39 protein-coding genes are annotated in these 41830 nt (G+C 50.8%); 21 read left to right on the forward strand and 18 right to left on the reverse strand.

Annotation, left to right across the window (positions count from 1 at the left end):
- Positions 1-158: 158 nt before the first annotated feature.
- Entirely contained in the window at positions 159-1154 is a 996-nt protein-coding gene (wecH, locus tag FQZ95_RS15355) for an O-acetyltransferase WecH (protein WP_160530392.1), read from the forward strand.
- 41 nt (positions 1155-1195) lie between these two features.
- Here wecH and yiaA read toward each other — a convergent pair whose 3' ends face one another.
- The 4 genes from yiaA to xylA all read right to left on the reverse strand — a co-directional run bounded on the left by yiaA (position 1196) and on the right by xylA (position 5036).
- Positions 1196-1633 (reverse strand): inner membrane protein YiaA, encoded by a 438-nt coding sequence (yiaA, locus tag FQZ95_RS15360; protein ID WP_001296808.1) that lies wholly within the window; start codon positions 1631-1633, stop codon positions 1196-1198.
- Between the two features lie 45 nt (positions 1634-1678).
- Positions 1679-2020, reverse strand: a complete 342-nt coding sequence (gene yiaB / locus FQZ95_RS15365) for an inner membrane protein YiaB (RefSeq protein WP_160530393.1) — start codon at positions 2018-2020, stop codon at positions 1679-1681.
- 167 nt (positions 2021-2187) lie between these two features.
- Positions 2188-3642 (reverse strand): xylulokinase, encoded by a 1455-nt coding sequence (xylB, locus tag FQZ95_RS15370; protein WP_000275397.1) that lies wholly within the window; start codon positions 3640-3642, stop codon positions 2188-2190.
- A 71-nt stretch (positions 3643-3713) separates the two neighbouring features.
- Positions 3714-5036 carry a xylose isomerase gene (gene xylA / locus FQZ95_RS15375; protein WP_001149573.1) on the reverse strand — a complete coding sequence of 441 codons (1323 nt, stop codon included), beginning with the start codon at positions 5034-5036 and terminating at the stop codon, positions 3714-3716.
- A gap of 365 nt (positions 5037-5401) precedes the next feature.
- On the opposite strand from xylA, the gene xylF reads away from it, so the two are divergent.
- The 4 genes from xylF to xylR all read left to right on the forward strand — a co-directional run bounded on the left by xylF (position 5402) and on the right by xylR (position 10428).
- Positions 5402-6394 (forward strand): D-xylose ABC transporter substrate-binding protein, encoded by a 993-nt coding sequence (gene xylF / locus FQZ95_RS15380; RefSeq protein WP_001296518.1) that lies wholly within the window; start codon positions 5402-5404, stop codon positions 6392-6394.
- Between the two features lie 77 nt (positions 6395-6471).
- Positions 6472-8013: a D-xylose ABC transporter ATP-binding protein gene (gene xylG, locus FQZ95_RS15385; protein WP_001146488.1), complete on the forward strand. Its 1542-nt coding sequence runs from the start codon at positions 6472-6474 to the stop codon at positions 8011-8013.
- Entirely contained in the window at positions 7991-9172 is a 1182-nt protein-coding gene (xylH, locus tag FQZ95_RS15390) for a xylose ABC transporter permease XylH (RefSeq protein ID WP_000045978.1), read from the forward strand. Before xylG ends, xylH begins: the two co-directional genes overlap by 23 nt.
- A gap of 77 nt (positions 9173-9249) precedes the next feature.
- Positions 9250-10428 (forward strand): D-xylose utilization transcriptional activator XylR, encoded by a 1179-nt coding sequence (gene xylR / locus FQZ95_RS15395; protein WP_000494484.1) that lies wholly within the window; start codon positions 9250-9252, stop codon positions 10426-10428.
- A 108-nt stretch (positions 10429-10536) separates the two neighbouring features.
- Here xylR and FQZ95_RS15400 read toward each other — a convergent pair whose 3' ends face one another.
- A complete protein-coding gene (locus tag FQZ95_RS15400; protein ID WP_105277714.1) occupies positions 10537-11361 on the reverse strand; it encodes a protein bax in 825 nt (274 codons plus the stop codon).
- A gap of 319 nt (positions 11362-11680) precedes the next feature.
- On the opposite strand from FQZ95_RS15400, the gene malS reads away from it, so the two are divergent.
- Together malS and avtA are read left to right on the forward strand one after the other, a co-directional pair.
- A complete protein-coding gene (gene malS / locus FQZ95_RS15405) occupies positions 11681-13711 on the forward strand; it encodes an alpha-amylase (RefSeq protein WP_105288450.1) in 2031 nt (676 codons plus the stop codon).
- A gap of 177 nt (positions 13712-13888) precedes the next feature.
- Positions 13889-15142 (forward strand): valine--pyruvate transaminase, encoded by a 1254-nt coding sequence (gene avtA, locus FQZ95_RS15410; RefSeq protein ID WP_000144350.1) that lies wholly within the window; start codon positions 13889-13891, stop codon positions 15140-15142.
- Positions 15143-15293: 151 nt separating this feature from the next.
- Here the strand turns inward: avtA and FQZ95_RS15415 are convergent, their stop codons facing one another.
- Positions 15294-15767 carry a 4Fe-4S binding protein gene (locus FQZ95_RS15415; protein WP_001353579.1) on the reverse strand — a complete coding sequence of 158 codons (474 nt, stop codon included), beginning with the start codon at positions 15765-15767 and terminating at the stop codon, positions 15294-15296.
- A gap of 101 nt (positions 15768-15868) precedes the next feature.
- Complete coding sequence (gene yiaJ, locus FQZ95_RS15420) at positions 15869-16717, reverse strand: IclR family transcriptional regulator YiaJ (RefSeq protein WP_000514241.1); 849 nt, start codon at positions 16715-16717, stop codon at positions 15869-15871.
- A gap of 200 nt (positions 16718-16917) precedes the next feature.
- Here yiaJ and yiaK point away from each other — a divergent pair, with 200 nt between their 5' ends.
- The 9 genes from yiaK to araD all read left to right on the forward strand — a co-directional run bounded on the left by yiaK (position 16918) and on the right by araD (position 24966).
- Positions 16918-17916, forward strand: a complete 999-nt coding sequence (gene yiaK, locus FQZ95_RS15425; protein WP_105288449.1) for a 3-dehydro-L-gulonate 2-dehydrogenase — start codon at positions 16918-16920, stop codon at positions 17914-17916.
- An 11-nt stretch (positions 17917-17927) separates the two neighbouring features.
- A complete protein-coding gene (locus FQZ95_RS15430) occupies positions 17928-18395 on the forward strand; it encodes a YhcH/YjgK/YiaL family protein (protein ID WP_088542263.1) in 468 nt (155 codons plus the stop codon).
- A 117-nt stretch (positions 18396-18512) separates the two neighbouring features.
- Entirely contained in the window at positions 18513-18986 is a 474-nt protein-coding gene (gene yiaM, locus FQZ95_RS15435) for a 2,3-diketo-L-gulonate TRAP transporter small permease YiaM (RefSeq protein ID WP_000721665.1), read from the forward strand.
- Positions 18987-18988: 2 nt separating this feature from the next.
- Positions 18989-20266: a 2,3-diketo-L-gulonate TRAP transporter large permease YiaN gene (yiaN, locus tag FQZ95_RS15440; RefSeq protein ID WP_160530394.1), complete on the forward strand. Its 1278-nt coding sequence runs from the start codon at positions 18989-18991 to the stop codon at positions 20264-20266.
- A 12-nt stretch (positions 20267-20278) separates the two neighbouring features.
- Entirely contained in the window at positions 20279-21265 is a 987-nt protein-coding gene (yiaO, locus tag FQZ95_RS15445; protein ID WP_088542261.1) for a 2,3-diketo-L-gulonate TRAP transporter substrate-binding protein YiaO, read from the forward strand.
- Positions 21266-21268: 3 nt separating this feature from the next.
- Entirely contained in the window at positions 21269-22765 is a 1497-nt protein-coding gene (gene lyxK, locus FQZ95_RS15450; protein ID WP_088542260.1) for an L-xylulokinase, read from the forward strand.
- Positions 22762-23424 (forward strand): 3-keto-L-gulonate-6-phosphate decarboxylase UlaD, encoded by a 663-nt coding sequence (gene ulaD, locus FQZ95_RS15455; protein ID WP_160530395.1) that lies wholly within the window; start codon positions 22762-22764, stop codon positions 23422-23424. Before lyxK ends, ulaD begins: the two co-directional genes overlap by 4 nt.
- Positions 23417-24277, forward strand: coding sequence for an L-ribulose-5-phosphate 3-epimerase (locus FQZ95_RS15460; protein ID WP_088542258.1), 861 nt, complete (start codon positions 23417-23419; stop codon positions 24275-24277). The genes ulaD and FQZ95_RS15460 overlap by 8 nt, the downstream gene beginning before the upstream one ends.
- Positions 24271-24966, forward strand: a complete 696-nt coding sequence (gene araD, locus FQZ95_RS15465) for an L-ribulose-5-phosphate 4-epimerase (protein WP_088542257.1) — start codon at positions 24271-24273, stop codon at positions 24964-24966. The genes FQZ95_RS15460 and araD overlap by 7 nt, the downstream gene beginning before the upstream one ends.
- A 31-nt stretch (positions 24967-24997) precedes the next feature.
- Here the strand turns inward: araD and FQZ95_RS15470 are convergent, their stop codons facing one another.
- Positions 24998-25813, reverse strand: a complete 816-nt coding sequence (locus FQZ95_RS15470) for an AraC family transcriptional regulator (RefSeq protein ID WP_000891823.1) — start codon at positions 25811-25813, stop codon at positions 24998-25000.
- A gap of 225 nt (positions 25814-26038) precedes the next feature.
- Between FQZ95_RS15470 and FQZ95_RS15475 the strand changes: the two genes are divergently transcribed.
- Entirely contained in the window at positions 26039-27439 is a 1401-nt protein-coding gene (locus FQZ95_RS15475) for an MFS transporter (protein WP_088542256.1), read from the forward strand.
- 10 nt (positions 27440-27449) lie between these two features.
- A complete protein-coding gene (locus tag FQZ95_RS15480) occupies positions 27450-29420 on the forward strand; it encodes a glycoside hydrolase family 127 protein (RefSeq protein WP_088542255.1) in 1971 nt (656 codons plus the stop codon).
- 129 nt (positions 29421-29549) lie between these two features.
- Here FQZ95_RS15480 and FQZ95_RS15485 read toward each other — a convergent pair whose 3' ends face one another.
- Positions 29550-30290, reverse strand: a complete 741-nt coding sequence (locus FQZ95_RS15485; RefSeq protein WP_088542254.1) for a MipA/OmpV family protein — start codon at positions 30288-30290, stop codon at positions 29550-29552.
- A gap of 123 nt (positions 30291-30413) precedes the next feature.
- Between FQZ95_RS15485 and FQZ95_RS15490 the strand changes: the two genes are divergently transcribed.
- Positions 30414-31388, forward strand: coding sequence for a LysR family transcriptional regulator (locus FQZ95_RS15490; protein WP_000164020.1), 975 nt, complete (start codon positions 30414-30416; stop codon positions 31386-31388).
- Here FQZ95_RS15490 and FQZ95_RS15495 read toward each other — a convergent pair.
- Both FQZ95_RS15495 and FQZ95_RS15500 read right to left on the reverse strand, forming a co-directional pair.
- Positions 31385-32521: an HlyD family secretion protein gene (locus FQZ95_RS15495; RefSeq protein ID WP_032185427.1), complete on the reverse strand. Its 1137-nt coding sequence runs from the start codon at positions 32519-32521 to the stop codon at positions 31385-31387. The genes FQZ95_RS15490 and FQZ95_RS15495 overlap by 4 nt on opposite strands.
- A gap of 5 nt (positions 32522-32526) precedes the next feature.
- Positions 32527-32850 carry a DUF3302 domain-containing protein gene (locus FQZ95_RS15500; protein WP_000478193.1) on the reverse strand — a complete coding sequence of 108 codons (324 nt, stop codon included), beginning with the start codon at positions 32848-32850 and terminating at the stop codon, positions 32527-32529.
- A gap of 182 nt (positions 32851-33032) precedes the next feature.
- Between FQZ95_RS15500 and FQZ95_RS15505 the strand changes: the two genes are divergently transcribed.
- Complete coding sequence (locus FQZ95_RS15505) at positions 33033-33347, forward strand: hypothetical protein (protein WP_032185429.1); 315 nt, start codon at positions 33033-33035, stop codon at positions 33345-33347.
- Here FQZ95_RS15505 and FQZ95_RS15510 read toward each other — a convergent pair.
- From FQZ95_RS15510 to FQZ95_RS15540, 7 genes are all read right to left on the reverse strand, one after another.
- Positions 33344-33754: a type II toxin-antitoxin system HicB family antitoxin gene (locus FQZ95_RS15510; protein WP_000499744.1), complete on the reverse strand. Its 411-nt coding sequence runs from the start codon at positions 33752-33754 to the stop codon at positions 33344-33346. The two genes, FQZ95_RS15505 and FQZ95_RS15510, sit on opposite strands and share 4 nt — an antisense overlap.
- 16 nt (positions 33755-33770) lie before the next feature.
- Positions 33771-33956, reverse strand: a complete 186-nt coding sequence (locus FQZ95_RS15515) for a type II toxin-antitoxin system HicA family toxin (RefSeq protein WP_032185431.1) — start codon at positions 33954-33956, stop codon at positions 33771-33773.
- A 277-nt stretch (positions 33957-34233) separates the two neighbouring features.
- A complete protein-coding gene (gene aldB / locus FQZ95_RS15520; protein WP_000183978.1) occupies positions 34234-35772 on the reverse strand; it encodes an aldehyde dehydrogenase AldB in 1539 nt (512 codons plus the stop codon).
- 200 nt (positions 35773-35972) lie between these two features.
- Positions 35973-37124, reverse strand: a complete 1152-nt coding sequence (gene yiaY, locus FQZ95_RS15525; protein ID WP_000741504.1) for an L-threonine dehydrogenase — start codon at positions 37122-37124, stop codon at positions 35973-35975.
- Positions 37125-37313: 189 nt separating this feature from the next.
- Positions 37314-39158, reverse strand: a complete 1845-nt coding sequence (gene selB / locus FQZ95_RS15530; protein ID WP_160530396.1) for a selenocysteine-specific translation elongation factor — start codon at positions 39156-39158, stop codon at positions 37314-37316.
- Positions 39155-40546 (reverse strand): L-seryl-tRNA(Sec) selenium transferase, encoded by a 1392-nt coding sequence (gene selA, locus FQZ95_RS15535; RefSeq protein WP_000206247.1) that lies wholly within the window; start codon positions 40544-40546, stop codon positions 39155-39157. Before selA ends, selB begins: the two co-directional genes overlap by 4 nt.
- A gap of 97 nt (positions 40547-40643) precedes the next feature.
- Positions 40644-41252, reverse strand: a complete 609-nt coding sequence (locus tag FQZ95_RS15540) for a glutathione S-transferase (RefSeq protein ID WP_000779790.1) — start codon at positions 41250-41252, stop codon at positions 40644-40646.
- Positions 41253-41480: 228 nt separating this feature from the next.
- On the opposite strand from FQZ95_RS15540, the gene FQZ95_RS15545 reads away from it, so the two are divergent.
- A partial coding sequence (locus FQZ95_RS15545; protein WP_000015138.1) for a DUF6531 domain-containing protein occupies positions 41481-41830 on the forward strand: 350 nt, incomplete at its 3' end.

The following is a 41830-nucleotide window of genomic DNA, read 5'->3' on the forward strand; positions in this document are numbered from 1 at the left end:
TTGCAGGTGAGTCTTATTATTTATATCGGTATAGTGGCTGATATCTTACGAATTTCCTCAAGCCTCTATAAGCTGTAGTGATAAAACTCAGATTATTCCAGTGTGCCAACCGAATGATTTATCGGTCAGACTTTTTTTAACCAGATACAGAGACACAGATGCAGCCCAAAATTTACTGGATTGATAACCTGCGAGGGATAGCATGTTTAATGGTGGTGATGATTCACACCACTACCTGGTATGTGACCAATGCTCATAGTGTTAGCCTCGTCACCTGGGATATCGCCAATGTTCTGAATTCTGCCTCTCGTGTCAGCGTGCCGCTATTTTTCATGATTTCCGGCTATCTCTTTTTTGGCGAACGCAGCGCCCAGCCGCGCCATTTCTTACGTATCGGCTTATGTCTGCTTTTTTATAGCGCAATCGCACTGCTCTACATTGCGCTGTTTACCTCCATCAATGTGGAGTTAGCGCTGAAAAACCTGCTGCAAAAGCCAGTGTTTTACCACTTATGGTTTTTCTTCGCGATTGCGGTGATTTATCTGGTTTCACCGCTGATTCAGGTGAAGAACGTCGGCGGAAAAATGTTGCTGGTACTAATGGTGGTGATTGGTATTATCGCTAACCCAAACACAGTGCCGCAGAAAATTGACGGTTTTGAATGGCTGCCAATTAACTTATATATCAATGGCGATACTTTTTACTACATCCTGTATGGCATGTTGGGCCGCGCTATAGGGATGATGGACACACAGCATAAAGCACTGTCGTGGGTGTGCGCCGCACTGTTTGCGACGGGGGTTTTTATTATCTCTCGCGGGACATTATATGAATTGCAGTGGCGCGGAAATTTTGCCGATACCTGGTATCTTTACTGTGGGCCGATGGTTTTTATCTGCGCAATCGCACTATTGACTCTGGTTAAAAACACGCTGGATACACACACTGTTCCCGGGCTTGGGCTGATATCACGCCATTCTTTAGGTATATACGGGTTCCATGCATTGATTATCCATGCGCTGCGCACCCGGGGGATTGAGCTTAAAAACTGGCCAATACTGGATATTATTTGGATCTTTTGCGCGACGTTGGCAGCGAGTTTGTTACTTTCTGTGCTGGTACAACGAATCGACAGAAACAGACTAGTGAGTTAAATAAAAGCCCGGTCACATTGGACTGACCGGGCTTACGTGAATTATTCGCTGTATTCTTCCTGGGTAACCTGTGTTTCTTTTGGTGGGTTTATTCCGGCATCACGAATATTCTTCTGCACCGCTACTGCACCAAACAAGCTTAAGAAGAAAGCCAGTCCATAAAAACCTTTCTCGCTGAGTAATAACGTCGCATTCCACAGACCTACCATCAGTAACGCAACAGAGATAATAAAGACAGTCAGGCAGGTCATATAATAAATGGAGGTGGTCGGTATGCCTTCATACTTGTCCCGAACGGTCTTTTGATAAGATGCCGCAGAAAACAGTCCTAGCACCAGCACGGCAAAATAATATCCTTTTTCATTTAACTGCATCTCTGCATTCCATAGCCCTAACAGATAGGTAACGATACCACCAACAAGAGCTATCCATGACACAATACTAAATGCCGGAGAATAGGTTGATATTTTGTTGTCCATCACAGTATTCCTTTCATTCCTGAATGTGTAAGAGCTTTATGTTGCTCATGCCGGGCGAAACAAACGCATTTGACCAAACAAGCAGACAAAAAAGGCGATAGGGTAGATCACCATTTCATAAGCATTGATAGGTGCGTTTAAAACACCGATAAACAAGAGACCGATAGTGATTAACGCAACTAACTGGCAGACATGGATAAAAAAATCATCCAGTTGCCCGAGTTTTTCTGCGCGAAGATATGCATAGTTGCCAAAAGTTGCCGTCATTAACACGCCAAGAAAATAGCCTTTTCCACTTAACAATGGGCATGAGATCCATAGCCCAAGCAGATAAACCAGCGCCCCGACAACAAATAATAGTTTTGCCACAGTCTTTGAGGTTTTCATAACGATCTCCATATCTACCAGCGATACATTACGAGTAACCAACGAAAGACAAAACTGAAAAATGCCATTAACAAATGATTTCAGAATAAATTCATACTAAATATTAATTAATTACTGATATATATAGATGTGAATTATCCCCCACCCGGTCAGGCAGGGGATAACGTTTACGCCATTAATGGCAGAAGTTGCTGATAGAGGCGACGGAACGTTTCACGTCGTGGCTGATAAGTGGCATAACGCTGCGCATCTGGTAAATGCGACTGTTCTAACGGCAGTTGTGGCAACAACTCAATGAGCGATTTCTCTGGATTCGCCGCAATCTGCGCCAGCCTTGCTGCGCCCAGTGCTGGCCCCACATCCCCCCCCGTGCGGTAATCGAGTTGCTGACCGCTGATATCCGCCAGCATCTGACGCCAGTACTCACTACGCGCCCCGCCACCAATCAACGTAACACTTTGCGGTTTAATGCCGCAGGCATGTACGACATCCATGCCATCTGCCAGCGCATAACCCACGCCTTCCAGCACTGCTCGCGCCAGTTCATTAGCACCATGTTGATGGGTCAAACCAAAGAAAACCCCCTTCGCCTGGGGATTATTGTGTGGTGTACGCTCGCCGGAAAGATAAGGCAGAAACCAAACTGGCTCGGCACTTTCATCAGCCTGTTGAGCAGCCGCGATTAAAGCTGGGACATTGTTCAGGCCCGTTAATTTCGCGGCCCAATCCAGACACGACGCTGCACTCAGCATCACAGACATTAAATGCCAACGCTGCGGGAGCGCATGGCAAAAGCTGTGTACGGCGCTTTCTGGCTTGCTTAAGAACCCTTCGCTGACAGCAAAATAGACCCCCGACGTCCCCAGCGATAACATTGCCTGATTAGCATCAACCATTCCTACACCAACCGCACCAGCTGCATTATCACCACCGCCTGCGACAACTGGCACTGCCGCCATACCCCACGCTTTCGCAACTTCAGGTAGCAAAGCACCAGTAATTTCGCTGCCTTCGTATAATGCGGGCATCTGGTCACGAGATAAGTGGCAAGCCTGCAGCATGACGTCACTCCAGTCACGCTTTGCGACATCCAGCCACATGGTGCCAGCTGCGTCAGACATATCGCTGGCAAACTCCCCCGTCATACGCAGACGCAAGTAATCTTTCGGTAATAATACTTTGTCGATTTGACGGAATATCTCCGGCTCATGCCGCTGAACCCATAGCAATTTAGGCGCAGTAAATCCGGGCATCATCAGGTTACCGGTAATCACCCGTGATTGCGGAACTCGCGCTTCCAGCAAAGTGCACTCTTGCGCACAGCGCCCGTCGTTCCACAAAATGGCAGGGCGTAATACCCGTTGCTGGGCATCCAGTAAGGTTGCACCGTGCATCTGGCCGGCAATACCCAATGCTTTAACGTCCTGCAGAGAATGCTGATCGCCCAGAGCTTTCATTGCGCGATCAGTTGCCTGCCACCACTGTTCCGGGTCTTGTTCCGACCAGAGTGGATGCGGGCGCGAAACGGTCAGCTTTTCCGTTTGCGAAGCAACCACCTCACCCTGCTCGTTGAGCAAAATAACTTTTACGCCCGAGGTGCCAAGATCTATCCCGATATACATATCGATCGTTCCTTAAAAAAATGCCCGGTATCGCTACCGATAACCGGGCCAACGGACTGCACAGTTAGCCGTTATTTGTCGAACAGATAATGGTTTACCAGATTTTCCAGTTGCTCCTGGCGACCACTCTGATGCACCGGAGACAAATTATGTTCCTGAGCATATTTGGCTAAATCTGCCAGTGACATTTGGCCTTTCAGGATTTGCTGGCCTAATTCGCTATTCCAGCCGGAATAACGCTGCGCGATGCGTTTATCCAGCTCGCCATCTTCAATCATGCGTGCTGCAATTTTCAGCGCCAACGCCATCGTATCCATCGCGCCGATATGACCGTAAAACAGATCATATTTATCAGTACTTTGACGACGGACTTTGGCATCGAAGTTCAGACCACCGGTGGTGAAACCGCCTGCTTTGAGAATTTCATACATCACCAGCGCATTCTCTTCCACACTGTTCGGGAACTGGTCGGTGTCCCAGCCCAGTTGTGCATCGCCACGGTTGGCGTCGACAGAACCGAACAGGCCAAGCGCAATGGCGGTGGCAATTTCATGATGGAAAGAGTGACCTGCCAGCGTCGCGTGGTTAGCTTCAATGTTCAGTTTAATCTCTTTTTCCAGACCAAACTGTTTCAGGAAGCCATAGACTGTCGCAGCATCGTAATCATATTGATGTTTGGTCGGTTCTTGCGGTTTCGGTTCGATAAGCAACGTACCCTGGAAACCGATTTTATGTTTATGCTCAACCACCATCTGCATAAAGCGGCCCAGTTGTTCACGCTCCTGACGCAAGTCGGTATTTAACAGCGTTTCGTAACCTTCACGACCGCCCCACAGAACATAGTTTTCACCGCCCAATTTATGGGTTGCTTCCATCGCTGTAACAACTTGCGTCGCCGCCCAACTAAAGACTTCTGGATCTGGGTTCGTCGCCGCACCCGCACCGTAGCGAGGGTTTGTAAAGCAGTTAGCGGTTCCCCACAGCAGCTTCACGCCGCTCTCTTCTTGCTTGCCTGCCAGGACATCAACCATTTGCGCAAAATTATTGATGTACTCTTTTAACGACGCGCCCTCAGGGGAAACATCCACATCGTGGAAGCAATAAAATGGCACATGTAACTTGTGGAAAAACTCAAATGCGACATCTGCTTTACGCTTCGCCAACGCCAGTGCCTCACCAGGCTGCTGCCACGGACGATTAAACGCCCCCACACCAAACATGTCCGCCCCGTTCCAGCAGAAGGTGTGCCAGTAGCAGGCGGCAAAACGCAAGTGCTCTTCCATACGCTTGCCCAACACCAGTTCGTCGGGATTATAGTGATGGAATGCTAACGGGTTAGAGGATTTTGAGCCTTCATAACGAACGCGATCGAGCTGGTCAAAATAGGCTTGCATATTGAACTCCATAATCAGGTAATGCCGCGGGTGATGGATGATGTCGTAATATTGGGCACTCCCTTTCAGTTGCTCAATTATGTTATTTCACACTGCTATTGAGATAATTCACAAGTGTGCGCTCGCTCGCAAAATAAAATGGAATGATGAAACTGGGTAATTCCTCGAAGAGAAAAATGCAATAAGTACAATTGCGCAACAAAAGTAAGATCTCGGTCATAAATCAAGAAATAAACCAAAAATCGTAATCGAAAGATAAAAATCTGTAATTGTTTTCCCCTGTTTAGTTGCTAAAAATTGGTTACGTTTATCGCGGTGATTGTTACTTATTAAAGCTGTCCTCTAACTACAGAAGGCCCTACACCATGAAAATAAAGAACATTCTACTCACCCTTTGCACCTCACTTCTGCTTACCAACGTTGCGGCTCACGCCAAAGAAGTCAAAATAGGTATGGCGATTGATGATCTCCGTCTTGAACGCTGGCAAAAAGATCGAGATATCTTTGTGAAAAAGGCAGAATCTCTCGGCGCGAAAGTATTTGTACAGTCTGCAAATGGCAATGAAGAAACACAAATGTCGCAGATTGAAAACATGATTAACCGGGGTGTCGATGTTCTTGTCATTATTCCGTATAACGGTCAGGTATTAAGTAACGTTGTAAAAGAAGCCAAACAAGAAGGTATTAAAGTATTAGCTTACGACCGTATGATTAACGATGCGGATATCGATTTTTATATTTCTTTCGATAACGAAAAAGTCGGTGAACTGCAGGCAAAAGCCCTGGTCGATATTGTTCCGCAAGGTAATTACTTCCTGATGGGCGGTTCGCCGGTAGATAACAACGCTAAGCTGTTCCGCGCCGGACAAATGAAAGTGTTAAAACCTTACGTTGATTCCGGAAAAATTAAAGTCGTTGGTGACCAATGGGTTGATGGCTGGTTACCGGAAAACGCACTGAAAATTATGGAAAACGCGCTGACCGCCAATAATAACAAAATTGATGCCGTGGTTGCCTCAAACGATGCCACCGCAGGCGGGGCAATTCAGGCATTAAGCGCGCAAGGTTTATCAGGGAAAGTAGCAATATCCGGCCAGGATGCGGATCTCGCAGGTATTAAACGTATTGCTGCCGGTACGCAAACTATGACGGTGTATAAACCTATTACATTGTTGGCAAATACTGCCGCAGAAATTGCCGTTGAGTTGGGCAATGGTCAGGAACCAAAAGCAGATACCACACTGAATAATGGTCTGAAAGATGTTCCCTCCCGCCTGCTGACACCGATCGATGTGAATAAAAACAACATCAAAGATACGGTAGTTAAAGACGGATTCCACAAAGAGAGCGAGCTGTAAGCATTACGCCCCGGCACAGAGCGGGGGCGTGATTTCTCTCCATGCCGTGTAAATTAATTGGCTTAGGTGGAGTCGTTATGCCTTATCTACTTGAAATGAAAAACATTACCAAAACCTTCGGCAGTGTGAAGGCAATTGATAACGTTAGCTTGCGGTTGAATGCCGGCGAAATCGTCTCACTCTGTGGGGAAAATGGGTCTGGTAAATCAACGCTGATGAAAGTGCTGTGTGGTATTTATCCCCATGGCTCCTACGAAGGCGACATTATTTTTGCGGGAGAAGAGATTCAGGCGAGTCACATCCGCGATACCGAACGCAAAGGTATCGCTATCATTCACCAGGAATTGGCCCTGGTGAAAGAATTGACCGTACTGGAAAATATTTTCCTGGGTAACGAAATAACCCATAATGGCATTATGGATTATGATCTGATGACGCTACGCTGTCAGAAGCTGCTCGCACAGGTCAGTTTACTTATTTCACCAGATACCCGCGTTGGCGATTTAGGGCTAGGGCAACAACAACTGGTTGAAATTGCTAAGGCACTTAATAAACAGGTGCGCTTGTTAATTCTCGATGAACCGACAGCCTCATTAACTGAGCAGGAAACGTCGGTTTTACTGGATATTATTCGCGATCTACAACAGCACGGTATCGCCTGTATTTATATTTCGCACAAACTCAACGAAGTCAAAGCGATTTCCGATACGATTTGCGTTATTCGCGACGGTCAGCACATTGGTACGCGTGATGCTGCCGGAATGAGTGAAGACGATATTATCACCATGATGGTCGGGCGAGAGTTAACCGCGCTTTACCCTAATGAACCACATACCACCGGAGATGAAATATTACGTATTGAACATCTGACGGCATGGCATCCAGTTAATCGTCATATTAAACGAGTTAATGATGTCTCGTTTTCCCTGAAACGTGGCGAAATACTGGGTATTGCCGGACTCGTTGGTGCCGGACGTACCGAGACCATTCAGTGCCTGTTTGGCGTGTGGCCCGGACAATGGGAAGGAAAAATTTATATTGATGGCAAACAGGTAGATATTCGTAACTGTCAGCAAGCCATCGCCCAGGGGATTGCGATGGTACCCGAAGACAGAAAGCGCGACGGCATCGTTCCGGTAATGGCGGTTGGTAAAAATATTACCCTCGCCGCACTCAATAAATTTACCGGCGGTATTAGCCAGCTTGATGACGCGGCAGAGCAAAAATGTATTCTGGAATCAATCCAGCAACTCAAAGTTAAAACGTCGTCCCCCGACCTTGCTATTGGACGTTTGAGCGGCGGCAATCAGCAAAAAGCGATCCTCGCTCGCTGTCTGTTACTCAACCCGCGCATTCTCATTCTTGATGAACCTACCAGGGGTATCGATATTGGCGCGAAATACGAGATCTACAAATTAATTAACCAACTCGTCCAGCAGGGTATTGCCGTTATTGTCATCTCTTCCGAATTACCTGAAGTGCTCGGCCTTAGCGATCGTGTACTGGTGATGCATGAAGGGAAACTAAAAGCCAACCTGATAAATCATAACCTGACTCAGGAGCAGGTGATGGAAGCCGCATTGAGGAGCGAACATCATGTCGAAAAGCAATCCGTCTGAAGTGAAATTGGCCGTACCGACATCCGGTGGCTTTTCCGGGCTTAAGTCACTGAATTTGCAGGTCTTCGTGATGATTGCAGCTATCATCGCAATCATGCTGTTCTTTACCTGGACCACCGATGGTGCCTACTTAAGCGCCCGTAACGTCTCCAACCTGTTACGCCAGACCGCGATTACCGGCATCCTCGCGGTAGGAATGGTGTTCGTCATAATTTCTGCTGAAATCGACCTTTCCGTCGGCTCAATGATGGGGCTATTAGGTGGCGTCGCGGCGATTTGTGACGTCTGGCTAGGCTGGCCTTTGCCACTTACCATCATTGTGACGTTGGTTCTGGGACTGCTTCTCGGTGCCTGGAACGGATGGTGGGTCGCGTACCGCAAAGTCCCTTCATTTATTGTCACCCTCGCGGGCATGTTGGCATTTCGCGGCATACTCATTGGCATCACCAACGGCACGACTGTATCCCCCACCAGCGCCGCGATGTCACAAATCGGGCAAAGCTATCTACCCGCCAGCACCGGCTTCATCATTGGCGCGCTTGGCTTAATGGCTTTTGTTGGCTGGCAATGGCGCGGAAGAATGCGCCGTCAGGCTTTGGGTTTGCAGTCTCCGGCCTCTACCGCAGTTGTCGGTCGCCAGGCATTAACGGCGATTATCGTCTTAGGCGCAATCTGGCTGTTGAACGATTACCGTGGCGTTCCCACTCCTGTTCTGCTGCTGACGTTGCTGTTACTCGGCGGAATGTTTATGGCAACGCGGACGGCATTTGGAAGACGCATTTATGCCATCGGCGGCAATCTGGAAGCAGCACGGCTCTCCGGGATTAACGTTGAACGCACCAAACTTGCCGTGTTCGCTATTAACGGATTAATGGTAGCCATCGCCGGATTAATCCTCAGTTCTCGACTTGGCGCTGGTTCACCTTCTGCGGGAAATATCGCCGAGCTGGACGCAATTGCAGCATGTGTGATTGGCGGCACCAGTCTGGCAGGCGGCGTCGGGAGCGTGGCTGGAGCGGTAATGGGGGCATTCATCATGGCTTCACTGGATAACGGCATGAGTATGATGGATGTACCGACCTTCTGGCAGTATATCGTTAAAGGTGCGATTCTGTTGCTGGCAGTATGGATGGACTCCGCAACCAAACGCCGTTCTTGATTTTGATAAAAATTTTCTCAAAACCGGTAACTTATTACCGGTTTTGAGTTTTTGCATGATTCAGCAGGAAAAGAACCATGTTTACTAAACGTCACCGCATCACATTGCTGTTCAATGCTAATAAAGCCTATGACCGTCAGGTAGTAGAAGGCGTAGGGGAATATTTACAGGCGTCACAATCGGAATGGGATATTTTCATTGAAGAAGATTTCCGCGCCCGCATTGATAAAATCAAGGACTGGTTAGGAGATGGCGTCATTGCCGACTTCGACGACAAACAAATCGAGCAAGCGCTAGCTGATGTCGACGTCCCCATTGTTGGGGTTGGTGGTTCGTATCACCTTGCCGAAAGTTACCCACCCGTTCATTACATTGCCACCGATAACTATGCACTGGTTGAAAGCGCATTTTTGCATTTAAAAGAGAAAGGCGTTAACCGCTTTGCTTTTTATGGTCTTCCGGAATCCAGCGGCAAACGTTGGGCCACTGAACGCGAATATGCATTTCGTCAGCTTGTCGCCGAAGAAAAGTATCGCGGAGTGGTTTATCAGGGGTTAGAAACAGCGCCAGAGAACTGGCAACACGCGCAAAATCGGCTGGCAGACTGGCTACAAACGCTGCCGCCGCAAACCGGGATCATTGCCGTTACCGACGCCCGGGCGCGGCATATTCTGCAAGTATGTGAACATCTACATATTCCCGTACCGGAAAAATTATGTGTGATTGGCATCGATAACGAAGAACTGACCCGCTATCTGTCGCGTGTCGCCCTTTCTTCGGTCGCTCAGGGCGCACGGCAAATGGGATATCAGGCGGCAAAACTGTTGCATCGATTATTAGATAAAGAAGAAATGCCGCTACAGCGGATTTTGGTCCCACCAGTTCGCGTCATTGAACGGCGCTCAACAGATTACCGTTCGCTGACCGATCCCGCCGTTATTCAGGCCATGCATTACATTCGTAATCACGCCTGTAAAGGGATTAAAGTGGATCAGGTACTCGATGCCGTCGGGATCTCGCGCTCCAATCTTGAGAAGCGTTTTAAAGAGGAGGTGGGTGAAACCATCCATGCCATGATTCATGCCGAGAAGCTGGAGAAAGCGCGCAGTCTGCTGATTTCAACCACCTTATCGATCAATGAGATATCGCAAATGTGCGGTTATCCATCGCTGCAATATTTCTACTCTGTTTTTAAAAAAGCATATGACACGACGCCAAAAGAGTATCGCGATGTAAATAGCGAGGTCATGTTGTAGCGATGATGAGAATTGTCGGCGTCGCATCAGGCAACGCTGCGTGGTTGTCGCATGCGGCGTGAACGCCTTATCCGACCAACAAGTCGGATAAGGCTTCAGGGAATACAATTACATATGCGCCGCGATTAACCGTTGGTTATCCTGGTACATTGCGAACAGGTAGTTGTTATAACTCTTCCCTTTGGTCGAGTAGCCCTTCAGCTTGTGAATCATCGCTGTGGCAGTCACTTCCTGATCCGCTTTACGCAGTTGTGCACGCGATTTACGGAACGAAGAGTAAGCCGGGTGAGTATTCAGGTTAGTGACATAGGCGCTCACCGATTCTTTGACAGAACTGAACTGTGAGTACCCCTTCACTTTACCCGGCGCATTGGTACAACGTCCTTTCATGCACTTCATGCCGAATAGGTTGTTGTTGCTACGCGCCAGCTTCGACGTTCCCCAACCGCTTTCTGCTGCAGCCATCGTCGCCACCATACTGGTAGGAATAATGTCTACGCGTTCCAGCAAGGTATTCCACGGGATTTTTCGCGTATTACCAGACCACTTCACCTTGTAGCGTTTGGCGATGTCTTTCAGACGCGCACGCTCAGCAGGTGACCATTGGCCCTGATACTGTTTTGAAATGAGCCAGTTACGTTCCGCAGTAATGGCCGCATTTTGGCTGGTAATGTAAGGCATTACGGTCCGGAGAAACGCTTTTTTCCTTGGTGTTCCGGAAGGGTATTTTCGCAAATCAGGAAGTGAACTACTCTTTGCACTATTGCGAGAATACTCTTGTTTACTGCTTACCTGTTTATTACTAGCTTTAATTAAGTGGGACTTTTGACTCGCTGTTGTTGTGTGCGTCTTCGCTAACACCTCACTCGAAAACACCAGAGTGAGTAACATAAGAATCATCGCCCCATATCGTCGTATGGGAGTCAAAATCATCAGGTCTCCTGGTCGGATTTAATCATTCCAACACCTTATATTTTTCACAAATTTGAGAGTTGAATCTCAAATCATATCAAAAATAGCTGTCAAGAGCACCCCAAGGAATAGTCCAAATCTGAAACTATGTCACGAGTTAACGATTCAGATTGGCGCTAAATCGCAGAAAATGTGGGGTTTATCGCAAAATTCAGCCGTTTTTTGCGCGCGATCGCTCACCCTTGCTTCTCATCCTGTGGACTTACCGCTCAGGGATGAGTTTTGTCTGGCTTATCGCTGGCAAACTGTCTGAAATCGCAGCAATAAGGACTCATCCGCCATGAAACTCGCCGCCTGTTTTCTGACACTCCTTCCTGGCTTCGCCGTTGCCGCCAGCTGGACTTCTCCGGGGTTCCCTGCCTTTAGCGAACAGGGAACGGGAACATTTGTCAGCCACGCGCAGTTGCCCAAAGGTACGCGTCCACTAACGCTAAATTTTGACCAACAGTGCTGGCAGCCTGCGGATGCGATAAAACTCAATCAGATGCTTTCCCTGCAACCTTGTAGCAACACGCCGCCTCAGTGGCGATTGTTCAGGGACGGCGAATATACGCTGCAACTAGACACCCGCTCCGGTACACCAACATTGATGATTTCCATCCAGAACGCCGTCGAACCGGTAGCAAGCCTGGTCCGTGAATGCCCGAAATGGGATGGATTACCGCTCACGCTGGATGTCAGCGCCACTTTTCCGGAGGGAGCCGCAGTCCGGGATTATTACAGCCAGCAAATTGCGATAGTGAAGAACGGTCAAATAACGTTACAACCCGCTGCCACCAGCAACGGTTTACTCCTGCTGGAACGGGCAGAAACTGACACATCCGCCCCTTTCGACTGGCATAACGCCACGGTTTATTTTGTGCTGACAGATCGTTTCGAAAACGGCGATCCCAGTAATGACCAGAGTTACGGACGTCATAAAGACGGTATGGCAGAAATTGGCACTTTTCACGGCGGCGATTTACGCGGCCTGACCAACAAACTGGATTACCTCCAGCAGCTGGGCGTCAATGCTTTATGGATAAGTGCCCCATTTGAGCAAATTCACGGCTGGGTCGGCGGCGGTACAAAAGGCGATTTCCCGCATTATGCCTACCACGGTTATTACACACAGGACTGGACGAATCTTGATGCCAATATGGGCAGCGAAACCGATCTCCGGACGCTGGTTGATAGCGCGCATCAGCGCGGTATTCGTATTCTCTTTGATGTCGTGATGAACCACACCGGCTATGCCACACTGGCGGATATGCAGGAGTATCAGTTTGGCGCGTTATACCTTTCTGGTGATGAGCTGAAAAAAACGTTAGGTGACCGCTGGAGCGACTGGAAGCCCGCCGCCGGGCAAACCTGGCATAGCTTTAACGATTACATTAATTTCAGCGACAAAACAGGCTGGGATAAATGGTGGGGAAAAAACTGGATCAGAACGGATATCGGCGACTACGACAATCCTGGATTTGACGATCTCACCATGTCGCTGGCCTTTTTACCGGATATCAAAACCGAATCAACGACCGCTTCTGGCCTGCCAGTGTTCTATAACAACAAAACGGATACCCACGCTAAAGCCATTGACGGCTTTACCCCTCGAGATTACTTAACCCATTGGTTAAGCCAGTGGGTCCGTGACTACGGAATTGATGGTTTTCGGGTCGATACCGCCAGGCATGTTGAGTTGCCCGCCTGGCAGCAACTGAAAACCGAAGCCAGCGCCGCACTTCGCGAATGGAAAAAAGCGAATCCCGATAAAGCGTTAGATGACAAACCGTTCTGGATGACCGGTGAAGCCTGGGGCCACGGCGTGATGCAAAGTGACTACTATCGCCACGGCTTCGATGCGATGATCAATTTCGATTATCAGGAGCAGGCGGCGAAAGCGGTCGATTGTCTGGCGCAGATGGATACGACCTGGCAGCAAATGGCAGAGAAATTGCAGGATTTCAACGTGTTGAGCTATCTTTCGTCGCATGATACTCGTTTGTTTCGTGAAGGGGGCGACAAAGCAGCAGAGTTATTGTTATTAGCGCCAGGTGCAGTACAAATCTTTTATGGTGATGAATCCTCTCGTCCGTTCGGTCCTACCGGTTCTGATCCGCTGCAAGGCACGCGTTCGGATATGAACTGGCAGGATGTTAGCGGTAAATCTGCCGCTAGCGTCGCGCACTGGCAGAAAATCAGCCAGTTCCGCGCCCGTCATCCCGCAATTGGCGCGGGCAAACAAACGACACTTTCGCTGAAGCAGGGCTACGGCTTTGTTCGTGAGCATGGCGACGATAAAGTGCTGGTCGTCTGGGCGGGGCAACAGTAACGTTTCCGGCTTCCCGTTCGTCAGTACCTCGGGAAGCCGCCAACCAGGATAAAATGTCAGCCCTAATCAGAGTTGCAGGATAAAGCACCACTCCCACTTCAACAGACCGATTTGCACCCCAGCAAATGTAGCGTTATTGTTACCTTCCTTGCTACAGAGTTCGACAGATATCCCGCTATGACATTCTCCCTTTTTGGTGACAAATTTACCCGCCACTCCGGCATTACGCTGCTGATGGAAGATCTGAACGACGGTTTACGCACGCCTGGCGCGATTATGCTCGGCGGCGGTAATCCAGCGCAGATCCCGGAAATGCAGGACTACTTCCAGACGCTACTGACCGACATGCTGGAAAGTGGCAAAGCGACTGATGCACTGTGCAATTACGACGGTCCACAGGGGAAAACGGAGCTACTCACACTGCTTGCCGGAATGCTACGCGAGAAGTTGGGTTGGGATATCGAACCACAGAATATTGCACTAACAAACGGCAGCCAGAGCGCGTTTTTCTACTTATTTAATCTGTTTGCCGGACGCCGTGCCGATGGTCGGATCAAAAAAGTGCTGTTTCCGCTGGCACCGGAATACATTGGCTACGCTGACGCCGGACTGGAAGAAGATCTGTTTGTCTCTGCGCGTCCGAATATTGAACTGCTGCCGGAAGGCCAGTTTAAATACCACGTCGATTTTGAGCATCTGCATATTGGCGAAGAAACCGGGATGATTTGCGTCTCCCGACCGACGAATCCAACAGGCAATGTGATTACTGACGAAGAATTATTGAAACTGGACGCACTGGCGAATCAGCACGGTATTCCGCTGGTGATTGATAACGCTTATGGCGTCCCGTTCCCAGGCATCATCTTCAGCGAAGCGCGCCCGCTGTGGAATCCGAATATTGTACTGTGCATGAGTCTTTCCAAGCTGGGACTACCGGGTTCGCGCTGCGGCATTATCATCGCCAATGAAAAAATCATCACCGCCATCACCAACATGAACGGCATTATCAGCCTGGCGCCTGGCGGTATTGGTCCGGCGATAATGTGTGAAATGATTAAACGTAACGATCTGCTGCGCCTGTCTGAAACAGTCATCAAACCGTTTTACTACCAGCGTGTTCAGGAAACTATCGCTATCATTCGCCGCTATTTACCGGAAGATCGCTGCCTGATTCATAAACCGGAAGGAGCCATTTTCCTCTGGCTATGGTTTAAGGATTTGCCAATTACGACCGAGCAGCTCTACCAGCGCCTGAAAGCACGGGGCGTGCTGATGGTGCCGGGGCACAACTTCTTCCCAGGGCTGGATAAACCGTGGCCACATACACATCAATGTATGCGTATGAACTACGTGCCGGAGCCGGATAAAATTGAAGCGGGGGTGAAGATTCTGGCGGAAGAGATTGAACGCGCCTGGGCTGAAAGTCATTAAAAATTGCCTGATGCGCTACGCTTATCAGGCCTACATCATTTCTGCAATATATTGAATTTGGAAGAATTTGTAGGCCGGATAAGGCGTTTAAGCCGCATCCGGCATAAACAAAGCGCACTATTCCTGCGTTAAAAAACGCCGGAAAAACGTTTCAAACAGACTGCTGTCGTAGCCGATGCCGCTGCACTTTCTCGACATCCATGCATTGCAACGCTTGTGTTGGGCAAGCTTCAACACAAGCCGGTCCCGTCGCCCGATGCCAGCACAGATCGCACTTAATCGCCCTCGCCTTTGTGCGTGAAGAAACGACCTCCATCGCACCAAACGGGCAAGCCAGCATACAGCTTTTACAGCCAATACAACGTGATTGTTCAACGAAAATATGCCCATGTTCGCGACTTATCGCGTCAACAGGGCACACATTTGCGCACGGTGCATCTTCACACTGATGACAGGCTACTGCCGTGGTGTAAGTATGATCTTTAATGACACGAATACGCGAAATAAACTCACCGGGTGACAACGCAGCGCAATCCTGATTCTCCTGATGCGACACTGCGCAAGCCACTTCACAGGTACGGCAACCGATACATTTCGTCGCATCCGCAATAATAAACCGGTTCATGATCACTCCTTTGCACTAAAACAGCAGAGTGCCAGAGAGCGCGTCTCTACTGCTTTGATCCAACGAAGGAAATGTTAAAGTTTTGGCACTTGTCCAGAGCGTTATGTGATCGCGCCCTGGTCGTCCCTGACAGTAAATCCCAGTTCATTAGAAATAGCCTGCGCGGTTTCACGCAGTGGTTTCAGGAGATTTTTCTCCCCCACCTGTTTCAGGCGTGATGTCGAAAGCGAAATCGACACGGCGTACGGCACCCGCCCATGAATATCAAACACCGGAACAGCAATACAGGAGACGCCGAGTTCGTTTTCTTCTCTGTCCATCGCCGCTCCGCTTTCACGAATGTGCGCCAGTTCGTCGAACATCGCGGGCAGCTCGGTAATGGTATTGCGGGTTAACGGCTGGATCTCATGCTGATGGCTTTCCCAGTATGACTTCACGTAGTCCGGGTGACCAAACGCCATATAGATCTTGCCCATTGCGGAACAGTAGAGCGGCATATGCTGGCCTATATAAGCTCGGGTTCGCAGCATCCCGGTCGTGGGTTCCAGCTTATAAATCAAAATAGCGTGATCGTCTTCGCGGCTGGAGAAGTTAATGGTTTCACCAGTGGCGATGTTCAGTGCCTCAAGATGCGGAGCGGCGATATGAATGATATTCAGCGAAGACAGCGCCTTCTGCCCGACGGCAATAAATTTGGTAGTCAGGCGGTAACTCCCTGCGGCGGGCGCGGTGGTCACATAGCCGCAGGATTGTAATCCCTGCAATAAGCGATGGACGGTACTCTTATTTAAACCAGCCAGCTCCGAAAGATGCGCCAACGGACAACCGTTCGGATAGTTGCTCAAAATCTCAATCAGCATCAACCCGCGAAACAGACTCTGGCTTCCGGCTGGACGCTCTTTTTCCTGCGCCATCTCGTTCTCTTTTTTTCCCATCACTTCTTTCCCCATTTTGTCGCGTCCTGATGGTAGCGCAAAGTGTGTCGTAGTTCACGATCTCGACAGATAATTTATAACCACTTGATTTTTAAGTTTTTTGAAATTCATCAATCAGATTGCTTTGTTAAAAAGCGATCGATATATTTGAAATCAGATTTCGCATATTGAAATTTTAAGCCAAAAAAGCGATCAAAAAAACAAGGAAGCCAGGGATGAAAGTGACATTTGAGCAGTTAAAAGCAGCCTTTAATCGGGTCTTAATTTCACGCGGTGTTGACAGCGAAACGGCTGATGCCTGTGCAGAGATGTTCGCCCGCACCACCGAATCCGGTGTTTATTCTCACGGTGTTAACCGCTTCCCACGCTTCATCCAACAACTGGGTAATGGCGATATCATTCCCGATGCCGAGGCCAAACGTATAACCAGCCTCGGCGCAATTGAACAGTGGGACGCCCAGCGTTCGATCGGTAACCTGACAGCGAAAAAGATGATGGATCGCGCCATTGAACTGGCTGCCGATCACGGTATTGGTCTGGTGGCGTTGCGTAATGCCAACCACTGGATGCGCGGCGGCAGCTACGGCTGGCAGGCGGCGGAAAAAGGCTATATTGGCATTTGCTGGACCAACTCCATCGCCGTAATGCCGCCGTGGGGCGCAAAAGAGTGTCGCATCGGCACTAACCCGCTGATCGTCGCCATTCCTTCTACCCCAATCACCATGGTCGATATGTCGATGTCGATGTTTTCCTACGGCATGTTAGAAGTTAACCGCCTTGCAGGTCGTCAGCTCCCGGTCGATGGCGGCTTTGACGATGAAGGCAACCTCACCAAAGAACCTGGTGTAATCGAGAAAAATCGCCGTATTTTGCCAATGGGTTACTGGAAAGGTTCCGGTATGTCGATCGTATTGGATATGATCGCTACTCTTCTTTCTGACGGCGCGTCAGTTGCTGAAGTCACCCAGGATAACAGCGACGAATACGGTGTTTCGCAAATCTTTATCGCCATCGAAGTGGATAAATTGATCGACGGCCCCACCCGCGATGCCAAGCTGCAACGCATCATGGATTATGTTACTACCGCTGAACGCGCCGATGAAAACCAGGCCATTCGCTTACCCGGCCACGAATTTACCACCCTGCTGGCAGAAAACCGCCGTAACGGTATTACCGTTGATGACAGCGTATGGGCAAAAATCCAGGCGTTATAAGGAGATAAGCCATGATTTTTGGACATATCGCGCAGCCTAACCCGTGCCGTTTGCCCGCTGCTATTGAAAAGGCGCTCGATTTTCTGCGCGCCACTGATTTCAACGTCCTGGAGTCGGGCGTTGTCGAAATCGACGGCAAAAATATTTACGCACAAATTATCGACTTAACGACGCGTGCAGTAGAGGAAAACCGTCCGGAAGTGCATCGTCGGTATATCGATATTCAATTTCTGGCGTGGGGCAAAGAGAAAATCGGCATTGCTATTGATACAGGAAATAATAAAGTCAGCGAATCACTATTAGAGCAGCGCGATATTATTTTTTATCACGATAGTGAACATGAATCATTTATAGAAATGATACCGGGTAGCTACGTTATTTTCTTTCCTCAGGATGTTCATCGACCAGGCTGTATTCTGCAAACAGCCTCTGAGATACGAAAAGTTGTGGTTAAAGTCGCATTAACGGCGCTAAATTAATCGAATAATCGTCTACGCCAGAACGCCTGGGTAATGTTATTGCTCTAACTATATTAATAATTCAGGTTGCTGCACATGCAACTTGAATTATGACAAACATAGCCTCAAGGAATAGCTATGAAAAAAATACTTGAAGCAATACTGGCGATTAATCTCGCCGTACTTTCCTGTATTGTGTTTATAAACATTATTTTAAGATATGGTTTTCAGACAAGTATTTTATCTGTAGATGAATTGTCGCGTTATTTATTTGTCTGGTTAACCTTTATTGGCGCGATTGTGGCTTTTATGGATAACGCCCACGTTCAGGTTACCTTTCTGGTGGAGAAACTCTCCCCCGCGTGGCAGCGACGAGTCGCTCTGGTTACCCACTCCTTAATATTATTTATTTGTGGCGCACTGGCCTGGGGCGCAACGCTAAAAACAATTCAGGACTGGAGCGATTATTCACCGATCCTCGGCTTGCCCATCGGCCTGATGTATGCCGCTTGTCTGCCCACCAGCCTCGTTATCGCATTCTTTGAGCTGCGCCTTTTATATCAACTCATCACGCGTAGCAATTCTCTAACACCGCCACCGCAAGGAGCTTAATCATGGCTGTGCTGATTTTTCTGGGCTGCCTGTTGGGTGGCATTGCCATCGGTTTGCCTATTGCCTGGTCGCTACTGTTGTGCGGGGCGGCGCTTATGTTCTGGCTGGATATGTTTGATGTCCAGATCATGGCGCAAACGCTGGTAAACGGTGCTGACAGCTTCTCCCTGCTGGCGATTCCGTTCTTTGTACTGGCGGGTGAAATCATGAATGCGGGCGGCTTATCAAAACGCATTGTTGACCTGCCGATGAAACTGGTCGGGCATAAACCAGGCGGGTTGGGCTACGTGGGCGTGCTGGCGGCAATGATTATGGCGAGTCTTTCCGGTTCTGCTGTTGCTGATACCGCCGCCGTTGCCGCGCTACTGGTGCCGATGATGCGCAGCGCTAACTACCCGGTCAACCGGGCTGCGGGGCTGATTGCCTCTGGCGGCATTATCGCGCCAATTATTCCCCCTTCCATTCCGTTTATTATCTTCGGTGTTTCCAGCGGATTATCCATCAGTAAGTTGTTTATGGCGGGTATTGCCCCAGGCATTATGATGGGCGCAACGCTGATGCTCACCTGGTGGTGGCAGGCCAGTCGTCTTAATTTACCCCGTCAGCAAAAAGCAACGAAACGAGAAATCTGGCAATCTTTTGTTTCCGGTATCTGGGCGCTATTTCTTCCGGTCATTATTATTGGCGGCTTTCGCTCCGGTCTATTTACCCCTACCGAAGCCGGGGCCGTTGCTGCTTTCTATGCGTTATTTGTCGCCACGGTTATTTACCGTGAAATGACCTTCGCCACACTTTGGCATGTACTTATTGGCGCGGCGAAAACCACCTCAGTGGTAATGTTTCTGGTGGCCTCGGCACAAGTTTCCGCCTGGCTGATCACCATTGCTGAACTGCCGATGATGGTTTCTGATTTACTGCAACCGTTGGTCGATTCACCGCGTCTGCTGTTTATCGTCATTATGGTGGCTATCCTGATTGTCGGCATGGTCATGGATTTAACGCCGACGGTGTTAATTCTTACTCCTGTATTAATGCCTTTAGTTAAAGAGGCAGGAATCGATCCGATTTATTTCGGTGTCATGTTTATCATCAACTGCTCAATCGGCTTAATTACACCGCCTATCGGTAATGTGCTTAACGTTATTTCAGGGGTGGCAAAACTCAAATTCGATGATGCAGTCAGAGGCGTTTTCCCTTACGTCCTGGTTTTATATTCATTATTAGTCGTATTTGTTTTTATTCCCGATCTCATCATCCTCCCGTTGAAATGGATTAATTAAAAGGAAAATATTATGAAATTACGTTCTGTAACCTACGCATTATTTATTGCTGGCCTGGCTGCATTCAGTACATCTTCACTGGCGACACAATCATTACGTTTCGGTTATGAAACCTCACAAACCGACTCTCAACATATTGCGGCGAAAAAATTTAATGATTTATTGCAGGAGAGAACCAAAGGCGAGCTGAAATTAAAACTGTTCCCGGACAGCACTCTCGGTAACGCGCAGGCGATGATCAGCGGCGTACGTGGCGGCACCATCGATATGGAAATGTCCGGCTCGAATAACTTTGCCGGGTTATCACCTGTGATGAACCTGCTTGATGTTCCTTTCCTGTTCCGCGATACCGCCCACGCGCATAAAACACTCGACGGCAAAGTCGGCGATGAACTGAAGGCCTCCCTTGAAGGTAAGGGACTGAAAGTACTGGCCTACTGGGAAAACGGCTGGCGCGATGTCACCAACTCACGCCAGCCAGTTAAAACACCTGCCGACCTGAAAGGGCTGAAAATACGCACCAACAATAGCCCGATGAATATCGCCGCATTCAAAGTCTTTGGCGCTAACCCGATCCCGATGCCGTTTGCCGAAGTCTATACCGGGCTGGAAACGCGCACTATCGACGCTCAGGAACACCCGATCAACGTCGTCTGGTCAGCCAAATTTTATGAAGTGCAGAAGTACCTTTCTCTGACGCACCATGCCTATTCCCCGCTTTTGGTGGTGATCAACAAAGCGAAGTTTGATGGCTTAAGCCCGGAGTTCCAGCAAGCGCTAATTTCATCTGCGCAAGAAGCGGGTAATTACCAGCGCAAATTGGTCGCCGAAAATCAGCAAAAAATCATCGATGGCATGAAAGACGCGGGCGTAGAAGTCATCACCGAACTTGATCGCAAAGCCTTTAGCGACGCACTGGGTACTCAGGTCCGCGACATGTTTGTAAAAGATGTTCCGCAGGGCGCTGACCTGCTGAAAGCCGTGGATGAGGTGCAATAAATCATGACGCAATACTGGCTGGGGTTAGATTGTGGCGGAAGCTGGCTAAAAGCCGGCCTGTATGACCGCGAAGGCCGGGAGGCAGGCGTGCAGCGCCTGCCGCTGTGCGCATTGAGCCCGCAGCCAGGTTGGGCAGAGCGCGATATGGCAGAACTGTGGCAATGCTGCATGGCTGTCATTCGCGCCCTGCTTACTCATTCTGGTGTTAGCGGGGAGCAAATTGTCGGCATCGGTATCTCCGCACAGGGAAAGGGCTTGTTTTTGCTGGATAAAAACGACAAGCCGCTCGGTAACGCCATTTTGTCCTCGGATCGCCGGGCGATGGAAATCGTTCGTCGCTGGCAGGAAGATAGCATCCCGGAAAAACTCTACCCGCTGACCCGACAAACCTTGTGGACCGGGCATCCGGTGTCGTTGTTACGCTGGCTGAAAGTGCACGAATCAGAACGCTACGCGCAAATTGGCTGCGTGATGATGACGCACGACTACCTGCGTTGGTGTTTAACCGGCGTCAAAGGCTGTGAAGAGAGCAATATTTCCGAATCCAATCTCTACAACATGAGTCGCGGGGAATATGACCCGTGCCTCACCGACTGGCTGGGGATCAGTGAAATCAATCACGCCCTGCCGCCTGTTGTTGGATCTGCCGAAATCTGCGGGGAAATCACCGCTCAGACAGCCGCACTGACCGGTCTGCAAGCGGGTACGCCCGTTGTCGGCGGCCTGTTTGATGTGGTTTCTACCGCACTCTGCGCCGGAATCGAAGACGAATTTACCCTCAATGCGGTGATGGGGACCTGGGCGGTGACCAGCGGCATAACCAGCGGTTTAGGTGACGGTGAAGCGCATCCGTATGTCTATGGCCGCTACGTTAACGACGGTGAATTTATCGTTCACGAAGCCAGCCCTACGTCTTCCGGCAATCTCGAATGGTTTACCGCGCAGTGGGGAGAAATCTCGTTTGCTGAGATCAACCAGGCTGTTGCCAGCTTACCGAAAGCCGGTGGCGATCTCTTTTTCCTGCCGTTCCTGTACGGCAGCAACGCCGGACTTGAGATGACCAGCGGTTTCTACGGGATGCAGGCTATTCACACCCGCGCGCACCTGTTGCAGGCCATCTATGAAGGGGTGGTGTTCAGCCATATGACCCATCTCAACCGGATGCGCGAACGTTTTACTGATGTTCACACCCTGCGCGTGACGGGCGGCCCGGCGCACTCCGATGTCTGGATGCAAATGCTGGCGGACGTTAGCGGACTGCGTATCGAACTGCCGCAGGTGCAAGAAACGGGCTGTTTTGGCGCGGCGCTTGCCGCCCGCGTCGGCACCGGAGTTTATCGCGATTTCAGCGAAGCCCAGCGCGATCAACAGCACCCGGTGCGTACCCTGTTACCGGATATGACCGCCCATCAGCTTTACCAACAAAAATACCAACGCTATCAGCACCTCATTGCCGCACTACAGGGCTTTCATGCCCGCGTTAAGGAGAACACATTATGAGCAGACCACTTCTGCAACTGGCCCTCGACCACTCATCACTTGAAGCCGCACAGCACGACGTTGCGCTGTTAAAAGACAGCGTCGATATCGTCGAAGCGGGCACTATTCTCTGTTTAAACGAAGGGCTTGGCGCGGTGAAAACCTTGCGCGAACAGTGCCAGGACAAAATCATCGTTGCTGACTGGAAGGTCGCCGATGCTGGTGAAACGCTCGCGCAACAGGCGTTTGGCGCAGGCGCTAACTGGATGACCATCATCCGCGCTGCGCCGCTCGCGACGGTAGAAAAAGGCCACGCGATGGCGCAACGCTGCGGTGGTGAAATCCAGATAGAGCTTTTTGGTAACTGGACGCTGGACGACGCCCGCGACTGGCATCGTATTGGCGTGCGGCAGGCGATTTATCATCGTGGTCGTGACGCGCAGGCCAGCGGGCAACAGTGGGGCGAAGCCGATCTGGCACGCATGAAGGCGCTTTCCGATATCGGCCTTGAGCTTTCCATTACCGGCGGGATTACGCCTGCTGACCTGCCGCTGTTTAAAGATATCCGCGTGAAAGCGTTTATTGCCGGGCGGGCGCTGGCAGGCGCAGCAAATCCGGCACAGGTAGCTGCCGACTTCCATGCGCAAATCGACGCTATCTGGGGAGGCGCGCGTGCGTAATCATCCGTTAGGGATTTATGAAAAAGCGCTGGCGAAAGATCTCTCCTGGCCGGAGCGGCTGGTGCTGGCAAAAAGCTGCGGTTTTGATTTTGTCGAAATGTCGGTGGATGAAACCGACGAGCGTCTGTCGCGCCTTGACTGGAGCGCCGCACAAAGGACTTCGCTGGTTGCCGCGATGATCGAAACGGGTGTTGGGATCTCGTCGATGTGCCTGTCCGCACATCGTCGTTTTCCCTTTGGTAGCCGTGACGACGCGGTACGCCAGCGAGCACGGGAGATCATGAGCAAAGCAATTCATCTGGCGCGCGATCTCGGTATTCGCACCATTCAACTGGCGGGCTACGACGTCTATTACGAAGACCATGACGAAGGTACCCGGCAACGTTTTGCTGAAGGGCTGACGTGGGCTGTCGAACAGGCGGCGGCATCACAAGTAATGCTGGCGGTGGAGATTATGGATACCTCATTTATGAACTCCATCAGCAAATGGAAAAAATGGGACGAGATACTCGCTTCGCCGTGGTTCACCGTCTACCCGGACGTCGGCAACCTTAGCGCCTGGGGCAATGATGTTCCCGCCGAACTGAAACTGGGCATTGACCGTATCGCCGCGATCCACCTGAAAGATACCCAGCCAGTGACCGAGCATAGCCCCGGACAGTTCCGTGATGTGCCATTTGGCGAAGGCTGCGTCGATTTCGTTGGTATCTTCAAAACGCTGCATGAACTGAACTATCGCGGATCATTTCTGATTGAGATGTGGACCGAAAAAGCCAAAGAGCCGGTGCTGGAGATTATTCAGGCACGGCGCTGGATTGAAGCGCGTATGCAGGAGGCCGGATTTATATGTTAGAACAACTGAAAGCCGACGTACTGGCGGCAAATCTGGCGCTTCCCGCTCACCATCTGGTGACGTTTACCTGGGGCAATGTCAGTGCGGTAGACGAGACGCGGCAATGGATGGTAATTAAGCCTTCCGGCGTCGAGTACGACGTGATGACCGCCGACGATATGGTGGTGGTTGAGATAGCCAGCGGCAAGGTGGTGGAAGGTAGCAAAAAGCCCTCGTCCGATACGCCAACGCATCTGGCGCTTTATCGTCGCTATGCAGAAATTGGCGGTATTGTGCATACCCACTCGCGCCACGCCACCATCTGGTCGCAGGCCGGGCTGGATCTCCCCGCCAGGGGTACCACGCACGCCGATTATTTCTATGGCGCAATCCCCTGCACGCGACAGATGACCGCAGCGGAGATTAACGGCGAGTATGAATACCAGACCGGCAAAGTGATCATTGAAACCTTCGAAGAACGTGGCAGGAGTCCGGCACAAATCCCGGCGGTGCTGGTGCATTCTCACGGCCCGTTCGCCTGGGGTAAAAACGCCGCCGATGCGGTGCATAATGCCGTAGTGCTGGAAGAGTGCGCCTATATGGGCCTGTTCTCGCGCCAGCTTGCACCACAGCTCCCTGCGATGCAAAACGAACTGCTGGATAAGCACTACCTGCGTAAACATGGGGCCAATGCCTATTACGGGCAGTAATCTCTCACGCCGGGGCTTCATTGCCCCGGCACTACGAATTGATATGTTCCTTGCTGTAACGTCGCTTCCACGCAGCTGGCGTTAAACCGGTGTGTTTGCGAAAAATCTGTCGGAAATAGCCAACGTCATTAAACCCGCACAACGCCGCCACTTCCGTGAGCGATCGCGCTTCGCTAATTAACAGCTTTTCGGCTTCGCGCACCCGCTGGCGGTGGATTGCTTCTGTTAACGTCAGATGAAACACCCGCCGATAGACGCGCCCAAGATAATCGGCATTGCAGTACAGCTCGCGGGCTAAAAGCGCAGTGGAAAGCGGGCGATGATATTGCGTGCGGATCAGTTTCTGCGCTTTCCAGGCAAGCGTGGTACCTGCGGCATCGGCCTGTTCATCAAGACGCGCGTCACGGGTGAGTTGCTGCAAAATCAGCAGCACAATAAACTCCAGCGCCGGAGTGCGTTGATGCTTTTCCTGTTCGCTTAAGAACTGGCGAAACAGGGCCACCAGCGCCTGCGGATCGGCAACCTTCGTTTGTTGCGGCACGCTAAGATGAGTGAGCCAGCGCGGGTCGCTATCCGGCGCTTTAACCTCAAAATGCAGCCAGTAAAATTTGAGATCGGCGGGAAAATCCTCTACCCCAACATGCTGTCGGTTCGGCCAGAGTAATAAACTCTCTCCCGCATCGACCAGAAATATCCGCTCTTCTTCCTGAATCGCTAATCGACCTTTTTCGACAAAGATAATTTCCCATGACTCCAGCCGCCTTGCCGGATGCCTCCCTACGCCACGGGAAATAAATAATCCACCATTTTGCACTTTAATCGGTAACGTCATGGATAATTCGAGCATTGATATGTAATTTCCCGCTTATTCATTAATGATTAAACACATTACCTTTTGATTATTAATCAAAAACATTAATTTCACCTGATCCAATTCACACTTTTAAATTCAGGTCGGAATCGTCACCTTTTTTTACTCTTTTCTCGCCTTGTTGATATTCCCGTTCACGGCAGAATTAATCATGTCATTTCAATAAAACTAAAAATTGCTCCCTATTCACGAGGAATATCTATGACCTCTACACCGATTACTACCGCTGATATCGCTAAAGGTAAAATTGACGATGCGTTATCTGTACGGGAAAAAATAGGCTACGGCCTGGGTGACGCAGGCGGCACCGTAATAACTTGCCTGATCATGAACTTTCTCACCTTTTTCTACACCGACGTTTTTGGCTTAACTCCGGCGCTGGTCGGCACGCTGTTTATTGCACTGCGCGTATTTGATGCCATCTCCGACCCGGTGATGGGCGTCATTGCCGACCGGACGCAAAGCCGCTGGGGGCGTTTTCGTCCGTGGCAGCTATGGATTGCCGTCCCTATTGGCATTATCGGCATCCTGACGTTCACCGTACCGGACGCCAGTATGGGGGTGAAGATCGCCTGGGCGTTCGGCACTTACCTGCTCCTTTCAGTCGGTTATACCGCCATCAACGTGCCGTACTGCGCGCTGATCAACACCATGACCACCCGCCACAATGAAGTGATCTCCTGCCAGTCCTGGCGATTCGTTCTCTGCGGCGTAGCGGGATTTCTGGTTTCGGTTGGCCTGCCGTGGATGGTAGATCTCTTCGGTCAGGGTAATGCCGCGCGCGGCTATCAACTGGGCGTCGGCGTGCTGTGCGCCATCGCTGTGGTGATGTTCCTGTGCTGTTTCTTCTGGGTTCGTGAACGGGTGCCACTCTCCACAATGGGGAAATTTACCCTGCGCGAACATCTTGCCGGGCTGCGAAACAACGACCAACTGCTGCTGATGCTGGTCATGTCTTTCCTGCTGATTAACGTCTTTAATATTCGCGGCGGTGGGTATATGTACTTCATTACCTACGTCTTACAAGGCAGTACGGGCTACACGTCGCTGTTCTTCACTATGGTCACCTTCGCCTCCATTATCGGCTCGGTGATTGTCAGCCCGTTAACGCGACGTTTCGATACCGTCAAAATTTACTACTACACCAACCTGCTCCTCGCCGCGCTGGCGGTGTTGATGTGGTTCCTGCCTTCTGGCCCGGCTTATCAAACGCTGTGGCTGGCGGTGATCCTTGGTAATGGCGTGATTCTTGGCTTCACATTGCCATTGCACTTCTCATTGATGGCCTTTGCCGATGACTACGGCGAGTGGAAAACCCGCGTACGTTCTTCCGGCATGAACTTCGCCTTCAATCTGTTTTTCATCAAGCTGGCCTGGGCCTCCAGCGCCGGGATCATCAGCCTGCTGTTTATTTTTGTCGCCTACCAGCCAGGCGTGGAAAACCAGACCGCCAGTTCGCTTGGCGGGATCGCGGCGATGGAAACATTGCTGCCTGCGCTGTTTCACCTGCTGCTGGCGATGGCGATCCGCTTTTGCAAACTCAATAACCCTATGATGTCACGCATTGCTAGCGACCTGCGTCAGCGTCATGTACAGCCTTAAGGAGCACAAGATGAACATTTCGGAAGTCGATCTGCATAAACTGACGGTCAGCGATCCGTTCCTCGGTCAGTACCAACAACTGGTCCGCGACGTGGTGATTCCTTATCAGTGGGATGCCTTGAACGATCGTATCCCAGAAGCGGAACCCAGCCATGCGATTGAAAACTTTCGCATTGCCGCAGGACTGCAAGACGGTGAATTTTACGGGATGGTGTTTCAGGACAGCGACGTCGCCAAATGGCTGGAAGCGGTAGCCTGGTCGCTGTGCCAGAAGCCGGATGCCGAACTGGAAAAAACTGCTGACGAGGTAATCGAACTGGTCGCTTCCGCCCAGTGCGAAGATGGCTATCTCAATACTTACTTTACGGTAAAAGCGCCCGAAGAACGCTGGAGCAATCTGGCGGAGTGTCATGAACTTTACTGCGCCGGTCATCTGATTGAAGCCGGAGTCGCCTTCTTCCAGGCCACGGGCAAGCGGCGCTTGCTGGAAGTGGTTTGCCGTCTGGCCGATCATATCGACAGCGTATTTGGTCCAGGTGAAAGTAAGTTACACGGTTATCCTGGTCACCCGGAAATTGAACTGGCACTAATGCGCCTGTATGAAGTGACCGAAGAGCCGCGCTACCTGGCGCTGACGAACTATTTTGTCGAACAGCGTGGTGCGCAACCGCACTATTACGACCAGGAATATGAAAAGCGCGGGCAGACCTCGCACTGGCACACCTACGGCCCGGCGTGGATGGTGAAAGACAAAGCCTACAGCCAGGCACATTTGCCCATCGCACAGCAGCAAACCGCCATTGGTCACGCGGTACGTTTTGTCTACCTGATGACCGGCGTCGCGCATCTCGCGCGTTTAAGTCACGATGAAAGCAAGCGTCAGGACTGCCTGCGGCTGTGGAACAATATGGCCCAGCGTCAGTTATATATTACCGGCGGCATTGGCTCACAAAGCAGCGGCGAAGCGTTCAGCAGCGATTACGATCTGCCGAATGACACGGTATACGCCGAAAGCTGTGCTTCCATCGGCCTGATGATGTTCGCCCGGCGAATGCTGGAAATGGAAGGCGACAGTCACTATGCCGATGTGATGGAGCGCGCACTGTACAACACCGTGCTCGGCGGCATGGCGCTGGATGGCAAACATTTCTTCTATGTGAATCCGCTGGAAGTACATCCAAAATCGCTGAAATTCAACCATATCTACGATCACGTTAAGCCGATCCGCCAGCGTTGGTTTGGTTGCGCTTGTTGTCCGCCAAATATCGCCCGCGTGCTAACCTCGATTGGTCATTATCTCTACACGCCGCGTGAAGATGCGTTGTATATCAACATCTACGCAGGAAACAGCATGGAAGTGCCGGTAGAAAATGGCACGCTGCGTCTGCGGGTTAGCGGAAACTATCCGTGGCAGGAACAGGTGACAATTGCGGTTGAATCGCCCCAGCCGGTGCGTCATACGCTGGCTTTACGTCTGCCGGACTGGTGCACACAGCCGCAGATTACATTGAATGGGGAAGAGGTCGAGCAGGATATTCGTAAAGGGTATTTGCACATTACCCGCGAATGGCAGGAGGGCGACACGCTGAATCTGACTTTGCCAATGCCGGTACGTCGCGTTTACGGTAACCCGCTGGTGCGTCACGTCGCCGGAAAAGTGGCGATTCAGCGCGGCCCGCTGGTGTATTGCCTGGAACAGGCCGACAACGGCGAGTCACTGCATAACCTGTGGCTGCCCGCCGATGCGCCATTTACGACATTTGAAGGTAATGGATTGTTCCGCCATAAGATCTTAATCCAGGCACCGGGTTACCGGTATGAACAGAGCAATCCAGAGCAGCAACCGCTGTGGCATTACGACAGCGCGCCAGCCAAACGCCAGCCGCAAACTCTGACATTTATCCCGTGGTTTAGCTGGGCTAACCGGGGTGAAGGCGAAATGCGGATCTGGGTGAATGAGGAAAACCAGTGCCATCCGTAGGTAGGATAAGGCGCTCGCGCCGCATCCAACGTAGGGTGCACATTGCCTGATGCGACGCTTAACGCGTCTTATCAAGCCTGAAGGTCAGTGCGAGAGCGTAGGCCAGCCGCACCGACATCCACCGGTAAATTAAAAACGCCAGCTCACGCCGGTGACAAAGGTAAAACTCTCATTACGATCAATCATCGGGCTGTCGGTAATCTCTTCCGGCAGCTCGCTGTATCCGGCACTCGCCATCAATACGATGTGCTCTCCTATCGGGTATTTTGCCGTCAGGCTGACATAGGGCACCCAGGCATCCTGCGCGGAATAACTTGCCAGACCGCTACGACGGGACTCACTCTCTGAAATACCATAGTAATAGTCACTGAAATTCTCGTCATAATAGAGAACGCCCAGTGCAGGTGTCAGCGACAGGCGACCTATCTGCATTTTGTGAAATACCGATAGCTCCCCCACCCAGCCGTTGCTGTTATCCAGAACGTCCGCAGCCGCAGAGGCTTTCACGGTTCCCCAACGCTCGTGGTGATACCAGGCAACCCCCGCCATAGCCGTACTATCACGCTTATCAAGCTGTTGCATGGCATGATCGTCATTATCTGCAAGGTCAAATTCCAGCGGCATCCAGGATGCGGTCAGGCTAAGTTCATTTTTTTCACTTTGCGACAGAATAAAACCTAACGTGGTCTGACGAACATAAAATGAATCACCTTCATAACTAATCAGCGGAATTGCCTTTGTATTTTCATTATAACCACGATAAGGCGATTCATTATAAGCTGCACCAGCACCAATGGATAATTCAGAAGCAGTTGCGCTTGCCATAAAAGGCAACGCAAATAACGCCACAATATTGCGGTTAATTAACATGTCCGGTATTCCATTTTAAAATAAGATAAAAAAGAGTCGGCATAATAATGCTTACAATTTCTCCGGTGCAAGATTCATATTTATATAGTAATATATAAAATTATATATAATTGGGCTATTGCGATGACAAAATTACAACTTAAGTACCGGGAGTTAAAAATTATCTCGGTAATCGCTGCCAGTGAAAATATCAGCCATGCCGCGACTGTACTTGGATTCGCACAGGCCAACGTCAGCAAATATCTTGCTGATTTTGAATCAAAAGTAGGTTTAAAAGTCTTTGACCGAACCACCCGGCAGCTGATGCTCACACCTTTTGGTACCGCGCTGTTACCGTACATCAACGACATGCTGGACAGAAACGAGCAACTTAATAATTTTATTGCAGATTATAAGCATGAGAAACGTGGTCGGGTCACCATCTACGCCCCAACCGGCATAATTACCTATTTATCCAAACATGTTATCGATAAAATTAAAGATATCGGTGATATCACCTTATCGCTAAAAACCTGCAATCTTGAGCGTAATGCCTTTTATGAAGGTGTCGAATTTCCCGATGATTGTGATGTTTTAATCAGCTATGCTCCACCAAAAGATGAATCGCTGGTTGCCAGTTTTATTACGCAATATGCCGTAACCGCTTATGCCAGTCAGCGCTATCTTGAGAAACATCCCATTAGCCGTCCTGACGAACTCGAACATCACTCCTGTATTTTGATCGACTCGATGATGATCGACGACGCGAATATCTGGCGCTTCAACGTCGCCGGGAGTAAAGAGGTGCGGGATTATCGCGTGAAGGGAAATTACGTTTGCGACAACACGCAATCGGCGCTGGAGCTGGCACGAAATCACCTGGGGATTGTGTTTGCGCCAGACAAAAGTGTGCAGAGCGACCTGCAAGACGGCACGCTGGTGCCCTGCTTTCAGCAACCGTATGAATGGTGGCTGGATCTGGTGGCTATCTTCCGTAAACGGGAATACCAGCCCTGGCGGGTCCAGTATGTGCTGGATGAAATGCTGCGTGAAATTCGCCACCAGCTTGCTCAGTCGCAGCAACTGCGGCCTGAACAAGCGGCGGAAAGCGAAGATTAATGATCGAGATAAAGGTAATGCACCCAACTGGTCATGCGTAACAGCACTTTGCGCATCACCGAGACATGGCTGAAATGATCAGAGTAAACCGCCACCTGGGCGTAAATACCGTCTGGTAAAGCGCTCAACTCAGTGTGCTCATCCAGTTCAATGGTCGCGATAACGCCATCTGAACCCGGTGCTGTGTTTAACGTCTGTAAGGTGCCGGTCGACTGATAAGCTCCGCCGGGAACAGCTGGGCTAATGGCTGCCAGCTTACCGCTGAATACCTTACCTGGCAGAGCATTAAACACCACTTCCGCATCATCGCCGGGAGCCAGTCGCAGCAAGGAGTTCTGACGGAACTGCGCCACAATTTGTCGTTTCTGATCGGGTATAAACACCATCACAGGACGTAGCGGCAGCGATGCGGCATAGGTACCCGGACGAATCAGCACTTGGGTCACATAACCATCGCTCGGCGCACGCACTATCGTCTGCTCAAGGTTATATTTTGCTTCCGCGAGCTGCGCTTTCAGGCTGGCGATTTGAGAATGTTCACCCAACACCAGGCTATCCAGCTGGCTCTGGATCTGTTTTTGTTCCGCCGCCGATGACTTTACGGAGGCTTCCTGCGCCAGATAATTTTGCCGCGCCACATCAATATCGCGTTCTGAAAACGGGTTTACTTTCGCCTGGCTGCCGCGTGCGTAACGCTGGTACTCTTTAGCGAATTTATCCCGCGTGGCCTTTGCCTGCTGAGTATTCGCCGCCATCTCATCTAACTCTGCGCCCAACGCCCGCTGTTTATGTTCTGCGGTAACGATATCCGCCATCAGCCGATCCACCCGCGCCTGATAACGCGTCGGGTCCAGTCGAAATAGCACCTCACCTTTTTTAATCAGCGTATTTTTCTTGTCCGTCACTTCGATCACCACGCCTGTCACCTGCGGGACAACAGGAATAGAAATAACCGCTTTTTGCGCTTTAAAGGTATACGGATGGTTATAGTTCATTAACAGAATTAGACCGCTGACAATAAATATGCCACCCAGGGCCGCGGTGGGAATGGTCCATTTATTTACAGGAATTTTGAAGATCTTAAACATTGCCCATGTGAAAGCCACATAGGTCAAAATAATCAGTAAATCCATAAGTATTACTCGGCAGAAGAGGATTTGATGTCGGCGAGCTGTTTCTCCAGCCCGGCAATACGCTGTTGTAGTTGCACAACGGAGGAGTCATGGTTTTGCATTCCCCATCCCCGCTCCGGGCGATAAAGCGTGGCCCAAATCCACAAAAATGGCCAGATAACATGCAGCGTAAAAAGACTCACCCAACCAGCAACATGAATGGCGTCGGCATGAGGATGATTACGTTTTTTAGCAATCAGGTAGGGAATATCATGTAAAATAATAATCCCATAGAATATCACCAGAAATACAAAAATAAGCACTCCCAGTGCAAAATAGTCCAGGAACATATTTCCCTCAGAGAATATAAAAAAGAACAATTAACGCATATTATGAAATGCCATGATGCAGTGCAATTTCCTTATTTATATAACGACATATTGTTTTTTATATACTTTCCGAAGTGTGCTACCTGGCTTTTCAACAGGTCGAGGTTTATCATATTGAAATAATGGAACTATTGACCAAACTAATGAATAACCCCAGTAAAACATCCACAGTACAGATAAAGCGTATTAAACCTTCAATTATCTACCGTTTATTGCTGATTGGCCTCGGAACACCAATGGTGATTTACGGTCTGGTTTGCGGCGTTTTAGGCATATTTGGCTACGATCAGGTGAGATGGAACGACACCGTGATCCACGGCCTGCTGGCCCTGCCTGCGGGATTGCTTGCAGGCCTGTCAGTCAGTGTGTTCCTCACCGTGGTGATTGGCACCATCGCTTGTTTTGGTCTGTGGCTGTACAGCCTGGTCCGCCCGCTCACCATCGAAACGCGAGATTAAACGCCCGGCAATACACGCCGGGCAGCTTCCGCCAGAAACGCACTTCTGTTGGCGTAGTCTGGGTTATTGCGCACGTAGGTATCAATCTTGTTCAGTAATCTTTTCGGCATCGTAATATTGATACGTTCAGCCCGACCTTCGAACTGATTCATATTGATATCCACCAGCAACCATTGCCCGCCAATAAAGTCCTGCGCACGCTGGACCAGATGTGTTTCCACAGAGCCTGGAAGCGGCAACTCTTCATTCATCTCGCATAAGGTTTCGAAGTGCGCGACCAGTGCACTTCGCGCATCCTGGAAAGCGTTGTCCAGCGTATCACCAGCAAAATAACAGCCTGGAACATCAGGGAAAAAACCGCTGGCGCTGCCGTCAGGATCACTGTGGATATAGGCGGGATAAAACATATTGCCTCCTGAAATTTTAAAATGTTAAACCAGCCTGACGCCCAATTTGCGCCAGCGTACCGTGCTTAATATCTTTTTTAGGGTGCGGAACCGTCACCAGACCCGGATGAACAGGGTGGCGGAACTGATGATGACTACCACGGGTTCGAATATGTTCCCAGCCATGCTGCTTCAGGATGGCGATCACGTCTGCACTTTTCACATCCCTGCCCTTCCATGATTATACACACGATACACACACATTTAGCAATAACAATCACGATAGCGCGATTTATATGGGCCGTCAGGGGGATAAAGTTGACTCAGGAATGCCGTTCGGAAGAAGAATAACAGTGTGCAGTAACTTGTTGAAAAGATGTGAGGAGACTCGTAATTAAGTTCAATCAATATTCAGTCATTCAAGACGTAGACATTTGAATTGGTAAAACGCGCAAACGTCGCATCAGGCAATGAATACCCGATGCGACCAGCTTCTTACATCAGAACAGCCCCAACGGTTTATCCGAGTAACTCACCAGCAGGCACTTGGTTTGCTGGTAATGCTCAAGCATCATCTTATGGGTTTCGCGCCCGATACCCGACTGCTTATAGCCACCAAACGCCGCATGTGCCGGGTAAGCGTGATAACAGTTGGTCCACACTCGCCCGGCCTGAATGCCGCGCCCCATCTTATAGGCCAGATTACCGTTGCGGCTCCAGACACCAGCCCCCAGACCATATTGCGTGTCGTTCGCCAGCTCCAGCGCTTCTTCCATCGTTTTGAAGGTGGTTACCGCCAGCACCGGACCAAAAATTTCTTCCTGGAACACGCGCATATTATTCTGACCAAACAGAATCGTCGGTTCGAGGTAGTAGCCGTCTTTCAGTTCGCCTTCCAGCAGCTTGCGCCGCCCACCGGTGAGCACGTCTGCGCCCTCTTTTTTACCGATATCAATGTAGTTGAGGATGGTTTCCAGTTGCCCGTGCGAAACTTGCGCCCCCATTTGCGTCACGCTGTCGAGCGGGTTACCGCTGCGAATGCTTTCGACACGGCGGATGGCGCGTTCCATAAAGCGTTCGTAGATAGACTCCTGCACTAAAGCACGGCTTGGACAGGTGCAAACTTCGCCCTGGTTAAAAGCAAACAGTGCAAAGCCTTCCAGCGCTTTATCGAAAAAGGCATCTTCTTCATCCATCACATCAGCAAAGAAGATATTTGGCGACTTGCCGCCCAGTTCCAGGGTTACCGGAATAATATTTTGCGTGGCGTACTGCATAATTTGTTGGCCCACTTCCGTTGAGCCGGTAAACGCCACTTTGGCGATGCGTTTCGAGGTCGCCAGATATTCGCCAATTTCCCCACCAGCGCCGTTAACCACGTTCACCACGCCCGGCGGCAGTAAATCACCAACGATTTCCATTAGCAGCAGTACAGAAAGCGGGGTAAGACGTGCGGGTTTCAGCACCACACAGTTGCCCGCCGCCAGCGCGGGAGCCATTTTCCAGCTCGCCATCAACAGCGGGAAGTTCCACGGGATAATCTGCCCCACCACGCCTAACGGTTCGTGGAAGTGATAAGCCACGGTTTCGCTATCCACTTCGCTAATACCGCCTTCCTGCGCCCGAATACACGAGGCGAAATAGCGGAAGTGGTCAATCGCCAGCGGCACATCAGCAGCACTGGTTTCGCGAATGGGTTTGCCGTTATCCCAGGTTTCAGCCGTCGCTAAAAGTTCGAGGTTTTGCTCCATTCGATCGGCAATCTTAAACAGAATCGCCGCGCGATCCTGCACCGAAGTATGCGCCCATTTATCTTTCACTTTATGCGCAGCATCCAGCGCCAGATCGATATCTCGTTTACCCGAAGACGCCACTTCGCACAGTAGCTGCCCGGTCACCGGCGTCAGGTTCTGGTAATACTCGCCGTCGGCGGGCGCGACCCATTCGCCGCCAATAAAGTTGTCATAGCGGGCTTTTAACTTGAGGGGGAAGCCATACTCGCCGGGCTTAATCTGTGCTGAAGGGGGATTGTTGGTCATGATCGTCTCCTTGCGGTGTGAGGTATAACAAGGGTAGACGTGACTGGCGAAATCTTCGCCAGCTGGTGATAGCTTTACGACGGCTATCACGAATTTACGGGCAAGGATTACAGAGATAACTAAAACTCTCTCAAAAATCGCAAATTTTGAGAGAGTTGAAAAAATGGCTGACAATTAGCCAGCCATTGTGGGAATGATGATTACATCGCCGCGCGATAAATCGCCACAATTTCTTCGTGAGTTGCCTGAATCGGGTTAGTAAAGCCGCAGGCATCTTTCAGGGCATTGGTCGCCAGTACCGCGAAATCTTCTTCTTTCACGTTCAGGTCACGCAAGCCTGCCGGGATATTCACTTTCTTCGCCAGTTCACGGATGGCATTGATGCAGGCTTCTGCACCTTCCGCGTCGTTTTTACCTGTCACGTTAACACCCATCGCGGCAGCGCAGTCACGCAAACGTGCAGCAGCGACTTTACTGTTGAATACCTGAACGTGCGGCAGCAGAACGGCGTTACATACACCGTGCGGCAGATTGTAGAAACCACCTAACTGGTGCGCCATCGCATGAACATAACCCAGAGACGCATTGTTGAACGCCATACCCGCGAGGAACTGAGCGTAAGCCATTGCTTCGCGCGCTTTCTCATTGCTGCCATCTTCAACGGCTAAGGGCAGGTTTTCGGCAATCATAGTCACCGCTTTCAGTGCGCAAGCGTCGGTGATCGGCGTGGCGGCAATAGACACATACGCTTCGATAGCGTGCGTTAAGGCATCCATACCCGTTGCAGCGGTCAGTGACTTCGGCATACCGATCATCAGCGAGGAGTCATTGACAGAAAGCAGCGGAGTGACGTGCTTATCCACAATCGCCATTTTGATGTGACGTGCTTCATCGGTGATGATGCAAAAACGGGTCATTTCTGATGCCGTACCCGCCGTGGTGTTGATGGCGATCATCGGCAACTGCGGTTTTGCAGAGCGGTCAACGCCTTCATAATCGCGGATATCGCCGCCGTTAGCTGCAACCAACGCAATACCTTTTGCACAGTCGTGCGGAGAACCACCGCCCAGGGAGATTACGCTATCGCAATTATTTTCTTTAAGTAATTTCAAACCTGCGGCGACGTTTTCCGTGGTTGGGTTAGGCTGGGTGCCATCATAAATAACGCTAAAAATATTGCGTTCTTCCAGTGCTTTTTGCACATCACCCGCCATACCCAATTTCGTTAACATATTGTCGGTGACAATTAAGGTACGGGTAAATCCATAATCTGCCATCATATTCATTGCATCATTCAATGAATCAGCGCCGATAACATTCACGGAAGGAATAAAAAAGGTTGAAGCTGCCATAATACACTCCTGAAAGAGTAAAAAAGGGCCGGCAGCTTACTGAGGATTTTCATTTGAAAATATGATCAACATTACCGTTTATTAAAATATTTTTAATAAAAAGCACGTTACATTCATCAAATAACGTGCTTCCTTAACATTAATAAGAACTTTGTATTAATTCATATTTATTATGAATTAATCGTTCCCTTATTTTTCTGGAAATAATAATGCGTCGCGCAATAAATGATCATTTCCACGGCGACGCGTAAAGCCAATACGGTCAAAATATTCCAGAATTTGAATTGCCAGCTTTCGGCCTACGCCTAAGCGATCGCGGAAATCCGCCGCGCAGGTTGAACCACATTCCTGATCGAGATCGCGGATCATATTGGCAAATTCGACAATCCGATCGTTACGGTAATAACGATCTTTGACGATCGCAGTGATTATCCCCTGTTGGGCCGCCTGGCGTAGCGTCAAACGCATTGCCTGCTCGTCGATTCCCGTCTCTTTTGCCAGGTCACGCACCCACCACGGCTCGTCACCAAACAGCGGCTCCGCTTTTTGCCAGATAGCCTGCTGCTCTTCGCTGAATCCCGCTTTATGATCCGGCAGATGCAGCCAACCGTGATGACTGAGGATGTCGCCGCTTTCGCGCATCTTTTCAATCAGCAACAGCACCAGCGCTTCATCTTCCATTGGCAACGCCATGCGCCGCAGACGCTCGCGCCCAGGACCTGGTTCATCGCGATGCTGCTCATGATAAGTCGCCAGGGTATCGAGAATTTTCCGCTGCCAACGAGCGGCAACCGGTGCATTCAGCAAGCTGTAACCGGCCTGAATATAGCCCGGTTGCTGCAGCAGTTCACGCATCCCTTCGCCGTTGAGCTGGCGCGCCCAGGCGAAATCAGCAAGGTTAACCGCTCCGCGTTCCAGATGAATAGCTAACGCATCGGCATCGCTCTGCGCCCGTGCAAGAGACGCCAGCCATTGCAGATATTCCGGCTTACGCTTACCGCGACGCGGCGGGTTAAGCATCACCACGCGCGCCCCCGCCAGCGTGTTGCGGGCCGAGATATCGCGTAGCACTAAGCGATCGTTATCTGCCAGCCACAGCGGCGTGTCGAACACCAACTCGGCAAAGTTATCTTCCAGCAGCGAAACGCGTCCCGTAACGTGGCTGGCGGCGTGGTGAATATGCAGCGGCTGCCACTGGGTCAACGGTGTATGAGTTTGAAGCTCGACTATCACCCGCGTAAACGGCTCCGGCGGCGCATCGGCAAGCAACCAGTCCCCACGGTTAATCTGTTCTTTTTCCGCATCACCCGCGATGTTAAGCGCAATACGCTGCCCGGCATGAGCTGCATCTGTTGGCTGATTTTGCGCATGCAGCGCACGCACGCGCATCGGTTTATTTACACCAGTCAGCCAGAGTGAATCGCCTACCTTCACTTCCCCGCTTAACGCCGTACCGGTGACGACCAGCCCGGCACCTTTTACGGTAAATGCGCGGTCGATCGCGAGGCGGAAACTATGTTGGCTGGCGTGTTCACGTTCTGGTAACTGAAGCAGATGCTCGCGCAGGGCATCAATTCCCCGGCCTTCGGTTGCTGCGGTGATAAACAGTTTTGCCTCAGCAAAACCGTATTCCCGCAGCACCTCCTTTACCTGGCGTTCAACTTCATCAACACGCGTTTCGTCCACGCGATCGGCTTTGGTCAGCGCCACTGTCAGCATCGGGTTACCGGTCAGCTGCAAAATCGCCAGATGCTCACGAGTCTGTGCCATCACGCCGTCATCGCACGCCACCACCAACAGCGCGTGATCGATACCCCCGACGCCCGCCAGCATGTTGGAAAGAAACTTTTCATGACCGGGAACGTCGATAAAACCCGGAACACGACCATCCGGCTGCGGCCAGTAGGCATAGCCGAGATCGATGGTCATGCCGCGCTTTTTTTCTTCCGGCAGACGATCGGCATTTACGCCAGTAATCGCCTGCAATAAGGTCGTTTTGCCGTGGTCAACGTGTCCGGCAGTCGCAATAATCATTTCAACAACATCTCCAAAAACCGTTGCTCATCTTCAAGGCAGCGTAAATCCAGCCACAATCGTCCGTCATAAATACGACCAATCACCGGCACTGGCAATTCACGCCAGCGGGCGGCTAATGACTCAAGGTGGCTACCGCGTCCATCATGGGGTGTAAACGTTAATGCCGCGCTCGGCAGGCGATCAACCGGCAGCGAACCACTGCCAATCTGCGAAAGACATGGCATAACCTGTACCGCAAACTCCGCGCCGTAATGTGCGGCAAGGGGGGCCTGTAAACGTTGTGCCTGGATTTGAATGACCTCTGCGCTGCGGGTAAGCAGACGCAGAGTCGGTAATTTTTCACTCAGTGCTTCAGGGTGTAGATAAAGACGCAACGTGGCTTCCAGCGCCGCGAGGGTCATTTTATCCGCGCGTAATGCACGCTTCAGCGGGTGGCTTTGCAGGCGGGCGATCATCTCTTTTTTACCAACAATAATTCCTGCCTGCGGCCCGCCTAACAGCTTGTCGCCGGAGAAGCTCACCAGACTGACACCCGCCGCAATCAACTCCTGCGGCATTGGCTCTTTCGGCAAACCGTACTGGCTAAGATCAACCAGCGAGCCACTGCCTAAATCAGTCACTACGGGAACATCCAGCTCTTTGCCGAGCGCCACCAGTTCAGCTTCATCTATCGCTTTGGTGAACCCCTGAATGCTGTAGTTACTGGTATGTACCTTCATCAACAGCGCAGTATTTTCATTCACCGCCTGGCGATAATCATTAGCGTGCGTGCGATTGGTGGTCCCCACTTCGTGTAGGGTGCAGCCTGCCTGACGCATGACATCAGGAATACGAAACGCGCCGCCAATCTCCACCAGTTCGCCGCGAGATACCACCACCTCTTTCCCACTGGCAGTGGCCGCCAACATCAACAAGACCGCCGCCGCATTGTTATTAACGATACAGGCATCTTCCGCCCCCGTAATACGGCACAGCAGCTGCGCCAGCGCCCGATCGCGATGTCCGCGTCCGGCGTCATCCAGATCGTATTCGAGGGTTACTGGCGAACGCATAGCCTGCGCAACAGCCTCCACCGCGGCTTCCGCCTGTAAAGCTCGCCCAAGGTTGGTATGCAGCACGGTTCCCGTCAGGTTGATCACCGGACGCAGCGCGCTTTGCGCCTCTTTCGTCAACCGGGCATCAACTTCTTGCGCCCAGTTTTCACACCACGCGGGTAGCGTCTGGCTGTCACGAATCACTTCTCGCGCTTCGTCAAGCATCTGACGCAGCAACTCCACCACGCGGGTGTGACCATAGGTATCACGCAAAGAAAGGAAAGAGCTATCGCGCAATAAGCGATCAATAGCCGGAAGTTGACTATAGAGGGAACGCGTTTCGGTTGTCATAGGAAACCTGGTTGATCAAGGCCCTCTCACACGGAGAAGGGCGTTTAACATAACCACGGATTGTAACGTGAGATGGGTCAGGAGGACATATCGCGCATCAAGCCTTTGGCGGTTCGGTGCGGGCAAAACTTTCGCGACTAAACAGGTTTTCGACCAGTTTGACTAAGTGTGGGCGGTCGACACACCAGCCTGGCGCAACGCGGCGGAAATTGAGATATCCAACGGCGCAGGCAATGGCGATAGTCGCCAGGTTGACCATATCGGTTTTGAGCGTGCCATCGACCAGATATCCTTCCAGCACATCCAGGCTGCGGTTGATTTTCTCCCGCTGGCGTAACAATTCATCTTCAGACTGCTGCGCCGCCGGACGTGCCTGTTCACGCACCGACACCAGCCCGGCATCCATAATGCCATCCGCCAGCGCCTCAATTTTGCGCACCCGCAACGACTCCAGCGGATCGCGCGGCAACATCGCCGGAGCGACATTCATTAATTCAATATATTCAGCGATGATCGGCGAATCAAACCAACATTCGCCCTCTTCGGTCACCAGCACCGGCACTTTCCCTAACGGGTTAAATTGCGCCACGCCGTTGTCCGCGTTATAGGGCAGTTCATTAATAAATTCGAAAGTTATGCCCTTTTCTAATAACAGAATAGAAAGTTTGCGTACAAACGGGCTGGTGTAGCTACCGACGAGTTTCATGCCGAGTCCTTTGTGCGAGGAAAAATATCAGTATGGCCTGGTGATGGGAAAAAGGGCAGAAAATGTTGATGGTTTGTTACCTCCCAATAAATCACATATTTATCATGGTGATATAAATATTTTCCTAATTGTTCTTATCTGACAGATATCTCACTTAAGGCTTTCTTATAAATCTGTAGGGTTTCGCCTGTCAGCAGACAAATAACCCGATAAAACAAGGATGAGCAGATGAGCGGAAAACCGGCGGCGCGTCAGGGCGACATGACGCAGTATGGCGGTAGCATTGTTCAGGGTTCAGCCGGGGTACGTATTGGTGCCCCCACCGGCGTGGCCTGTTCGGTGTGCCCCGGCGGGGTGACGTCCGGCCATCCGGTCAATCCCCTGCTCGGTGCAAAGGTCCTTCCCGGCGAGACAGACATTGCCCTGCCCGGCCCGCTGCCGTTCATCCTCTCCCGCACGTACAGCAGTTACCGGACAAAAACGCCCGCGCCGGTGGGGAGCCTCGGCCCCGGCTGGAAAATGCCTGCGGATATCCGCTTACAGCTGCGCGATAACACACTGATACTCAGTGATAACGG

The organism is Escherichia sp. HH41S (assembly GCF_009820115.1).
Lineage (GTDB): Bacteria > Pseudomonadota > Gammaproteobacteria > Enterobacterales > Enterobacteriaceae > Escherichia > Escherichia coli_F.

Coding starts and splice junctions, on each gene's coding strand:
- wecH (WP_160530392.1), top strand. CDS start 159: ATGCAGCCCAAAATTTACTGGATTGATAACCTGCGAGGGATAGCATGT.
- yiaA (WP_001296808.1), bottom strand. CDS start 1,633: ATGGACAACAAAATATCAACCTATTCTCCGGCATTTAGTATTGTGTCA.
- yiaB (WP_160530393.1), bottom strand. CDS start 2,020: ATGAAAACCTCAAAGACTGTGGCAAAACTATTATTTGTTGTCGGGGCG.
- xylB (WP_000275397.1), bottom strand. CDS start 3,642: ATGTATATCGGGATAGATCTTGGCACCTCGGGCGTAAAAGTTATTTTG.
- xylA (WP_001149573.1), bottom strand. CDS start 5,036: ATGCAAGCCTATTTTGACCAGCTCGATCGCGTTCGTTATGAAGGCTCA.
- xylF (WP_001296518.1), top strand. CDS start 5,402: ATGAAAATAAAGAACATTCTACTCACCCTTTGCACCTCACTTCTGCTT.
- xylG (WP_001146488.1), top strand. CDS start 6,472: ATGCCTTATCTACTTGAAATGAAAAACATTACCAAAACCTTCGGCAGT.
- xylH (WP_000045978.1), top strand. CDS start 7,991: ATGTCGAAAAGCAATCCGTCTGAAGTGAAATTGGCCGTACCGACATCC.
- xylR (WP_000494484.1), top strand. CDS start 9,250: ATGTTTACTAAACGTCACCGCATCACATTGCTGTTCAATGCTAATAAA.
- FQZ95_RS15400 (WP_105277714.1), bottom strand. CDS start 11,361: ATGATTTTGACTCCCATACGACGATATGGGGCGATGATTCTTATGTTA.
- malS (WP_105288450.1), top strand. CDS start 11,681: ATGAAACTCGCCGCCTGTTTTCTGACACTCCTTCCTGGCTTCGCCGTT.
- avtA (WP_000144350.1), top strand. CDS start 13,889: ATGACATTCTCCCTTTTTGGTGACAAATTTACCCGCCACTCCGGCATT.
- FQZ95_RS15415 (WP_001353579.1), bottom strand. CDS start 15,767: ATGAACCGGTTTATTATTGCGGATGCGACGAAATGTATCGGTTGCCGT.
- yiaJ (WP_000514241.1), bottom strand. CDS start 16,717: ATGGGGAAAGAAGTGATGGGAAAAAAAGAGAACGAGATGGCGCAGGAA.
- yiaK (WP_105288449.1), top strand. CDS start 16,918: ATGAAAGTGACATTTGAGCAGTTAAAAGCAGCCTTTAATCGGGTCTTA.
- FQZ95_RS15430 (WP_088542263.1), top strand. CDS start 17,928: ATGATTTTTGGACATATCGCGCAGCCTAACCCGTGCCGTTTGCCCGCT.
- yiaM (WP_000721665.1), top strand. CDS start 18,513: ATGAAAAAAATACTTGAAGCAATACTGGCGATTAATCTCGCCGTACTT.
- yiaN (WP_160530394.1), top strand. CDS start 18,989: ATGGCTGTGCTGATTTTTCTGGGCTGCCTGTTGGGTGGCATTGCCATC.
- yiaO (WP_088542261.1), top strand. CDS start 20,279: ATGAAATTACGTTCTGTAACCTACGCATTATTTATTGCTGGCCTGGCT.
- lyxK (WP_088542260.1), top strand. CDS start 21,269: ATGACGCAATACTGGCTGGGGTTAGATTGTGGCGGAAGCTGGCTAAAA.
- ulaD (WP_160530395.1), top strand. CDS start 22,762: ATGAGCAGACCACTTCTGCAACTGGCCCTCGACCACTCATCACTTGAA.
- araD (WP_088542257.1), top strand. CDS start 24,271: ATGTTAGAACAACTGAAAGCCGACGTACTGGCGGCAAATCTGGCGCTT.
- FQZ95_RS15470 (WP_000891823.1), bottom strand. CDS start 25,813: ATGCTCGAATTATCCATGACGTTACCGATTAAAGTGCAAAATGGTGGA.
- FQZ95_RS15475 (WP_088542256.1), top strand. CDS start 26,039: ATGACCTCTACACCGATTACTACCGCTGATATCGCTAAAGGTAAAATT.
- FQZ95_RS15480 (WP_088542255.1), top strand. CDS start 27,450: ATGAACATTTCGGAAGTCGATCTGCATAAACTGACGGTCAGCGATCCG.
- FQZ95_RS15485 (WP_088542254.1), bottom strand. CDS start 30,290: ATGTTAATTAACCGCAATATTGTGGCGTTATTTGCGTTGCCTTTTATG.
- FQZ95_RS15490 (WP_000164020.1), top strand. CDS start 30,414: ATGACAAAATTACAACTTAAGTACCGGGAGTTAAAAATTATCTCGGTA.
- FQZ95_RS15495 (WP_032185427.1), bottom strand. CDS start 32,521: ATGGATTTACTGATTATTTTGACCTATGTGGCTTTCACATGGGCAATG.
- FQZ95_RS15500 (WP_000478193.1), bottom strand. CDS start 32,850: ATGTTCCTGGACTATTTTGCACTGGGAGTGCTTATTTTTGTATTTCTG.
- FQZ95_RS15505 (WP_032185429.1), top strand. CDS start 33,033: ATGAATAACCCCAGTAAAACATCCACAGTACAGATAAAGCGTATTAAA.
- FQZ95_RS15510 (WP_000499744.1), bottom strand. CDS start 33,754: ATGTTTTATCCCGCCTATATCCACAGTGATCCTGACGGCAGCGCCAGC.
- aldB (WP_000183978.1), bottom strand. CDS start 35,772: ATGACCAACAATCCCCCTTCAGCACAGATTAAGCCCGGCGAGTATGGC.
- yiaY (WP_000741504.1), bottom strand. CDS start 37,124: ATGGCAGCTTCAACCTTTTTTATTCCTTCCGTGAATGTTATCGGCGCT.
- selB (WP_160530396.1), bottom strand. CDS start 39,158: ATGATTATTGCGACTGCCGGACACGTTGACCACGGCAAAACGACCTTA.
- selA (WP_000206247.1), bottom strand. CDS start 40,546: ATGACAACCGAAACGCGTTCCCTCTATAGTCAACTTCCGGCTATTGAT.
- FQZ95_RS15540 (WP_000779790.1), bottom strand. CDS start 41,252: ATGAAACTCGTCGGTAGCTACACCAGCCCGTTTGTACGCAAACTTTCT.